Below are 55675 nucleotides of genomic sequence, written 5' to 3'. Positions count from 1 at the left end.
GTCGGTTCTTTAGCGGCGACTTTGTCGGAGGAGCCGAACGACCACCAGCTACCGCCATCGGAATCACTTTTTGGTGTCTGTGCACAACCGGTGATAGCAAAGCACAGGGCCAGGGCGAGGGTTTGTTTGGATGACATTGGATATCCACAAATATGAAGTAATGAAAAGTCAGACCGAACCGGCCTGCACAAACTGACGCTTTGAAGCCGAAAACACTGTCGGGTTCCGGTTGCGGAACCCTCGAGCGGGTTTTACAGACAAGTGGCCAATACTCGCGCAAGCTTTTGCGCGCGTGGATCCATCAAGACGTACGGCCCCAGGGTATTTGTCACAAAGCCGAAGGCCACATCGTATTCCGGGTCGGCAAAGCCGATGGAGCCGCCAGCGCCCGGATGCCCGAACGCGCGCGGGCCGAGGCCGTAAGTCGCGTTAGGTACGTCCGGTTGATCGAGCATGCACCCCAGACCGAAGCGGGTCCGGGTCAATAAAGTCTTGTCTTCGCCAAGGCTGTGTTCGCGGGTCAGCTCCTCGAGCATTTCGCTTTCCAGCAGACTGCCGTCGAGCAGGCCGGCGTAGAAACCTGCCAGGCTACGAGCGTTGCCGTGACCGTTGGCGGCAGGTTGCTGCATGCGCCGCCACTCGGGCTTGTTGGTGCTGGTCATGATCGACGGCGGGTTGATGAAGGCACGCGTGGTCATGGCTGTCGGCTCGCGCAGGGTCACTTGCAGCAGGCGTTGGGCAGCGGCGTCGCCGACGTTCCCCTTGCCTCGGGCGATATGCGCCACGCGGTGGAATTCTTCATCGGCCAGGCCGACATGGAAATCCAGTCCCAAAGGCTTGGCCACACGCGCCACGATGGACTCGCCCGGCCCACGACCGTCGGCACGTCGCAGCAACTCGCCGACTAGCCAGCCGTAAGTGATCGCGGCGTATCCGTGGCCTTGGCCCGGCGTCCACCAAGGGGCTTCGGCCGCCAGGGCATCGACCATGGTTTGCCAGTCGTAAAGGGCTTCCGGGGGCAGCAATTCACGTAACGCTGGCAAGCCGGCTTGATGGCAGAGCAATTGACGCAGGGTTACGGATTCTTTGCCGGCCGCAGCAAATTCAGGCCAGTAACGCGCAACCGGGGCGTCCAGTTGCAGCTTGCCTTCGGCCACCAACTGCAGGGCCGTGACGGCGGTGAAGGTCTTGGTGCAGGAGAACAGGTTGGCGATGGTGTCGCTGTGCCAGGCTTCGCTGCCATCCTTGTCGGCGGTACCGGACCAGAGGTCGAGGACGGTTTCACCGCCGACCTGGATGCACAAGGCTGCGCCACGTTCCTGAGGATCGTCGAACAGCGCCGCGAACGCTTCGCGCACTGCTTCGAACTTGAGCTCGTAATGACCCTGAATCTGCACCCGCATTGCTCCCGGATATTCGCTATACAAAGTGGCCCGCATTGTTCCAGCCATTAGCCGTTTTGGGAACAGTGTTGGGCTGGGCGGTTACCTATTGAAATGACTCCCCACAGGAAGCCTCAGTGACCTTGGCCGGAATGCCCACCGGCGCCCTTGCCCGGGCCTTTGCCGGCCTCGGCCTTTCTGCCGCCTTCAGCATCGTGGCTGGCTTTGTCTGCCTCGGTCGCGGCCTTCTCGGCCGCTTTGCCCAATTGATCCACCGTCGCCAGGTTGCTCTTGCGCACCGATTCGACAAAACCCTGGAACGGCAGATCGGTGATACCCACCAGCCCGAAGTGACCATTTTCGCCATCCAGCAAACGCCCGGTCACCGGTTGGTCGAGGAACTGGAACCAGTGCACGCCGACAATCGACGGTTCGCTCAACGCCTGTTTCAGGAAGTTCGCGTAGGCCGGCCCACGGTCTTCTTCCTTGGCCAATGGCGTCACGCCGCCCCAGAACGGGCCGCGATCCGCCGAGCCCACGTTGAACTCGGTGATCAACACCGGTTTGTCCAGACTGCGCAGTTTGGCGAAGTCATAACCGTCCTGCGGTTGCAGGGTGTACATGTTGAAGCTCAGCACATCGCAATACTGTGCGCAGGACTCCACGGCTTCCGGGGTGCTGACGGCGAAACGACCGCCCAGCAACAGCTGGTTCGGCGCGTGCCATTTGAGCGAGTCGGAGAGGGTCTTGAAGTAGGTATCCGCAAAAACTTTCTGGAAGTATTTGAAGTCGGCCTCGATTTCCGGGTGTTCGGCGCTCGGCAGCGGTGGCACGAAGCCTGGGTCTTCCATCAATTCCCAGGCCGGCAAGTCAATGCCCCAGGCTTTGGACAGACCGGCCTGATTGCGATACTTGTCGCGCAGTTGCTTGAGAAACGCGCGTTTGGCCGGCACGTCGGTGGTCATTTTCAAGGTGCCATAGGCCAAGGCGTAACGGGCTTTTAGATCGTCACCAGGACCAGCCCAGGCCAGTTCATTGTCGGCGTAGTAGCCGATCAGCCATGGATCGTCGCGATGGTCGCGGGCAGCAATGGCCACGGCGCGCTCGGTGGCCATGGCAAAACGCGGGTCGAACGGGTCGGGCATGCCGCCCCACCAGTCGGTGCCGGTGCTGATACTGGCGTAATCGCCGACGATCGACAGCGGCAAGGTGTACGCCACGCGGTCGGCGTTGGCCAGCGCCGGGGCGCTCCAGTTGCCAACGGTGTTGAAGCCCCAGGCTTGCAGGCGATCAAGCGTGTGACTGGCCCAGCGTTGTTCATCAACCAGCGCTTTGCAGGGTTCGGCAGGTTTTTGCTCAATCGCTTTTGCGGCGGACGCATCAACAGCGTCGGCCTTGACGGCTTCGGCGACACCGGACTCGGCCGTCGAAGGCACGACGGGTTGCTCGGCAGCTCTGTCGGACGTGGCTTCTACCGCGTCAGCCTTGGCCGCTTGCGCGACACCTGCCTTGGTGTCGCTGCCCTGTGCGCAAGGTGCGCCGTACAGACGTTGCAGGTTGGCACCATAAAAGTCGTACCACTGGCCGGCGTTGTAGCCACGACCCTGATCGGCGCCGTTGCCGCCACGGTTATCGCCTTCGCCAAAGTGGCTGGCCAACGGCTCGTCGGGTTTTGGCAGGGACTCGAACATCCACTCCCGGCCGGCGACGTAAGTCTGGTTGACGTCCGGGGCAACGGTATTGACCCCAAGTGAATAGAACGGGTGCCCTTGCGGGGTCACCAGGTACCAGCGACCGTCACGCTTTTCGGTTCGAAAAAAACCGCTGGCCTTAAACGTCGGGCCTTTGGTCCAGCCACCAAACGTATCCAGGGAAGATTTTTCGCGCTCGGCCAGCCAGGTTTTCAGTTGTTGCTGTTCCTTGGCGGCGGCGCTTTTCAGTTGCTCATCGCTGCTGACCTTTTCTGGCCATTTGGCCCGTGTCGACTGGCCGTAAGCATCCACCAGTCCGCCATAAACGGCCCGTGTCACAGCCTCTCCGTCTTGCACACCAAAACGTTCCAGCAAGATGTTCTGCGCCACTTTCGGTTGATCCATCGACAAGGTCACCGACACCACTTGGCTGCGATCCAGGTCACCGGCGCTGCTGGCCAACAAAATGCGCTGCCCGTCGACCGTCATCGGCATCGGCGGCCCGGCTTTCATGCCCTGACTCAAGGGGGAGCTTGCCACCAGCGGCACCAGCAAGGTCTGCGCAGGGCCCGCCGGCAAATCGACACGACTGAACAGTGTCTTGCCGTCATTGCTCTGGATTTTCACGTACAGGGTCACGGCCCAGTCCATCGCACTTTGAATCCGCAGGCTCATGACGCCCGACTGCGACCAGTCCCAGGCCCCCGTTTGCGGGGTCAAGCGCAAACTCGGCTGAGCCACCGGGTTGAACGTGACCCGGCGCAACACTTCGCCTTCGGCTGTTTGCTCCGCATTGGATTGCGGCAGGCTGGCATCCTGAGTCGCCACTTGGACCACGTCGGCAGGGCGGACAAAGTTGAACAGCGTCTGCTGGCCAGCAGGGGCCGCCAGCAAAGGGGCTGCGAACATCAGGGCAAATACAGCGGGTAACGAACGGCGAATCATAGGAACGTGGTTCTCCCTAACGACCTTCAATGGGCCAATGGAAAAGCGATGGCAGAGAGATAGACAACGCGGCGGGCAAATGTGCCCACCGGTGTATCAGGAAATTTCGCGGCGGAAGGGTGGCAACGCATTGAGGATGGCTTTGCCATAACGCTGGGTGACCAGACGCCGGTCGAGCAAGGTGATGGTGCCGCGGTCTTCCTCGGTACGCAGCAAACGACCGCAGGCCTGGACCAGTTTCAACGAGGCATCCGGCACGGAGATCTCCATGAACGGATTGCCGCCTCGCGCTTCGATCCATTCCGCCAACGCCGCTTCGACGGGATCGTCCGGCACCGAGAACGGAATCTTCGCAATTACCACGTGCTCGCAGTAAGCACCGGGCAAGTCGACGCCTTCTGCAAAACTCGCGAGGCCGAACAGCACACTGGAATCCCCGCCATCGACACGCGCCTTGTGCTTGTTCAACGTTTCCTGCTTCGACAGGTTGCCTTGAATGAACACTTGCTTGCGCCAGTCGCGGTCGAGGCCGTCGAACACGTCCTGCATCTGTTTGCGTGAGGAGAACAGCACCAGCGTGCCTCGCGAGCCTTCAACCAGGTCCGGCAAATCGCGAATGATCGCCGCCGTGTGGGCTGGCGCATCCCGTGGATCGGCTTTCAGGTCCGGCACCCGCAGCACGCCGGCATCGGCATGGTGGAACGGGCTCGGGACCACGGCGGTCACGGCTTTTTTAGGCAGGCCGGCGCGCATGCGGAAACGGTCGAACGTGCCGAGCGCAGTCAACGTCGCCGAGGTCACCAACGCGCCGTAAGCCACGTTCCACAGGTTGCGCCGGAGCATTTCCGCCGCAAGGATCGGGCTGGCATTGACCTCGATGTCAAACAGCGAACCGCTTTCGGCCAGCGTCAGCCAACGCGCCATGGGCGGATTGTCTTCCGGGTCTTCGGCGGTGAACGCGACCCACAATTCCCAATTGCCCGAGGAGCGCGACAACAAGCTGCCGAACAGTGGATACCACTCTTCGGCCTGATTACTGGCGATGCCGATGTTGACCTCGCCGTCCATGCCTTCCTTGAGCAACTCGGTGAGCCGGGTGAACAGGTCGGTCAGGCGGGCAAAGCCCTTCTTCAACTCGATGCCCATCTCGCGCATGTGCTCGGGAACCACCCCGCCGACGAAGCGGTGACGCGGCCGTTCCCGGCCTTCGACGTCTTCGCCCGGCTTGAAATCGGCAATCTGTTCACACGCGCTGAACATGAACTGCTGTTGGGTCTTGATCTCGCGGGCCAGTTCCGGCACTTGTTCGATCAGCTTGCCCAAGTCGCCCGGCAGCGGGTGCTGGGCCAGCAGTTTGGTGAGGTTTTTGGCGGTGGTTTCCAGCCAGTCGGCCGTGGAGCGCAGGCGCGTGTAATGGGCGAAGTGGCCGATGGCCTTGTCCGGCAGGTGATGACCTTCGTCGAAGACGTAGAGGGTGTCTCGTGGGTCGGGAAGCACCGCACCACCGCCCAGGGCCAGGTCAGCCAGCACCATGTCGTGGTTGGTCACGATGACGTCAACCTTGCCCATGCCTTCGCGGGCCTTGTAGAAGGCGCACTGGCCGAAGTTCGGGCAATGACGGTTGGTGCATTGGCTATGATCGGTGGTCAAGCGCGCCCAGTCGGCATCTTCCAGGGCGGTGGACCAACTGTCGCGGTCACCATCCCATTTATTGCCGGCGAGTTTTTCGATCATGCTGGTGAACAGCTTCTGACTGGCCTCGTCGACCTCGATCTTGAAGCCTTCTTCTTCGAACAACTGCGCGGTAGCGGTTTGCGCGTGACCTTCTTGCAGCAACATGTCGAGCTTGGACAGGCACATATAGCGCCCACGTCCCTTGGCCAATGCGAAGCTGAAATTCAGCCCGCTATTGCGCATCAGGTCGGGTAGATCCTTGTAGACGATCTGCTCTTGCAGGGCCACGGTGGCCGTGGCGATCACCAGGCGTTTGCCGGCAGCCTTGGCGGTAGGGATCGCCGCCAGGCTGTAGGCCACGGTTTTGCCGGTACCGGTGCCGGCTTCCACCGCGACAATCGCGGGGTCGCCACTGCGCCGGCCTTCGTCATCGGTGTCGATGTCCCCGAGGACCTTGGCAATTTCGGCGATCATCAGGCGTTGACCGTAGCGCGGCTTGAGGCTCTTGGCTTCGAGAAAACGCGAGTAGGCGCCCTGGATCGTGGTTTTGAGTTCGGTGCTGATCATGGATTGTCGGGCGCAAAAAACGCTGGATAAATTTTCAGTAGTTCGGTTCGGCCGCTATCATACCCCGCTAATGAATCCCGCGCAGAACGGAGTACCTCAATGACACCTTTTGGCATCGTTTATACCCTGCATGTCCTGTCCGCCCTGGTGTGGGTGGGCGGCATGTTTTTCGCCTGGATGGTCTTGCGTCCCGCTGCCGTGAAGGCGCTGGAAGGCCCCGCGCGGTTGAAGCTGTGGGTGGAAGTGTTCCAGGGTTTTTTCCGCTGGGTCTGGGTCGCGGTGGTGCTGTTGCCGATCAGTGGTGTCGGCATGATTCATCTGCAATTTGCCGGTTTCGAGGCCGCACCGCGCTATGTGCAGGTGATGATGGGGCTGTACGTGGTGATGACGGCGCTGTTTATCCGGATTCAGGCGTTGATGCTGCCGGAGTTGCGCACAGCGGTGACGGCACAGGATTGGCCGGCGGGTGCTGCGGTACTCGGAAGGATTCGACGGTTGGTGGGGATCAATTTGATCGTGGGTCTGTTGTTGGTGGCCATTGCCGCGGCCCGGCCGATGTTCTGAGTCGATCGTTCCCACGCTCTGCGTGGGAGCAACCGGTCGTTCTTTAGAGACGCTGAATCGTCACCGAACCCGCCGCGCCGGCAGGACCAGGCTGGCCGTCCGCACCCGAACGGCCACTTTTGCCGCCATCAGTCTTGTACACGAGACAGCCTTTGGCTTTGCCACCTGCTCCCGGCTTGCCGCCAGGACCTGCCAGGCCACCGGCACCGCCAGCGACCTGCACCTTGATTTTATCCGCCGGGTAATCGCGCGGCACTTCCAGCCTTACCAGCGCACCTGCGCCCCCCGGCTGACCATCACTGCCGTTGCTGCCATCGGCGCCGTGACCGGCCTGCCCCCAGGTGCAACCCGCTGCCTGGCCATTGGCGCCATCAAGACCAAAAAAACCTGGTGCACCGGCGCCGCCACGAGCATCGACCGACAATTGCGGGGCATTCAACGCCTTGATCTGCAAGTTCAGGTTGCGTCCCGAGCGTGCAGCCTTCTGGAAACTTCCCGGTGCACCCCTCGCGGTAATCTGGCTGCCTTCAGACATTTCGGCGCGATGGACTTTCAGCTCCAGCGCTTGCTCACTCGGCACAATGGCAATTCGCGCTTCACGCCCCAGGTGCAATTCACCCACCGTCACTTCGGTCACGTTAGAGGGGATCAACAGCGTGGCGTAATCGGCGACTTCCAGACGCTCCAACTGCAGCGAGCTGGCCGTGTTGGGCAAGCGCATCAACGAGTTGGCTTCGACACTGACAACCTGAGCGCAGGCCAATGGACTGATAAAAGCGGCGAGCAGACAGAGATTACGCATGGGAAGCCTTCGATGCGGAGGGAGCCGGGATGGTTTGCAGGTGGAACACGCCGAACAGGGCAATCTTGAGGCGATCGCGCCAAGGGTGGGCACGGCCTTTGAGGCTGCGGTTGCAGAACACCAGTTCCAGCAGATGGAGCAGTGCCAGCAGACCACCCGCCAGATTGACCAACAGGTGCAGCGGATAAATGAATGGCATGAGCAGATTGACCAGCACCATGCACCAGAACAGCAGGGTCAATAGCTTCCCCAGCCCCCAAAAAACCTTCATACGCTCCCCCGCTGATCATTATTCTTTGCGCGCACAGTAACGGCTTGTGCGAGGGGTGCGCCAGAGGGCAACGGAAAAATCTTCATGAAGTCCGCCGAATGGCCATCGGCCCGCCGCATTGACCGACCGATGGCTCTAGCTAGCGGCTTAGCGGTTGATGTGCAATTCCACGCGACGATTTTTCGCGCGGCCTTCATCAGTATCGTTATCGGCCACAGGCTCACTTTTGCCCTTGCCTTCACTGGTGATTTTGTTCGGGTCCAGGCCTTGGTCCATCAGATAGGCCGCCACGCTGGTGGCACGACGTTCCGACAAATACTGGTTGTAGACATCCGAACCGACGCCGTCAGTATGTCCAACGACCTTGATACTCACCACATCGGCACTTTGCAGTTTGGGCATCAACGCATCCAGCTCACTCTTGGCAGCAGGAGTCAGGTCGGATTGGTTGAATGCAAACAGCACGTTGCCCGAATCACTGAGGGTGACGACTTCCGATTGTGCAGGTTCGGCAGGCGCGCTGACCGGGGTTTGCGGCAACGGACAACCGTGATGTTCAACGGGCGTGTTGGCTGGTGTATCGGGGCAACGATCACGTCGATCGAAGACGCCATCGCCATCTTCGTCGCCATCCTGTGCATAACAGATCAAGCCACCGGTCAAGATTCCGAGCGCTGCGCCTCCGGCCGCCCAACTGCCACTTTCGATAGCGCCCAAACCACCTCCGACCAGTCCGCCAATGAGACTGCAGATCGGCCAGGTACGTTGATTGAGGGGGGCGGTGCCATCACTGTGAGTAGCGCAACCGGTCAGCAGGCTGCCAAGCAGCAGAACCGGCAAGACGGTCCTTGTGAGAACRCTCATATTGAAAGCTCCTGTGTTACCGGCTTATACCGGTTACACAGGAGTAAAGACCCGCATCCGCGACTATACAAGCCGCGGAGCGGAGGAGACTTAACGGTTGATTTTGATTTCCGTGCGACGGTTCTGCGCGCGGCCGTCAGCGGTTTTGTTATCGGCAACTGGCTGGCTTTCACCGGCACCGACGACAGACACGAAGCTGCTGCGTGGTACGCCTTCCTGGATGAGGTATTCAACCACCGAGTGGGCGCGTTTATCCGACAGTTTCTGGTTGTAGGTATCGCTACCCACGCTGTCGGTATGGCCAGTAACGGTCAGTTGAGCGGTAGGCGCTTCCGCTTTCAGGCGAGTCGCAATTTTGTTGAGTACCTCCTTGTCCGATTCGGTGAGCGTGGCTTTATCAAACTGGAAGTGAACATCGCGGATGACGATGGTTTCTTCCTTGACCACAACGGCTTCTTCGACCACCGGTGCCGGTGGAGGGCAACCGTTGGCATCGACGGTCACGCCATGAGGTGTGCCCGGGCACTTGTCGCGGCTGTCCGGTACACCATCACCATCTTCGTCGCCATCACCGTGCACCCAGCAATAGGCCGCTGCCGTGCCGCCGACAAGCAGCGCACCATAGCCTGCCCATGCCGAGCTCTCGGTCGCGCCGAGACCCGCACCTACGACACCACCGACCAGCGCACAGGTCGGCCAGTCGGTTTTTTGCAAACCTGCGCAACCAGTCAACACACTGGTGAGCAGAACCAAGGGTAATGCTGTCCGAACTATGCTCATCTAGTTTTCTCCTGAGGGATCGGCTTAGAACCGATTCAGGTAGTAAAGACCCGAGTTTTAAACTCCGCCAGCAATGGGCCATCGCTGTTTTATCTCGCCTTGACGCCAGATTGGCGTATTTGCTGCAAACACGCTCTAGGCCCGCACGTTTGGGCAGGCTAGTCTTGGCGTTCTGAATGAGGATCTTTGATGATTGCAGGTATTTCTTCGCGCACGCCCCAACAAGCTTTGGCCGCTTTGCTGGATCGCTATGCCCCCGCACAACTGTTGCTGATCGGTGCCAGTGAGTTCCCCGCGCTGGAAGCTTTCAAGCTGGCCCATCCGGATACGTGTGTAGCGCACGCTGCACCGGGCCCGTTGCCGGAAGAATTGGCGGCGCGCCGCTTTGATCTGGCGCTGGCCGTCGACTGCCTCGAACATTTGCCCAAGCGCGATGGCCTGAACCTGCTCGGCGGGATTCGCAACCTCAACGCCAGTCGTATTGCCGTGCTGGCGGACTTGTCGGCCAGTGGTTGGCAGGAGACGGATTTTTTCTCTCTGGCCCTGCAAGCCAGCGAACGCTTCCAGCGCGACGAACAGGTTTTGACCCTGTTTACCTACGATCTGCTTGAATACAAACAAGTACCCGACTGGCTCAATTCACGCTTTTGGGCCAATCCGGAAAATTTCGGGAAATACTGGTGGTAATGCAATGAGTACATCCATTTGCCCTTGCGGCAGCGGCACCCTGCTTGATGCCTGCTGCGGTCATTACCACGCAGGGCAACCGGCGCCCTGTGCCGAAGCCTTGATGCGTTCGCGCTACAGCGCCTACGTGCTGGGGTTGATCGACTATCTGGTGGCAACCACCCTGCCCGCCCAACAGGCCGGCCTGAATCGTCAGTCCATCAGCGACTGGAGCGCCCAAAGCACCTGGCTGGGCCTGGAAGTGGAAAGCTCAGAGGTATTCGGCGGACAACCGGAACACGCCTTCGTGACCTTCACCGCGCGCTGGCACGATGGCGGTGGTGAACATAGCCACCGCGAGCGTTCGTCATTTGTGCAGAACGCCGGCCACTGGTACTTCATCGACCCCACAGTGCCACTCAAGACCGGACGCAATGACGCCTGCCCCTGCGCCAGTGGGCAAAAATTCAAGAAGTGTTGCGCGGGGTATTTCAACAGTTGAGTGACACCCTGTAGCAGCTGCCGAAGACTGCTACAGGTTCAAGGGAGATACACGACCATGATCACCCGGCGACACACACTTTATCTGTTCAGCCTGCTCCTGTTTCTGGGGCTTACAGGGTGTGCGTCCTGGTTTGACGACGATGAACCGGACCCCGAGGTGCATCTGGTCAAGGTCGAACTCGTGCGGGCAAAACTGTTGGAGCAAAAATTTCTCCTGCACTTTCGTATCGACAACCCCAACGACAGCGACTTGACCGTGCGCGGCCTTGAATACCGGATTCACTTGGGCGACATCCTGCTGACCGAAGGCGAGCATGATCACCGGTTTACGGTGAGCCCCAAGCACAGCGCCTATTTCAAAGTGCCGATCCGTACCAATCTGTGGCCCAAGGTGCGAGACCTGGTGAAAATGCTGAAAAAACCCGATCAACCCATCCCCTATCGTCTGGAAGGTGAACTGAAAACCGGTTTTTTCATCCCTCACGACGTGCACCTGGCGCGCAATGGCGTGATAATCCCCGCCGATTTAATTCCGGAGCGAACCCGATGACCCAGCAACCCCATGTCCATGGCCCTGACTGCAACCACGATCACGACCATCACGACCACCATGATCACGACCATGGCCATGTTCACGGCCCGAACTGTGGCCACGCCCACCAGGAACCGGTGCGCAATGCCCTGAAGGACGTCGGCCGCAACGACCCTTGCCCATGCGGCAACGGCAAGAAATTCAAGAAGTGCCACGGCGCTTGATGCTTCGGGCGAAAGTTTTTTTCGCCTGTTGAATCATCTTCGCGAGCGAGCCTGCTCGCGAAGAGGCCCCAAAGATCAATCTCAAGCCAGGATCTGCGCAGTACTCACCACCGTCGCATATTCGCCCTGCAAATTCCCCAGCGACATCGCATGCACGTCCTCGGCTGAACGCACGTTTCCAAAATAGTCCGCCTTGTCGAAGGTAAAGCACGCATCCTCCGCAACCCACGTTTCAAACCCCAGATTACCGGCGGTTCGCGTCGTGGACTCCACCGAGTTATGGGTCGCCACGCCAACAATCACCAGTTGAGAAATCCCCACGTCACGCAAACGACCCTCCAGCCCCGTGGCACAAAAGGCATCCGGCACCTGTTTCTGGATCAACTGTTCGCCGGCCTGTGGCTCAAACCGCTCCTGGAATTCCACGCCTGACTGTTGCGGCCAGAACACCGAATCCGGTGAACGAGACAGATGCTGCACATGAATCACCGGTCGCCCGGTTCGACGCCAATGGCTCAATAAATCCAGAATCCGCGCCTCGGCCTGAGGGTTATTTCGGCGACCGAGCCTAGGATGCAAAATACCTTTTTGTTGATCGATGATGATTAGCGCTGCGTTGGTCTTGAGCTCCATGCCGGTTTTTCTCAAACAGTGGTGATTGAATTTCACACACTTCAGCATCACCTCTTCTTACAGGCAAGGCATACCCATGCAGAGCGTGGGAACGACCGTCATAAAGAAATAACCCCGTCGCCGCTTGCGCGCCCTCCTCCTGCTCACTAACGTAGCGCCTTTATTGCGCCTTTACCCCCGCAGGAGCTTTGCCATGGCCTCGCCAGCCCTCACACATTTTCTTCCCCGGTTCGGCGTTGCCGCAGCAGTGGCCGGTGTTTTGAGCCTGACCGGTTGTCAGACCCGGAACGCTCAGGACACCCTCCCGCCAACTTCCGGTGTGCAGCCGCTCAAGGGCTTGGCGCAGAACGTTTCGGTGCGCCGCAATGCCATGGGCATGCCGCTGATCGAAAGCAACAGCTTCCACGATGCGTTGTTCGCCCTGGGTTACGTTCACGCCAGTGACCGCATCACGCAAATGGTCACCCTGCGCCTGCTGGCCGAAGGTCGCCTGGCAGAAATGTCCGGTGCCGACCTGTTGGACGCCGACCGCTACATGCGCGCGGTCAATCTGAAGAAAAACGCCGGTGAGTTGTACAAAGCCTCTTCGCCGCGTCTCAAGCGCTTCTTCGAAGTGTATGCGCGCGGCGTCAACGCCTACCTGTTCCGCTACCGCGACAAGCTGCCAGCCGATCTCGCGGCCACCGGTTACAAGCCTGAATACTGGAAACCGGAAGATTCGGCGCTGATTTTCTGCCTGTTGAATTTCAGTCAATCGGCCAACCTGCCGGAAGAAATTTCCTCGCTGATGCTGGCTCAGACCGTCACCACCGACAAACTCGCCTGGCTGACACCGTCCGCGCCCGATGAAAAACTGCCACTGGCCGAAGCCGAAAAACTTCAGGGCATCAAGCTCAACGGCGCCATCCCGGGGCTGGCTGAAATCAGCAAGGCCACCGGCCAACTGTCCGACCTGAATCTGTCGGGCACGACCTCGTCGAACAACTGGGCGATCGGCCCGCAACGCAGCCGCAGTGGCAAAAGCCTGCTGGCCAGCGACAGTCATGGCCCCTTGGGCGTGCCGTCGCTGTTCAGTTACGTGCAGATCCGCGCGCCGAAATATCAGGCTTCGGGCGTGACCATTGCCGGTTTACCGATGGTGCTCGGTGGTTTTAACGGCAAAGTCGCCTGGAGCATGACCACCGTCATGGGCGACAACCAGGACCTGTTCCTGGAAAAGATCAAACGCCAGGGCAACGGCCTCACCTATGAAGTGGCCGGCAAATGGCAACCAGCGATCGTGCGTAACGAAACCTACTTCGTCAAAGGCCAGCGTCCGATTCGCGAAGTGGTGTACGAAACCCGTCACGGTCCGCTGCTCAATAGCGCCCAAGGCACGACGCTGGCCAATGGTTTCGGCCTGGCCCTGCAAATGCCGAACTTCACCGACGATAAAACCCTGGATGCGTTTTTCGACCTGTCCCGCGCCCAGACCGTCGAGAAAGCGTCGGACGCCAGCCGCGAAATCCGCGCCATCGCCCTGAACCTGGTCTTCGCCGACGCCAGCAACATCGGCTGGCAAGTCACCGGTCGCTACCCGAACCGCCGTGAGGGCGAAGGCCTGTTGCCGTCGCCGGGCTGGGAAGGTCGCTACGACTGGGACGGCTACGCCGATCCGATGCTGCACCCTTACGACCAGGATCCGGCGCAAGGTTGGCTCGGCACCGCCAATCAGCGCGTCATTCCCCATGGCTACGGAATGCAATTGTCCAATTCGTGGGCGGCACCGGAACGTGGCGAGCGTATGGCCGAATTGGCCGGCGCGGGTAAACACGACACGCGCAGCGTGATCGCGATGCAATACGACCAGACCACCACGTTCGCCGCCAAACTGAAGAAAATGTTTGAAGCACCGGGCATGTCCCAGCCGCTCAAACAGGCGATCGAAGCGCTACCGGATGCCGATCGCGGCAAGGCTCGCGAGGCCTATACCCGCCTGATGGCGTTCGACGGCAAGCTCAGCACGACCTCTGCCGATGCAGCGATTTATGAATTGTTTCTGCAAGAAAGCATGAAACAGATCTTCCTCGACGAACTTGGCCCGCAAAGCAGCCCGGCGTGGAAGGCCTTTGTGGCCAACGGCAAGTTGTCCTACGCCGCTCAAGCCGATCACCTGCTGGGGCGCGAAGACAGCCCGTTCTGGGATGACGCGCGCACACCGCAGAAAGAAGACAAGCCGGCGATCCTCGCCCGCAGCCTGGCAGCGGCGATCAACGCCGGTGACAGTCAGTTGGGTGGCAATCACAACGCCTGGCAGTGGGGCAAACTGCACCGCTATGAATGGAAAAACGCCAGTGGCCAGACCGTTCGCGGTCCCGTTGCGGCGGGCGGTGACCACACCACGCTCAACACGGCGGCCTTCGCCTGGGGTGAGGACTTCAACACCACGCAGGCGCCGGCCATGCGCTTTATCGTCGACTTCGGCCAGGCCGAACCGCTGATGGGCCAGAACGGCACCGGCCAGTCGGGCAACCCGGCAAGCCCGCACTACCTCGACAGCATTGATCCATGGCTCAAAGGGAATTACATGAGCCTGCCGATGCAACCGCAGAACTTTGACAAGGTGTACGGCAAGACTCAATTGACCCTGGCTCCGGGCAAATAACCCCCGATCACTGTAGGCGTAAAGATCGTTCCCATGCTCTGCGTGGGAATGCGGCTCGTGACGCTTTGCGTCACTGGACGCGGAGCGTCCCTTGAGGCGTTACCACGCGGAGCGTGGGAACAATCAACACCCTTGAAAAAACAATAGAACTTCTGGCTTCACGCCAACCTCATAGCTAACAAGTCCCTCCATTTTGGCAACAGCATGGAACTTGTTATCGCGCGTCCTGAAGGTTTGTACTGCCCGGCCGGGGATTTCTACATCGACCCGTGGCGCCCCGTCGAGCGCGCAATCATCACCCATGCTCACAGCGATCATGCCCGAAGCGGAAATCGTCACTACCTGACGGCGTCAGCCGGCGAAGGCATCCTGCACGCTCGCCTGGGTGCAGGCATCAATCTGCAAACCCTGCCTTACGGCCACGCCCTGAAACATCATGGCGTCACCGTCAGCTTTCACCCCGCCGGGCACGTGCTCGGCTCGGCCCAGGTGCGACTGGAATACGGCGGCGAGGTCTGGGTCGCCTCGGGGGATTACAAGACCGAAGCCGACGGCACGTGTGCGCCCTTCGAGCCGGTGCGGTGCCACACCTTCATCACCGAGTCGACCTTCGGCCTGCCGATTTATCGCTGGCAACCTCAGGCGCAGGTGTTTGCCGAGATCAATCAGTGGTGGCAGGCCAACGCCGCCGCCGACAGGGCCAGCGTGCTGCTCTGCTACTCGTTCGGCAAAGCGCAGCGCATTCTCCATGGCATCGACGCCCTTCTCGGCCCGATTCTGGTGCATGGCGCCGTGGAGCCGATTAACCAGATGTATCGCCAGAGCGGCGTTTACCTACCGCCCACTCTCTATGCCGGCGAGGTAAAAAAGAGTGACCCGATGATGCGTAAAGCCCTGATCATCGCGCCGCCATCCGCGGGCGCCAGTACCTGGATGCGTCGTTTCGGTGAGTACAGCGACGGCTTCGCCAGCGGCTGGATGCGCTTGCGTGGCCCCCGTCGGCGGCGCGGTGTCGATCGGGGATTCGTGCTCTCCGACCATGCCGATTGGCCGGGCTTGCTTTGGGCGATTGAACAAACCGGGGCCGAGCGGGTGATGGTGACGCATGGCTCGGTCGAGGTTCTGGTGCGCCACCTGCGTGAACAAGGTCTCGATGCACAGGGTTTCAACACCGAGTACGGCGACGACGAGGAAGAAAACACCCAGATCGCCCCCCAGAAAGACAAGGTGTTGGCATGAAGGCGTTCGCCGAGTTGTATGCCGAACTCGACGCCACCACGTCGAGCAACGCCAAGCTGGCGGCCATGCAAATCTACTTTGCTCAGGCCTCGCCGCAAGATGCCGCGTGGGCCGTGTACTTTTTAGCCGGAGGACGCCCTCGGCAATTGGTGCCCGTGCGCATATTGCGAGAGTTGGCGGTGACCGTTTCCGGCCTTCAACCCTGGCTGTTCGAAGAGAGTTATCAGGCGGTGGGCGATCTGGCAGAAACCATCTCACTGGTGCTGCCCGTAGCCCACCACCGTTCCACTGAGGGACTGGCGACCTGGATCGAAGACAAGCTGCTGTCCTTGCGCGGCGAATCCCCCTCTGTACTCGCCCAGCAATTGCCCACGCTCTGGTCGCAACTGGATCGCGCCAGCCTGATGCTCTGCATCAAACTGATCACCGGCAGTTTCCGTGTCGGCGTTTACAGGCAACTGGTGACCCGAGCCCTGGCAGCCATGGCCGGACTCGACAGTAAACGCGTGGCCCAGCGCATGGTCGGTTACACCGACTTATCTAATCGCCCGAGCGCTGCCAGCTACCTGAAATTGATCGCGGCTGAGTCCGGTGATGAACACGCGCAGCGCGGGGGGCAACCTTATCCGTTCTTCCTGGCCCATGCCTTGTCGCAACCGGCCGGGCAATTCGAAGCATTGCTCGGCCCCGCCAGCCAATGGCTGGTGGAGTGGAAATGGGATGGCATTCGCGCGCAAGTGATCAAGCGCGACGGGCGTTTGTGGATCTGGTCGCGGGGCGAGGAATTGGTGACCGAACGCTTCCCTGAGTTTGATCACCTCGTGCACGGCTTGCCCGACGGCACGGTGATCGACGGTGAAATCGTGGCATGGAAATCCGCGCCTCACGGCACCGATGCCAGCCTGCCCGGCAATCCCGCCGTGCAACCTTTCGCCTTGTTGCAACAGCGCCTTGGACGCAAAACTCTCGGCAAGAAAATCCTCGAAGAGGTGCCCGTGGTGATCCTCGCCTACGACCTGCTGGAATGGCACGGCGCGGATTGGCGCAATCAATCGCTGGCCAAGCGTCGCACTCAGTTGGAAACGGTCGTAGCCACCTGTAACAGCCCGGTGTTACTCGCCTCACCAGTGCTCATCGGTGAGAACTGGCTGGACCTCGCCCAACAAAGGGAGGCCTCCCGCAGTCTCGGCGTCGAAGGCATGATGCTCAAAGCACGGGATTCGCTGTACGGCGTCGGCCGGACCAAGGACATGGGCGCGTGGTGGAAATGGAAAGTCGACCCGTTCAGCGTCGACGCGGTGCTGATTTATGCCCAGCGTGGCAACGGACGACGGGCGAATCTCTACAGTGATTACACCTTCGCGGTCTGGGATGGTCCGCCTGATGYCAGCGAACGCACGCTGGTCCCCTTCGCCAAGGCCTATTCAGGGCTGACCGACGAAGAATTGCGCCAGGTCGACAGCATCGTGCGCAAAACCACGGTGGAAAAATTCGGCCCGGTCAACAGCGTGAAACCCAGCCTGGTGTTCGAGTTGGGATTCGAAGGCATTGCCCTTTCAAAACGCCACAAGAGCGGAATTGCCGTGCGCTTCCCCAGGATGTTGCGCYGGCGTCAGGACAAGTCGGTTGAGGACGCTGACGACCTCGGCACATTGCAAAAATTACTGGGCTGACCCACTGGTTTTTGTGTCCGCTCGAACAAAGTTGGTGCACCCCACTCATCAAGCCCGTTTTCGTGCACAATTCCTGCGCCGTCACTTCTTGTATGACCTTTTAAAACGCTTGTTCGGGACTCTGGTTCGGAAATTGCTACTTTCATTAGGTCTTACGCTTTCCAGTAACAATAATTCTGCGCCACAAGCGCTCATATTGGTTCTTAGGGATTGAATAATGAAAAAAGCATTGCTGACCCTTTCTGCACTGGCTTTGTGCATGGCTGCCGGCTCCGCGCTGGCCAAGGAATACAAAGAGCTGCGTTTTGGTGTTGACCCTTCCTATGCACCTTTCGAGTCCAAAGCGGCCGACGGTAGCCTGGTAGGCTTCGACATCGATCTGGGGAACGCGATCTGCGCCGAGCTGAAGGTCAAGTGCAAATGGGTCGAAAGTGACTTCGATGGCATGATTCCAGGCCTCAAGGCCAATAAATTCGACGGTGTGATCTCGTCGATGACCGTTACCGAAGCCCGTGAAAAAGTCATCGACTTCTCCAGCGAGCTGTTTTCCGGCCCAACCGCCTACGTGTCCAAGAAAGGTTCCGGCGTGACGGCGGACGTCGCTTCGCTCAAAGGCAAAACCGTCGGCTATGAACAAGGCACCATTCAGGAAGCCTATGCCAAAGCCGTTCTGGACAAGGCCGGTGTGAAAACCCAGGCCTACGCCAACCAGGATCAGGTCTACGCCGACTTGACGTCCGGTCGTCTCGATGCAGGGATTCAGGACATGCTGCAAGCCGAACTGGGCTTCCTGAAGTCGCCACAAGGCGCCGACTATGACGTCAGCAAGCCAGTCGACGACCATTTGTTGCCTGCCAAAACGGCGGTGGGCATTAAGAAAGGTAACACCGAGCTGAAAGCACTTTTGGATAAAGGTATCAAAGCGTTACACGATGATGGCACCTACGCCACCATTCAGAAGAAACACTTTGGCGATCTGAATCTGTTCAGCGGCAAATAATGCCCGGCGCCCATCTCGCGATGGGCGCTTTTTTCATCCGATCAGGTTGCTGATTTATGTTCGAAAACCTATTACAAAATCTGGGGCTCTCTGCCTTCAGCCTCAAGGGCTTCGGTCCGTTGCTGATGCAAGGCACCTGGATGACGATCAAGTTGTCGGCGTTGTCGCTATTGGTAGCCGTGTTGCTCGGGCTACTCGGTGCCAGTGCCAAGCTGTCAAAAGTCAAACTGATGCGCGTGCCTGCCCAGCTTTACACCACACTTATTCGCGGCGTTCCGGACCTGGTCCTGATGCTACTGATTTTCTACAGCCTGCAAACCTGGCTGACGTCCCTGACCGATTACATGGAATGGGAATACATCGAGATCAACCCATTCAGCGCCGGGGTCATCACCCTGGGCTTTATCTATGGCGCGTATTTCACCGAAACCTTCCGTGGCGCGATTCTCGCCGTCCCACGGGGTCAGGTCGAAGCGGCCACCGCCTATGGCCTCAAGCGCGGCCAGCGTTTCTGGATCGTGGTGTTCCCGCAGATGATGCGTTATGCCCTGCCGGGTATCGGTAACAACTGGATGGTGATGCTCAAGGCCACGGCCCTGGTCTCGATCATCGGCCTTGCCGATCTGGTCAAGGCTGCCCAGGACGCCGGTAAAAGCAGCTATCAGCTATTTTACTTCCTGGTACTTGCCGCGCTGATCTACCTGGTGATCACCAGCGCGTCCAACTTCATTCTGCGCTGGCTTGAACGTCGTTACTCCGCCGGTACCCGGGAGGCCGTACGATGATCGAACTTCTGCAGGAATACTGGAAACCTTTCCTCTATAGCGACGGCAACAACATCACCGGCCTGGCCATGACGATGTGGTTGCTCAGCGCTTCGATCTTCTTCGGTTTTATCGTGTCGATTCCGCTGTCCATCGCCCGGGTGTCACCGCACTTCTACATCCGTTGGCCAGTGCAGTTCTATACCTATCTGTTTCGTGGCACGCCGCTCTATATCCAGCTATTGATCTGTTACACGGGGATCTACAGCCTGGCCGCCATTCGGGCTCAGCCGGTACTGGACGCATTCTTTCGCGATGCGATGAATTGCACGATCCTGGCCTTCGCCCTGAACACCTGCGCCTACACCACGGAAATTTTCGCCGGTGCCATTCGCAGCATGAACCACGGTGAAGTCGAAGCCGCCAAGGCTTATGGCCTGACCGGCTGGAAGCTGTATGCCTACGTGATCATGCCCTCAGCCCTGCGTCGCTCGTTGCCGTACTACAGCAACGAAGTGATCCTGATGCTGCACTCGACCACAGTGGCGTTCACCGCAACCATTCCGGACATTTTGAAAGTCGCTCGGGACGCCAACTCGGCGACCTTCCTGACCTTCCAGTCGTTCGGCATCGCTGCGCTGATCTACCTGACCGTGACCTTTGCGCTGGTCGGCCTGTTCCGCCTCGCCGAACGCCGATGGCTGGCCTTCCTCGGGCCGACCCACTAGGACCCGCTTTAGGAATAAAGAAACATGCGCCACCAGACTCATGACTTGCTGGCCCCAGTACCGGGGACTGCACGACAGATCCACAGTTTTCATTACGGCCCTGCGGCGGCCAAAGGCAAGATCTACATCCAGTCGTCACTGCATGCCGATGAACTGCCCGGCATGCTCGTGGCCTGGCACCTCAAGCAACGCCTGGCGGAACTGGAAGCCGCCGGCCGGCTGATCAGCGAAATCGTGTTGGTGCCCGTGGCCAATCCGGTCGGCCTGGAACAAGTGCTGATGGAAGTCCCTCTGGGCCGCTTCGAACTGGAAAGCGGTCAGAACTTCAACCGCTGGTTCATCGATCTGAGCGAAGCAGTCGGCAATGAAATCGAAGGCCAACTCAGTGACGACCCGCAGCGCAACCTCGAGTTGATCCGCGAAAGTTTGCGCAACGCCCTCGCCCGGCAGACCGCCAGCACTCAACTGCAATCCCAACGCCTGACGCTGCAACGCCTGGCCTGCGATGCAGACATGGTGCTAGACCTGCACTGCGACTTCGAAGCCGTCGCGCACCTCTACACCACACCCGAAGCCTGGCCGCAGGTCGAGCCGCTGGCGCGCTACATCGGTTCCGAGGCGAGTTTGCTAGCCACCGATTCCGGCGGCCAATCGTTCGACGAATGTTTCACCCTGCTCTGGTGGCAATTGAAGGAGCGCTTCAGCGAGCGCTTTGACATTCCGCCGGGCAGTTTCTCGGTGACCGTCGAATTGCGCGGCCAGGGTGACGTCAATCATCCGCTGGCCAGCCTCGATTGCCAGGCGCTGATCGAGTACCTGATTCACTTCGGCGCCATTGCCGGCGAGCCGGCTCCGCTGCCCGAACTGCCCTACCCCGCCACACCGTTGGCGGGCGTCGAACCGGTAGCCACACCGGTCGGCGGCTTGCTGGTGTTCACCGCACTGCCGGGGGAATACCTGGAAGCCGGGCAACTGATCGCCGAAATCATTGACCCGATCAACGATCGCGTCACCCCCGTTCATTGCACCGCCGCCGGGTTGATGTACGCCCGTTCGCTGCGGCGCATGGCCACTGCAGGCATGGTGATCGCGCACGTCGCGGGCGCCGAAGCCTATCGCAGCGGCTACCTACTTTCGCCTTGAGGATGCATGCCCCATGTACAAACTGACGATCGAAGGCCTGCATAAAAGCTATGGCGATCACGAAGTCCTCAAAGGTGTTTCGCTCAAGGCCAACACCGGCGACGTCATCAGCCTGATCGGCGCCAGCGGCTCGGGTAAAAGTACGTTCCTGCGTTGCATCAACTTTCTCGAACAGCCCAACGACGGCGCCATGAGCCTGGACGGCCAGAACATCCGCATGATCAAGGATCGTCACGGCATGCACGTGGCCGATGCCGATGAACTGCAACGGATCCGTACCCGCCTGGCCATGGTGTTCCAGCATTTCAACCTGTGGAGCCATATGACGGTGCTGGAAAACATCACCATGGCCCCGCGCCGGGTGCTGGGTTGCAGCAAAGAAGAGGCCGAAGACCGCGCCCGACGTTACCTGGACAAGGTCGGTCTGGCCGCCCGCGTCGCCGACCAGTACCCGGCTTTCCTGTCTGGCGGTCAGCAGCAGCGGGTCGCCATTGCCCGGGCGCTGGCCATGGAACCGGAAGTCATGCTGTTCGACGAACCGACGTCGGCGCTCGACCCGGAACTGGTGGGTGAAGTATTGCGCGTGATCCAGGGCCTGGCCGAAGAAGGCCGGACCATGATCATGGTAACGCACGAAATGAGCTTCGCCCGCAAAGTCTCCAGCCAGGTACTGTTCCTGCACAAAGGGCTGGTGGAAGAAGAAGGCGCGCCGGAAGACGTGCTGGGCAATCCGAAGAGTGAGCGGCTCAAGCAATTCCTCAGCGGCAACCTGAAGTAACGCCGAGCCTCAACCCCACAACAAAAAATGGCCAGTCAGCTGACGTCTTTACGGACATCAACTGCACTGGCCATTTTTTTTGGCGGCAGATCAGGCGACAGGCGCCGGAGGTGGCTCATCCGGCAGGGTGGGTTCGCCAGGTTCCGTCGGTTGTTCGTTCGGGGTATCGGGGTCTGGTTGACCGGGGATGCCCCCCGCCATGCTGACGGGTGGATGTGCCAACAAGGACCAGGCCAAAACGCCAATCTGATTGGGCTCAAGCCTTGCCAGCTCGGCACTTATTCGCGGATCGATCTTCATAAAGCACTCCTGAGCAATGGCCCCGTCCGCTGTGCGCGAACCGGGCAGTACACCCCATAGAGTGTCTACCCGCTCAGGAATTCCCGCTGACTGGCCAGATGAACGGATCAGGTGCGCGGCAGGGTAACGCCGAGCTGGCCCTGGTACTTGCCACCACGGTCCTTGTAGGAGACTTCGCACTCTTCATCGGATTCGAAGAACAGCATCTGTGCGACGCCTTCATTGGCGTAGATCTTCGCCGGCAGTGTCGTGGTGTTGGAGAACTCCAGCGTCACGTGCCCTTCCCACTCAGGCTCAAGCGGCGTCACGTTGACGATAATGCCGCAACGCGCGTAGGTGCTTTTACCCAGGCAGATGGTCAGCACGTTGCGCGGAATACGGAAGAATTCCACGGTGCGCGCCAATGCGAAGGAGTTTGGCGGAATGATGCAAACATCGCTTTTGACGTCGACGAAGCTCTTCTCGTCGAAATTCTTCGGATCAACGGTCGCCGAGTTAATGTTGGTGAACACCTTGAACTCATCGGCGCAGCGCACATCGTAGCCGTAGCTCGAAACGCCGTAGGAAATCACACGCTCGGCGCCTTCGCCACGCATCTGGCGCTCAACGAAGGGGTCGATCATGCCGTGCTCTTGCGCCATGCGGCGAATCCACTTGTCCGATTTGATGCTCATGGCGTGTGTCCTGAATAGCGAGGTGGAAAAATTCTGTCCGGCATCTTACCGGGCGCGCGCCCCGGGTTCAAAGTCCGGGGCATAATTCTCCCCGCTCCCCCGTGAATTCAGGACCTTTCGCCCAATCCAAAGGACCGTCAGTCCTGAAAAGAGAGAAACCTTCGCAAGAAGCATTGGCACGTCCCGGAAAAAGGGTTAAGGTGGCGCCACTGTGCTGCTTGTGTCACTGAGAATCTCTACACGATATGTTGAATTTCGATCCAACCATCTACAAGAATTTTTCCTGCTCTTTGCACTCAGTCTCGGCCAGGGTTCTTCCTGAGTCGCAGTTATCTTTGTTCAAGGAGTTACACCATGTCTAATCGCCAAACCGGTACCGTTAAGTGGTTCAACGATGAAAAAGGCTTCGGCTTCATCACTCCACAATCCGGTGACGACCTGTTCGTTCACTTCAAAGCTATCCAATCCGACGGCTTCAAAAGCCTGAAAGAAGGCCAACAGGTTTCTTTCATCGCTACCCGCGGTCAGAAAGGCATGCAAGCTGAAGAAGTTCAAGTTATCTAACTTGTACTTGCTTTAGTAAAAAGCCCCGCCCTTAAAAGCGGGGCTTTTTTGTGCCTGACGGTTTTTCAGGCAAAAAAAAATCGCAGCCCCACGGCTGCGATTTTTGCGTCTTACCAGGCCACGCCAAACCCTGCGGTATAGCGCGTCTTGCTCAGGTCGCTGTCATCGGTACCGCTGATGATATCCCGCTCCGCCTTGAGATTGAGCGAAGCCCAGTCTGTCACCTTGTATCGCAATCCCATTTCAGCATCCAGCGCGTAATCCGCCACACCCGACAACGGCTTGGCCACCTCACCATGGGTAAAGAACTCCACCGTCTTGCCGACCAGGTAACGGTTGTAATCCCACTTCATCGCCAGGGCATAGAAGTTATCCTTGTTGCCGTCCGAGAACTCATAGTCCGTGCGGTTGACCAGCGACCCCAAGGAGAATGCACCCAGCTCGTCGTCCCAGAACTGGTAACCAGGGCCTGTACCGACAGTGCGTTGACGGGAAAGGTCTTCGACTTTGTCGCGCTTGTACACCAGTCGCCCCTCCCAGAACCATTTCTCGGTCAGGAAGCGGTCGAGCGAGTATTCAGCACGCCAGTTGTCCGCGGTCACATCTCCATCCTGGAATTCGCGGTTGTATTCACCTTCCGCGATATGCCGCCAGCGGCCATGACGCGCCGTGGTCCTGAAGTCGACGTCATAATCGTTGGTGTCGTTCTCAGCCCTCTGGTAGTCCAGCGCCAAGTCGACGTTACCCTTCCACACCAAATCCTCGACCACCGGCTTGGGCTTGAGAATTTGCTGGATACTGGCCAATTCCACCGTCTTCGGCGCGTCGCCATTGGCCAGCGTGACCTTACCGTCCTCTGCCGCACGCAACGACTTGGCCTTCTCGCCGGTATAGGCATTCTGTTTGACCAGCAATTCCTGATCACTCTCCAGGGTTTTGACCTGTTTCCAGTCGATCGGGATCGCACCGGCGTATTCGGTCTGGATCACCAGCTTGCCACCATCGAACAGCGTGATCTTGCCGCTCAACTTGTCACCGTTTTTCAACCAGACAGTATCGGCGAGCACCGGCATGGAAGCGCTCAGGACAGCGAGACAGAGCAGTGTTCTGGACAACATAAGTAAATACACGCTCAAGATTGCGAAAAAAAATCGTCATTATCCTTACTGACAAGGCCCAGACAAGGACTGACTCGACTAATTCTATTGAGTTCATTTCTCAATTCCTGATCCCGGATTTACTCTACAAACGGTAACGCGAACCTCCTCAGGAACCCCGGACATGCTCAACCCCACCTCTGAAACGGAAAGCCAGGCGCAAATCCGACGCACGGCGCTCTACCTGACCCTGGCCCAAGTGCCTGAAGGCAAAGTGGTGAGCTATGGTCAACTGGCAGAGCTGGCCGGACTCGGTCGCGCCGCCCGCTGGGTCGGACGCACGTTGAGCCAATTGCCGGGTGACACCAAACTGCCCTGGCATCGGGTGCTCGGTGCCGGTGGTCGGATCAGCCTGCCTGTGGGCAGCCCTTCGGGGGATGAACAGCGCGCGCGTTTACGCGCCGAAGGCATCAGCATCCTGAACAATCGTGTTGATATTCAGCGCCATGGCTGGCGTCCGGTAGAGCACAGCGGTTAGAGTGCGCGCTTTGTTTCCGTAATTCTTGAGGCAGACTCCAGCCCATGCCCCGTAAAACCTGGCGCGCCGCGCTCGCCGCCTATGCCAGCCCTTCGACGCTCGTGTTGTTGCTGCTTGGTTTCGCCGCCGGCCTGCCCTACATGCTGGTGTTTTCGACGCTTTCCGTCTGGCTTCGCGAGGCCGGAGTTGCCCGCGAAACCATCGGCTATGCAAGCCTGATAGGCCTGGCCTACGCCTTTAAATGGGTCTGGTCCCCGCTGCTCGACCAATGGCGCCTGCCATTTCTCGGCAAACTGGGTCGACGACGCTCGTGGCTGGTGTTGTCCCAGGCGCTGGTGATCCTTGGCCTGATCGGCATGGGCTTCTGTGACCCACAAAAGCATTTGTCCTGGTTGATCGCTATCGCAGTGGTCGTTGCCTTCGCCTCGGCGACACAAGACATTGCTGTAGATGCCTATCGCCTGGAAATTGCCGAAGACAGCCGTCAGGCAGCGCTTGCCGCCAGTTATATGTCAGGCTATCGGATCGCCGCGTTGCTAGCGACCGCCGGTGCACTGTTCTTCGCCGAGGGCTTCGGTTCCACCGGTTTCAATTATCAGCATTCAGCCTGGGCCGGCACCTACTTGCTGTTCGGCGCCCTGATGGTTCCGGCATTGATCACCTCGCTGTTCATGCGCGAACCACCTGTGCCGCTGCGCACTCAGCTTCAGGCCGGGCGCTACAAATTCGTGCATCAACTGGCATCGGTGTTTGTACTGATCGTGTTGCTGGTGTCCGTTCCCGCGATGTTCACTCAGTTCTATTACACCGACTTCGCCAGCGTGCTGTTCGAAGGCGTGAGTCTGCTCGACCTGCTGCTCGATGACCGTGCATTCCTGCGGGCAATCCTCTACACCACGCTAACGCTGCTTTGCCTGTCGTCCATGGGCCGCCGCGGCCTGGCGCCCGTACTGACCCCCATCAACGACTTCATTTCGCGTTACCGCTGGCAAGCCCTCCTGCTATTGGGGCTGATCGCCACGTACCGGATGTCCGATACGGTCATGGGTGTGATGGCCAACGTGTTTTACATCGACATGGGGTTCACCAAGGACCAGATTGCCAGCGTCAGTAAAATCTTTGGCTTGATCATGACGCTGGTCGGTGCCGGCATGGGCGGCCTGCTGATCGTACGTTTCGGCATTTTGCCGATCCTGTTCATCGGCGGCGTTGCGTCCGCGGCGACAAACATCCTGTTCCTGATGCTCGCCGACATGGGCGCCAACCTGAACATGCTGATCCTCACCATTTCCCTGGACAACTTCAGTTCCGGCCTGGCGACTTCCGCGTTCGTCGCTTACCTGTCGAGCCTGACCAACCTCAAGTTTTCCGCCACACAATACGCCCTGCTCAGCTCGATCATGCTGCTGTTGCCACGCCTGATCGGCGGTTACTCAGGGGTCATGGTCGAGAAGTTCGGCTATCACAATTTCTTCTTGATTACCGCCTTGCTCGGCGTTCCGACCCTGCTGTTGATTGCCTTGCACTGGTTCCAGGAGAGCCGTCGTGCAGGTCCGACACCAACGCCGGAGCCGGTTCCGAGCCAGATCGTGGAAGAATCGTAGGAAGCGTCGCAAGGGGCGGTGTGATTCCCGCCCTCCTGCCACCCCACCGACCGCACGCCTGTACGCCAGCGGATCTCGCCCGTACAATGCTCCGTCATTTCTCGTCATCAGCAACCGACAACGGCCAACCATGCGCACCAGTCAATTTTTGCTCGCCACACAGAAAGAAACGCCTTCCGACGCGGTCGTGATCAGCCATCAGCTGATGCTGCGCGCCGGCATGATCCGCAAACTCGCCTCGGGCCTGTACACCTGGCTGCCGATGGGCTTGCGAGTGATGCGCAAGGTCGAAGCCGTCGTTCGTGAAGAAATGAACGCTGCGGGCTCTCTCGAAGTGTTGATGCCGAGCACACAACCGGCTGAGCTGTGGCAGGAATCCGGTCGCTGGGAAGAGTACGGCCCTGAATTGCTGCGCTTCAAGGATCGCCACGGTCGTGATTTCTGCGCGGGCCCGACCCACGAAGAAGTCATCACCGACCTGATGCGCAACGAATTGAGCAGCTACAAACAGCTGCCGATCAACCTGTATCAGATCCAGACCAAATTCCGTGATGAAATCCGTCCACGCTTCGGTTTGATGCGCGGTCGTGAGTTCATCATGAAGGACGCCTATTCGTTCCACGCTGACCAGGCTTCGCTGCAAGTCACCTACGACCGCATGCACCAGGCCTACTGCAACGTGTTCACCCGTCTGGGTCTGAGATTCCGCCCTGTAGAAGCCGACAACGGCTCCATCGGCGGCGCCGGCTCCCATGAGTTCCACGTACTGGCCGAATCAGGCGAGGACGACATCGTCTTCAGCAACGGTTCCGACTACGCAGCGAACATCGAGAAAGCCGAAGCGGTGCCACGGGAAACTTCCCGTCCAGCCCCCGCCGAAGAGCTGCGTCTGGTCGACACGCCAGACACCAAGACCATCGCCGCGCTGGTGGAAAAATTCAATCTGCCGATTGAAAAAACCATCAAGACCCTGATTGTGCGCGCCGAAGAAGAAGGCAAGCTGATCGCCCTGGTCATTCGCGGTGACCACGAGCTCAACGAGATCAAGGCTGCCCAGCAACCTGGCGTTGCCAGCCCGCTGGTCATGGCCACCGACGCAGAACTGCGCGACGCCATTGGCGCCGGCGCCGGCTCCCTCGGCCCGCTGAACCTGCCACTGCCGATCATCATCGACCGTTCGGTTGAGCTGATGAGCGACTTCGGCATCGGCGCGAACATCGACGACAAGCACTACTTCGGCGTGAACTGGGAGCGCGATCTGCCAGTTCCGACCGTTGCCGACCTGCGCAACGTAGTAGCTGGCGACCCAAGCCCGGATGGCAAGGGCACGCTGGAAATCAAGCGTGGCATCGAAGTCGGGCACATCTTCCAGCTGGGCAACAAGTACAGCAAGGCGATGAAGTGCGAAGTGCTGGGCGAGAACGGCAAGCCGGTCACCCTGGAAATGGGCTGCTACGGCATCGGCGTTTCCCGCGTGGTGGCTGCCGCCATCGAGCAGAACAACGACGCCAACGGCATCATCTGGAGCGACACGCTTGCGCCCTTCCAGGTTGCCCTGGTGCCATTGCGCTACGAAACCGAACAGGTTCGTGAAGCCACCGACAAGCTCTATGCAGAACTGACTGCAGCCGGTTTCGAAGTACTGCTGGACGACCGCGACAAGAAAACCAGCCCGGGCATCAAGTTCGCGGACATGGAGCTGATCGGCATCCCTCACCGGATCGTGGTCAGTGACCGCGGCCTTGCCGAAGGCAATCTGGAATACAAGAGCCGCACCGAACCTGAAGCGCAAGCGCTGCCGGTCGCTGACGTGTTGTCTTTCCTCCAGGCCCGTATCCGCCGCTGACACCAGATAGAGAAGTCATGTTCAAGCGAAACACCTTAGGCCTCGGTGGTGCCGCCCTGTGCGGTACCCTGCTGGTCAGCGGCTGCGCCAATCACATGTCGCAACGTAGCGAGAACGAGGAGCGTGTCGAGCGCAAATTGCTCGATCACAGCCTGCAGATCGATGTCGGCGAGCCGAAGGTGCTGGATCTGCCGCAACGTCGGGTGAAAATTCACGAGCAGAAGACGTTCGAAGTCACCGAGTTCGAAGTCACGCGCCACTATGATCGCTACACGCCTTATCAACCCTGGCGGGAGGTCTATGAGATCCCGCTGGGCGCGGTGGCCGTCGTAGCCGGTGTCGGGGCGAATGTCGTCAATGTGTTCGCCCTCGGTAACTTGCCGGACAGCATGACCAAGGATTGGCTGAGCTATGGTTTCGCCGGGCTCAACCCGTTCATGAACGTGCAATCGCACGGTCGTGCACAGCAAAACCTGGCCGGCATCGACGAAGTCCAGCGCGATAAGCGCACCGAATACTCGAGCCTGCCATGGAGCGAGCGCCCGGTGCAGGTCAAGGCCGGCAAGGAAACGTTCGAACTGAGCACCGACAAAAACGGCGTTTTGCGCCTGAATCTGCTGGACAGCCCGTTCGCCGAGCATGACATCAACCATCTGACCCGATTGTTGATCAGTGTCGAAGATGGCCAGGGTGATGTGCGCACCAATTCATCCTTGGCGGTCAGCAGTTCATTGCGCGGCAAATTGCTTGAGGCCCACGAGCTGATTTACGAGGACCTCGAAGACGACGAAGTGAGCCAGTGGGTACACCGGGTCAAGCGTCTGTCGGACCTGGGCCTGGAAGAAGAAGCCAGCGAACTGGAACAAAGCCTGATCGAGCTGACCCGCAACGATCCTGAGTTGCAGGCCGAGTTCCTCAAGTCGTTGAACCGCAATGCAGGGCGCCTGGTTGCGAATCCGGGACTGAACTAAAAGCAGAAGCATCGCGGGCTTGCCCGCGATGAGCCCCTTGAGTTCACGGCAGAACTACCGCTCAAACAACTCCATCTGCTCAAACCCACCGCGCAAATCCTCCAGCCTGACCCCAACCCCCAACAACCGCACCGGTTTCCCGCCGCGATTGAACGCCTGGGTCAGCAACAACTGATAACTACCCAAGTCCCGCCCTGCCCCGGCCTGTTCCAGCGTGGTCTGGGTAAAGTCATGGAATTTCACTTTGACGAATGGCTTGCCCGGCCGATAACTGCTGTCGATCCGCGCCATACGTCCCGCCAGGGTTTCCAGCAACTCGGGCAATTTATCCAGGCAGCTCACCAAATCCGGCAGATCCACGTCATAGGTATTTTCGACACTGATCGACTGCCGACGACTGTCGTTATGGACCAAACGCTCATCGATCCCACGGGCCAGGCTCCAAAGTCGTTCACCAAAACTGCCGAATTCGCGCACAAGCGCCAATTTGTCCCACTCGCGCAACTGCGAGCAATCGACGATGCCCAGCCGGCCCAATTTATCGGCAGTGACCTTACCCACACCGTGCAGCTTGCTCACTGGCAAACCGCTGACAAAGTCTTCCACTTGATCTGGCGTAATGACGAACAAGCCGTTGGGCTTTTTCCAGTCACTGGCGATCTTGGCCAGAAATTTGTTCGGCGCCACGCCCGCCGACACGGTGATATGCAATTGATTGGACACCCTGCGACGGATGTCCTGAGCGATACGCGTGGCGCTGCCCCCAAAATGCGCACTGTCCGATACGTCAAGGTAAGCCTCATCGAGGGACAGCGGCTCGATCATGTCGGTGTAATCGCGAAAGATCGTGTGAATTTCCTTCGACGCCTCTCTATAAGCGTCCATGCGTGGCTTGACGATGGTCAGGTCCGGACACAGCTTTAACGCATGCCCGGACGACATGGCCGAACGTACGCCATAGGCCCGCGCTTCATAGTTACAGGTCGCGATGACTCCCCGCCGATCCGCCGAACCACCCACTGCCAACGGTTTACCGGCCAGGCGCGGGTCGTCACGCATCTCGATGGCGGCATAGAAGCAGTCACAATCGACGTGGATGATTTTTCGCTGAGTCATATAAAAGCGGCGTTCATGACGAAGAAATGGGACGTTGGCCAGTCGGATAAGCAGTATCTCACTGACACCTGTATATAGCACCAGTAGTCTGAATGTTCTTTTCCATGCGTAGGAAAGTGCGCTTTGCATTTATTTTATCAATCGAACGCAACCCGCCAATAGAGCTGAAAGCCTTGCCACGCCTGCCTTACAGACGATCGCCCAACCCCAATTACAAGCTAAGCGGTTGAACAGGAAGAGGTTTTTCCGGAATTGCAGGTTGACACCCCGGCGATCCTCTGTAGAATGCCGACACACAGACGCGGGATGGAGCAGTCTGGTAGCTCGTCGGGCTCATAACCCGAAGGTCGTCGGTTCAAATCCGGCTCCCGCAACCAAACATCAAAAAAGGCTACTCGAAAGAGTGGCCTTTTTTGTGCCTGCTCGTTTTGTACTCCTAGCGGTAGTCAGGGCGAATGTAGGGACATTTAGGCTGATGCTGCCCAAAATGAGAAATCGTTCTGATTCCGAAACTTAGCTCTCCCCTGCGACCGTTCGCCGCTCTTCTATACTTATTTAACCCTTCTTGGGATTAACGGTTGACACCTCGCCGTTCGCCTGTAGAATGCCGCCACACAGACGCGGGATGGAGCAGTCTGGTAGCTCGTCGGGCTCATAACCCGAAGGTCGTCGGTTCAAATCCGGCTCCCGCAACCAAACATCAAAAAAGGCTACTCGAAAGAGTGGCCTTTTTTGTATCCGCCGAAAAAGTCCTTTCGCAACAATGATCTGTCACAGTGTCGTGAAGCGTCGGGGATCATCAAACTGCCCAGTTCAGACTATGCTGGAACGCAGGCAGCCCCTCTACGACGCATGATGCGCCATCGCCGGAACCCGGTGAGAGGCGTTAATATTCGTGATTATTTTTTTCTACAGGGATTGGTAACTTGGCTCGATACCTCCATCCTGTCGCGCACAATCCAAGAGGTGATTGATGCGCGCCAACTCGTCTGATCCACAGGACACCGTCACAGCGACACAACCGATCAAGGCCGGGCGTTTGCACCTGCTTGATCTGGTCAGCAAGTATCGTCAGCCCATTGGCCTGGCGGTTACTCTGCTGCTGTTCGCGATCGCGCTGATTGCCTGCCGCCACCTGTTGAGCGAACTTGATCTGTACGCTTTGCACGACTCGATCCTGGAAGTACCGAAACCGGCGTTGCTGGGCGCATTGGGTGCGACCGTCGTTGGTTTCATCATATTGCTGGGTTACGAGTGGTCGGCCAGCCGCTATGCGGGGGTGACGCTGGCGCCGCGAATTCTGGCACTCGGCGGTTTCACTGCATTCGCCATCGGTAACGCCATTGGCCTGTCGATGCTCTCGGGGGGCTCGGTTCGTTACCGCTTATATGCACGTCATGGCCTGGGGGCTTCTGAAGTCGCCCACATGACACTGTTTGCCAGCCTGTCGCTCGGGTGCGCCCTGCCGCCACTGGCCGCGCTGGCAACCCTCAGCGACCTGCCTGCCGCCTCTGCAGCCCTGGGTCTATCCGAAACATTGCTCGGCGCGATCGCCGCGGCGGTTCTGCTGCTCTTCAGCGTGCTGGCCATCGGCATCTACCGCCGTCGCCTGCCGGATCAACCTTCGTCGGACAACCTGTTGGTCAAAGTCGGCCGCCGCACCTTGCGCCTGCCCGGGCGCCGCCTGACTTTCCTGCAACTGATCATTACCGCCCTGGACGTGGCTGCCGCCGCGACCGTGCTTTATCTGTTGCTGCCAGAGGCACCGCCCTTCGGCGCCTTCCTGCTGGTGTACTTGCTGGCATTGGCCGCAGGCGTGCTCAGCCACGTGCCGGGCGGCGTCGGTGTTTTCGAAGCGATCCTGCTGGCCGCGTTCGCCGACACCCTCGGCGCCGCACCACTGGCGGCCGCCCTGCTGTTGTATCGGCTGATTTATGTGATTTTGCCCTTGCTGGTGGCCTGCGTATTCTTGCTTATCAACGAAGGCCAGCGCCTGTTTCAGACGCGCCAGTCCCTGCGCGCGGCGTCCGGCCTAGCGGCACCGATTCTGGCGGTACTGGTGTTTCTTTCCGGTGTGGTGTTGCTGTTTTCCGGCGTGACCCCGGAAATCGACACCCGCCTGGAACACATCGGCTTTCTGATCCCGCATCGACTGGTCGATGCCTCGCACTTCGGTGCCAGCCTGATCGGCGTGCTGTGCCTGCTGCTGGCTCAAGGGCTGCGTCGGCGCCTGTCTGCGGCCTGGATGCTGACCACCATTTTGCTGCTGGTCGGCGCCCTGCTCTCGCTGCTCAAGGGGTTTGACTGGGAAGAAGCCTGCCTGATGACCCTCATTGCCAGCCTGCTGGGGGTATTCCGCCGCTCGTTCTATCGCCCGAGCCGCCTCACCGAACTGCCGTTTTCGCCGCTGTATCTGGTGTCTAGCCTGTGCGTTCTGGGTGCCTCGATCTGGTTGCTGCTGTTTGCGTATCAAGACGTTCCGTACAGCCATCAACTCTGGTGGCAGTTCACCCTTGATGCCGATGCGCCGCGTGGCTTGCGCTCGTTGCTGGGCGCCGCAGTGTTGCTGGTGGTGGTATCGCTGACATGGTTGCTGCGCACCGCCCGCCCGGTCATCCATTTGCCGGCGCCCGATGAACTGGAGCGCGCGCACAAGATCCTCATGGCGTCCGCCCAGCCGGATGGGGGCCTGGCCTTGACCGGTGACAAGGCGCTGCTGTTCCACCCTAACGACGAGGCGTTTCTGATGTACGCACGCCGTGGGCGCAGCCTGGTGGCGTTGTACGACCCAATCGGCCCGACGCAACAACGGGCGGAAATGATCTGGCAGTTCCGCGACCTCTGCGACGTCCATCACGCCCGTCCTGTGTTCTATCAAGTGCGTGCCGAGAACCTGCCGTACTACATGGACATAGGCTTGACTGCGATCAAGCTCGGCGAAGAAGCCCGGGTCGATCTGCATCGCTTTGATCTCGAAGCCAAGGGCAAAGAGATGAAAGACCTGCGCTACACCTGGAACCGTGGCACTCGTGATGGTCTGTCACTGGAAATCCATGAGCCGGGCCAGGCGCCGATGGATGAGCTCAAGGTGATTTCCGATGCCTGGCTGACCGGTAAGAATGTCCGCGAGAAAGGCTTCTCCCTGGGTCGCTTCAGTGATGATTACCTCAAGCACTTCCGCATTGCGGTGATCCGTTTTGAAGGTCGCCCGGTCGCGTTCGCCAACCTTCTCGAAACATACGGCCATGACCTGGCCAGTCTCGACCTGATGCGCGCGCACCCGGACGCCCCCAAGCTGACCATGGAGTTCATGATGGTCGGCCTGATACAACATTATAAAAATCATGGATACGCGCGTTTCAGCCTGGGCATGGTGCCGTTGTCGGGGTTGCAACCCCGTCGTGGCGCCCCCCTGACCCAGCGTCTGGGCTCGATGGTATTCCGCCGTGGTGAGCAGCTCTACAACTTCCAAGGCTTGCGCCGCTTCAAAGACAAGTTCCAGCCTGACTGGGAACCCCGTTATATGGCCGTGCCCGCCGGACTCGATCCGCTGGTTGCCCTGGCCGATACTGCTGCCCTGATTGCGGGCGGCTTGACTGGATTGGTGAAACGCTGATGATTCAACGCTCCTTGCGGTACGTACTGGCCACACTGGTAGTGCTGGCCCTGATTGTCGGTGGCGGCTACTGGTACCTGAAACGCCCGGCACCGGCACCGACGCTCGAACAGCTGACGCCCGCCAATGGCGCGGCGATGACCCGCGTGATTCCCGGCACCACGCCGAAGGCTCAGGTGCTGGTAGCGGTCAATGAAGACCAGAAGCTCAGCGACCAACAACTGATGACCCTGAGCCGTTCCGGTTCGGCGCAGATTGTTCAAGTGATCCTGCCTAAAGACTGCCTGCTGCAAAGCCGCGCCCTGCAATCGGGCCTGCGCGAACTCAAAGGCCCGGCAACCCTGGTCAGCGGCATCGGCCCTGGCGCCGTGCTGGCCTGGCGCTGGTTGTCCGAGCAGAAGAATGACCTGGCCCAGGCCGTTTCCGTCGACCTGGCGCTGGAAAAACCAGGCTGCACGCACCTGCTGCCAAAAAGTGCTGCCCATGGCCACTGGCTGGTGGCGTGGAACGATAACCCGGACGACACCAGTGCCGGCTTCGTGCGCGACCAACCCAACGCCGAAACCAGCATCAGCGACTACGACATCAACCTGCCGCAAGTGCTGAACAACGAACTGCGCAAAATCCTCGTGGGTGGCGACAAAGCCGCCGGCGGCCTGCAAATTCCAGTGGTCGAAGTGCCAGCCGGTCAAGCCAAGGACACCGTCACCCTGTTCCTCTCCGGTGACGGCGGTTGGCGCGACCTGGACCGTGATGTCGCGGGCGAAATGGCCAAGATCGGTTACCCGGTGGTCGGCATCGATACCCTGCGCTACTACTGGCAACACAAGAGCCCGGAGCAAAGCGCCCTGGACCTGGCTGAACTGATGCAGCACTACCGGCAGAAATGGGGCACCAAACGCTTCATCCTGACCGGTTATTCGTTCGGCGCTGATGTGCTGCCGGCAATCTACAACCGCCTGGCCGAATCGGAACAGCAACGCGTCGACGCCATCATCCTCTTGGCCTTCGCCCGCACCGGCAGCTTCGAAATCGAAGTCGAAGGCTGGCTCGGCAACGCCGGCAAAGAAGCCGCCACCGGCCCGGAAATGGCCAAGCTGCCACCGGAAAAAGTGGTGTGCATCTACGGTGAAGAAGAAGTCGACGAAAGCGGCTGCACCGACAAGAGCGCCGTGGGTGAAGCGATCAAACTGCCTGGCGGCCACCACTTCGACGAGAACTACCCGGCGCTGGCCCAGCGCCTGGTGGACATCATCGTCAAGCGTCAGGCCAAGGAAGAGGCGGCGACGCAGGAGTGATCTGAGCGTCGCCACGAAAAAGCCCCCGCAGCTGTTTGGTTGCGGGGGCTTTTTTACATGTACTGTCTCGTCCTAAAAAGCTTTCTGCTTAGGTGCAGGCTGGCCATCTTGCACAAAAGCAAAATGTCTTGACTCTTCATCAAGCTAGAAAGTCCAAGTGTCCACATTCCATAAAACGTGGACACTTTTTTCATTGGAAAAATCGAGCCGTCAACACCGTTCGATAGATCCTGACCTCGCGACCGGCCCGGGCAAAGACCAATCTGATGACGAACTGGCTGAAAGCAAGTAACACTGCCGCCCCCTGTGTACAAGCGAGCTTGCTCGCGATGACGGACGAGCAGTCACCATTGATGTCGACTGACAGACCGCTATCGCGAGCAAGTTCGCTCCCACAGGGGTGGTCAGTAAATTCAAAATCATCGGGCACAAAAAAGCCCCCGCTACCTTCACGGCAACGGGGGCTTCCTACTTATAAGCGACGCTCTGCGGCGTCATAAACCTCTTCGTCACGCCGGGCCCCGACTGCGACGATCAATACCTGAATGGCCTTGCCGTCGACTCGATATACGATCCGCGTGTCGCCTGTCCGGATCCGTCTGCAGCCTGCAAGACTGGCTCTTAGGGGCTTGCCGCTCTTGTCCGGCTCACCATTGATAATCCGCTCTTCGATTACATCAAGAATGCGGTTCGCCGCCACAGCTCCCAGCAGATCCAGATCCTTCTGAACCTCCGGATGATAGATAACGCCCCAAACCATCCATAGCTCCTTTAGTCTTTCTTGGCGTACCGCGCCCGCATATCGTCGTGGCTTACAGCCTTGGCCTGATCAAAACCGATCAGTCGCTCTCGAGCCGCGACTTCAATCCGAAGGTCCTCAAGCTCGTCGAGCATTTCCTGATACGCATCGACATTGATAATGACCGCTGCGGGTTGGTTGTCTTTGAAAATGACCAGTCGTTCGGTGGCTCGGCTGGAAATCTCCTTTAGCCTCGCACTGAACCCCCGGACCATCGCAGTCACCGAAATCGCTTGGTCAGCACGCTCCAGTAATGCCGTCATACTCACCTCTCTACACAATCATGCAAATTTGAACACACAGTTCTACGCAGAGTATTGCGTTGAATTAGACATACAGCAAGCTGCAAAAAACGCGAATTTCTCATCCGGTGTTTTTCATCCTGAGAAAAAGTGAGCCTAAGGACGTGTAAACACTTTGCCGTGTTTAGTTTCGTTTACTTCTGGTGTCGCAATATCGGATGACGCCCGCAGACCTTGTAGGCAAACTCCGAATCGTACGTTTGGGCACTTTGATGCCTTGTTGCGCTTTTCTTCGACGGGGTAGTCTCCGGACGTCGCTGACCATTCAGCGATCGGGATTGGAAACCCGACGAGCGAATAGCAACAACGTGCCCAACATGACCGCAGATCTTCACGGCTGCAACCTTGTGTCATGGTGGCTGTGCGTGGGACGTCTTCGGACGTGCCGGTTTCCTAGGCTCCCGGTTTTCCAACCTGCGCACAGCTGCCACCCATTCGCTTGGAAACGAACGTGGCAGCTCCTCAAGCTTAGGGAATAGACATGACTAAAATTGATGCTTCCGCGATTTCAGAATTAAAAACCATCGGCTTCACCCCCCTCATTTACTGCTCCGATCAAGCGCTATTCAACGTCCGCGCCGGCGTCCCCATCGTCGAAGCATTGGCCCAAGCCTCCGATCTCCTCTTCCTCGGCAAATCATTCGCCGAGGATGCCGCCTACGCAAAAGACACCGACCGCCACGCCTGGGCCGCGCATTACCTGACGGCGATGGGTAAGGCCGTAATTGATGATGTGTTGAAAGTCCTGACGCCACGACCAGCCCGGACAAAGACCGAATCCGAAGAAGAACTGCCCCAGAGCACGTAACACCGCAAATCAAATGTGGGAGCGGGCTTGCTCGCGAAGGCGGTGTATCAGTCAATACATACAGTGACTGACACACCGCCTTCGCGAGCAAGCCCGCTCCCACATTGAGTTTCCGTCGTCTTCAAGTTATGTGTTCGGACACAAAAAACCCCCGCCACCTTCACGGCAACGGGGGCTTTTTGTTCGGGCTTACATCTCGACCTGAGTACCCAGCTCAATCACCCGGTTCAACGGCAGATTAAAGAAGCGCAAATTGCCATTGGCGTTCTTCAACATGAAGGCAAACAACCCCTCTCGCCAACGGGCCATGCCTTCCAGCTTGGAGGCAATCACCGTCTCGCGGCTGAGGAAGTAGGTGGTGCGCATCGGGCTGAAGTCCAGGTCATCGAGGTGACACAGTTTCAGCGCTTGCGGCACGTCCGGTTCGTCGACGAAGCCAAAATGCAGGATCACCCGGAAGAACCCTTCGCCGTAGGAATCGACCTCGAAGCGTCGGGTCGGCGGTACGCGCGGGATGTCTTCGTAGACCACGGTCAGCAGCACCACTTGCTCGTGCAGCACCTGGTTATGCAGCAGGTTGTGCAACAGCGCGTGTGGCACGGCGTCCGGGCGAGCGGTCAGGAACACGGCGGTGCCTTGCACGCGATGTGGCGGTTGCACGGCGATACTGCTGATGAAAATCGGCAGAGGTAGCCCGCCTTCGTCCATACGCTCCACCAGCAATTGCTTGCCGCGTTTCCAGGTGGTCATCAGCACAAACAGCGCGATACCGGCGATCACCGGGAAGGCCCCGCCCTGAATGATTTTCGGCACGTTGGCGGCGAAGTAAACGCCGTCCACCAGCACAAAGCCGAGCAGCACAGGCACCGCGAGAACAGGAGGCCATTTCCACAACAGCAGTATCACCGCCGACACCAGGATGCTGGTCATCAGCATCGTGCCGGTCACCGCCACGCCGTAGGCCGAGGCCAGGGCACCGGAGGATTCGAAACCCAAGACCAACAGCACCACGCCGACCATCAACGCCCAGTTCACCGCGCCGATGTAGATCTGGCCCTGTTCGGCGCTGGAGGTGTGGCGAATGTGCATGCGCGGAATGTAACCGAGCTGGATCGCCTGGCGGGTCAGGGAGAACGCCCCGGAAATGACCGCTTGGGACGCAATGACCGTGGCCAGAGTCGACAAGCCCACCAACGGGATCAACGCCCAACTCGGTGCCAACAGATAGAACGGGTTACGCGCGGCTTCCGGGTCACCGAGCAGCAGTGCCCCCTGACCGAAATAGTTCAGCACCAGCGCCGGCAGCACGAGGATGAACCAGGCACGGGCAATCGGCTTGCGGCCAAAGTGCCCCATGTCGGCGTAAAGGGCTTCGGCACCCGTCAGTGCCAGCACGACCGCGCCGAGGATCGCCACGCCCATGCCCGGATGCTGGGTGAAGAAACGCACGCCCCAGACCGGGTTCATCGCTTGCAACACTTCCGGGTGCTGAATGATGCCGTAGACACCCAGCGCGCCCAGGACCACAAACCAGGTGACCATGATCGGCCCGAACAGAATGCCGATGCGCGCAGTACCGTGGCTTTGGATCAGGAACAGTGCGACCAGCACGATCAGCGACAGCGGCACCACCCAATGGTCGATGCCATCAAACGCCAGCCCCAGGCCTTCGATGGCCGAGAGCACGGAAATCGCCGGAGTGATCATGCTGTCGCCGTAGAACAGCGCCGCACCGATCAACCCGCAGACCACCAGCAAGGTGCGCAACTTCGGGTGCCCCGCCGCCGCCCGTCGGGCCAGTGCGGTCAAGGCCATGATCCCGCCTTCGCCCTGGTTGTCGGCACGCAGGACAAACATCATGTACTTGATCGAAACGACCCAGATCAGCGACCAGAAGATCAGCGCCAGAATCCCCAACACGCCGTCATGGTTGACCGGCACGCCATAGCCACCGGAAAACACTTCTTTGAGGGTGTACAGCGGGCTTGTGCCGATATCGCCGTAAACCACTCCGACCGCCGCGACCAGCATGCCGATCGGCTTCGCCGCCGAATGCTCGGCGCCCGCCACCTGACTACTTGCCTGACCCATCCACCACTCCTGATTCCCAGACCCGGCTTCTTTTAAAGAAGCACTTTGCTTTGTCGTGCAGCATGCGCTGTTTTACTTCACGTTACAGACGTTTTGTTGACTGTAAAAATTCGGTAAAGCCTAACGGCGCGAAGCATAGCGCAGCACTCGTCGTATTTCCCTGCATAAAGCTGGTCAAGTGAGCGACTCATCGCTAGAATTGCGCACTTTTTGACCAGAGGCGCACCAAGCGCCCGTCTGTCGCCTTGCCGTCTTCGGCTGGAGGCGTCCCAAATACCGAGGTTAGACATGTCCACCACTCCTGCGCCGGCCAATCCAAAGGTTGGCTTCGTATCCCTGGGTTGCCCCAAAGCACTGGTCGACTCCGAGCGCATCCTTACCCAGCTGCGCATGGAAGGCTATGACGTTGTGTCCACCTATCAGGACGCTGACGTCGTGGTGGTCAACACCTGCGGTTTCATCGACTCGGCCAAGGCAGAATCGCTGGAAGTGATCGGCGAAGCCATCAAGGAAAACGGCAAGGTCATCGTGACCGGCTGCATGGGCGTTGAAGAAGGCAACATTCGTAACGTGCACCCGAGCGTGCTGGCCGTGACCGGTCCGCAGCAGTACGAGCAAGTGGTCAACGCCGTGCACGACGTCGTGCCGCCGCGCCAGGACCACAACCCGTTGATCGACCTGGTGCCGCCACAAGGGATCAAACTGACCCCGCGCCACTACGCCTACCTGAAGATTTCCGAAGGCTGCAACCACAGCTGCAGCTTCTGCATCATCCCCTCGATGCGCGGCAAACTGGTCAGCCGTCCGGTCGGTGACGTGCTCGACGAAGCCCAGCGCCTGGTCAAGGCCGGCGTCAAAGAGCTGCTGGTGATCTCGCAAGACACCAGTGCCTATGGCGTCGACGTCAAGTACCGCACCGGTTTCTGGAACGGCGCGCCGGTGAAAACCCGCATGACCGAACTCTGCGAAGCCCTGAGCACGCTGGGCGTCTGGGTTCGCCTGCACTACGTTTACCCGTACCCGCACGTCGACGAGCTGATTCCATTGATGGCCGCCGGCAAAATCCTGCCGTACCTGGACATCCCGTTCCAGCACGCCAGCCCGAAAGTGTTGAAGTCGATGAAACGCCCGGCGTTCGAAGACAAGACCTTGGCGCGCATCAAGAACTGGCGCGAGATCTGCCCGGACCTGATCATCCGTTCGACCTTCATCGTCGGCTTCCCTGGCGAAACCGAAGAAGACTTCCAGTACCTGTTGAACTGGCTGACCGAAGCTCAGCTCGACCGCGTCGGCTGCTTCCAGTACTCGCCGGTTGAAGGTGCGCCCGCCAATGACCTGGACCTGGACATCGTTCCGGACGACGTCAAGCAGGACCGTTGGGACCGCTTCATGGCGCACCAACAAGCGATCAGCTCGGCGCGCCTGCAAATGCGCATCGGCCGCGAAATCGAAGTGCTGGTCGACGAAGTCGACGAGCAAGGCGCGGTTGGCCGCTGCTTCTTCGATGCCCCGGAAATCGACGGCAACGTGTTCATCGATAACGGCAGCAACCTCAAGCCAGGCGACAAAGTCTGGTGCAAAGTGACCGACGCTGACGAATACGACTTGTGGGCTGAACAGATCTAAACGCAAAAAATACGCAAAGCCCCGCTCTCTTGACGAGATGCGGGGCTTTTTTACGTCTATCGTTTTGTGGGAGAAAGGACTCGCACCCTCCACGCACATAAGGCATCCGGCCATGCGCCATCATTCGGTCATCCTCACACCGAAACAGAGTGACTACAAAGAACTCACCCGGGTCTGGGAGGCCTCGGTACGCGCCACCCATGACTTTCTGCCAGACAGTTACATCCTGTTGTTGAAAGATCTGGTGCTGACCCGCTACCTCGATGCGGTGATGCTGATTTGCACCAAAGACTCACGCCAGCGCATCACCGGGTTCGCCGGGGTGGCAGCCGGCAAGATCGAAATGCTCTTTATCGATCCGGCGCATCGCGGCCAGGGTCTGGGCAAACAGTTGCTACGCTATGCCATGGAACACCTGAATGCCGATGAACTGGACGTCAACGAACAGAACCCGCAAGCGCTGGGGTTTTACCTCAAACAAGGCTTCGAGGTGATCGGTCGCTCCGAGTTTGACGGCATGAAGCAGCCTTATCCGCTGTTGCATATGCGCCTGCGCCAGGCGCAACAACTGACGCGTAATGGCTGACACAACATAGATCAAATGTGGGAGCTGGCTTGCCTGCGATGCAGGCGACGCGGCAGGTCAGTTAAACCCGGCTGATGCCATCGCAGGCAAGCCAGCTCCCACAAAAAGCCCCAGCACTGAAATGGAGCCGGGATTAACCGGCGCCAGGCAGGTACAATGCCCACCCCTTTTTTGTTACGGCCCTGTCATGACTGACCCGATTCGTCTCTCCAAACGCCTCATCGAACTCGTCGGCTGTTCCCGTCGGGAGGCTGAGCTGTTCATCGAGGGCGGCTGGGTGACCGTGGACGGTGAAGTCATCGACGAGCCGCAGTTCAAGGTCGACACGCAAAAAGTCGAACTCGACCCAGAGGCCAAGGCCACCGCACCGGAACCGGTGACTATCCTGTTGAACGTACCCGTGGGCATGGACGCGGACACCGCCATGGCCACCCTGAGCGCCGAGACCCTGAGCGAAGAGCACCGCTTCAGCAAACGTGCGCTCAAGGGCCACTTCCTGCGCCTGACCGCCAGCACCGACTTGCAGGCCAACGCCAGCGGGCTGCTGGTGTTCACCCAGGACTGGAAGATCCTGCGCAAACTCACCGCCGATGCCAGCAAGATCGAGCAAGAGTATGTGGTCGAGGTTGAAGGCGACATGGTGGCTCACGGCCTCAACCGCCTGAACCACGGTCTGACCTACAAAGGCAAGGAGCTGCCGCCCGTCAAAGCCAGCTGGCAGAACGAAAATCGCCTGCGCTTTGCCATGAAGAACCCGCAACCGGGCGTGATCGCCCTGTTCTGCCAGGCCGTAGGCTTGAAGGTCGTTGCCATCCGCCGCATCCGCATAGGTGGCGTGTCCATCGGCAAAGTGCCGTTGGGGCAATGGCGCTACCTGTCCGGCAAAGAGAAGTTCTAAGACTTCTCGCGCCGCCACACATTTCGGTACCGCTGTTTGAAGCGGTACCCACTGCCGAATATCAGGATTGCACACCATGATTCATAACGACGTACTGCGCAGCGTTCGCTACATGCTGGACATCAGCGACAAGAAAGTCATCGAGATCATCAAACTCGGCGGCATGGACGTGTCCATGGAAGACCTGTTGACTTACCTCGACAAAAAAGAGGAAGACGAGGAAGGCTTCGTGCGTTGCCCGGATGAAGTCATGGCGCACTTCCTTGATGGCCTGGTGATCTTCAAGCGCGGCAAGGACGAAAGCCGTCCACCGCAGCCAATCGAAGTGCCGGTGACCAACAACATCATCCTCAAGAAACTGCGCGTGGCGTTCGAACTGAAAGAAGACGACATGCACGCGATCCTGAAGGCCGCCGAGTTTCCGGTGTCCAAGCCGGAGTTGAGCGCGTTGTTCCGCAAGTTCGGCCACACCAACTACCGCACCTGTGGCGACCAGTTGCTGCGCAACTTCCTCAAGGGCCTGACCCTGCGCGTTCGCCCGCAGTAAGCGCCCATCCCTGTAGGAGCACAGCTCGCTGGCGATGGCGATCTTCAAAACGCCATCGCCAGCAAGCTGTGCTCCTACAGAGGCCGTTGCAGGCCACGCTGTATAGATCCTCATTCCCGGCAAAAATAGTGGCTCCGCTTAACGCGGCTGACGACTAGGGTGTAGTCACCCTTAAGCGCTCAGGATTTGCCATGCACCCGTACTTTTCCCTTCAAGGTCGCACCGCCCTTGTAACCGGCGGCACCCGTGGTATCGGCAAAATGATCGCCAAGGCTTACGTCGAGGCTGGGGCGACGGTGTATGTCTGCGCCCGGGACGCCGAAGCCTGCCAGCAAACGGCGGATGAATTGAGTGTGCTCGGTCGTTGCCACGCGATTGCGGCCAACCTGGCCACCGAAGAAGGCGTGCTTCAGTTGGCCACGCGACTGGGTGAACAGATCACCCATCTGGACATCCTGGTGAACAACGCTGGGACGACCTGGGGCGCACCACTGGAAAGCTACCCCGTCAAAGGCTGGGAAAAGGTCATGCAACTCAACGTAACCTCGGTGTTCAACTGCATTCAGCAGTTCTTGCCACTGTTACGCAAGGCAGGCTCCGCCGCCAATCCGGCACGGATTATCAACATCGGCTCGGTGGCCGCGATTTCTTCCTTTGGTGAACAAGCTTATGCCTACGGCCCGAGCAAGGCTGCCCTACACCAACTGTCGCGGATTCTGGCCCGGGAACTGGTGAGCCAGCACATCAACGTCAACGTGATTGCGCCGGGGCGCTTTCCGAGCAAGATGACGCAGCATATTGGCAGCGATGAACAGGCGCTGGCGCAGGATACCGCGATGATTCCGATGAAGCGTTGGGGCCGGGAGGAAGAGATGGCGGCGCTGGCGATCAGCCTGGCGAGCACGGCGGGGGCGTACATGACGGGGAATATCATTCCGTTGGATGGTGGGTTTAGCCTCTAGATCGGCAGTGCGGCTATCGCGGGCAAGCCACGCTCCCACAGGTTTTATGCCGTACACAAAATGTGTATACGCCCGAGAACCCTGTGGGAGCGTGGCTTGCCCGCGATGGCGGACTGACAGGCACCAACGATCCCGTGGCCGCTCGGGTTATCATGCCCACCCTCACCCCGCCTCGACCCAGACCATGACCTACAGCGTTTCCCCCATCGGCTTCGTGCGCTCCTGCTTCAAGGAGAAGTTCGCTATCCCGCGCCAACCGCAACTGGCCCCAGCCGCTCGCGGTGTTCTGGAGCTGGTCGCGCCGTTTGATCAGGGGGATGCGGTGCAGGGCCTGGAACAGGTCAGTCACGTTTGGCTGCTGTTTGTGTTCCATCAGGCGCTGGAAGAAAAGCCACGCCTGAAAGTCCGCCCGCCGCGTCTGGGCGGCAACAAATCCATGGGCGTGTTCGCCACCCGCGCCACGCATCGGCCCAATGGCATTGGTCAATCCGTAGTGAAGCTGGACAAGGTCGAAGCCAATCGCCTGTGGATATCCGGTATCGATCTGTTGGACGGCACGCCGATTCTCGACATCAAACCCTACGTGCCTTACGCCGACATCATCGACAGCGCCTCCAACAGCATCGCCAGCGCCGCGCCGCAATTGATCCCCGTGCAGTGGACGGATGCAGCGCTGCATCAGGCTCACGCGCATGCTCAGCGCCTTGAAGAGCCCCTGGTGGCGCTGATCGAACAGTGCCTGGCCCAAGATCCACGGCCGGCCTACCAGACGCCGACGCCCGAACGGGAATACGGCGCACAGTTCTGGGACCTGGATGTGCGCTGGCATTACCCCGAAGCCGGGGTTATCCGCGTTCTCGAAGTCATCCCTGTACCTGACTTGTAGGAGCAAAGCTTGCTCGCGATGGCGAACTCAAGGACGCCATCGCCGGCAAGCCGTGCTCCTACAGGGATTGCGTCGGGCATAACAAAGCCCCACTGCCTGCAAGGACAATGGGGCTTTTTAGTGATGCGTTTGCTTACTTCTCGACGAATGCACGCTCGATCAGGTAGTCACCCGGCTCGCGCATCCGCGGCGAAACTTTCAGGCCGAAGCTGTTCAACACTTCGCTGGTCTCGTCGAGCATGCTCGGGCTACCGCACAGCATGGCGCGGTCGTCCTGCGGGTTGATCGGTGGCAGGCCGATGTCGCTGAACAGCTTGCCGCTGCGCATCAGGTCGGTCAGGCGGCCTTCGTTCTCGAACGGCTCGCGGGTCACGGTCGGGTAGTAGATCAACTTGTCACGCAGCGCCTCACCGAAGAACTCGTTCTGCGGCAAGTGCTCGGTGATGAACTCGCGGTAAGCGACTTCGTTGACGTAACGCACGCCGTGGCACAGGATCACTTTTTCGAAACGCTCGTAGGTTTCCGGGTCCTGGATGACGCTCATGAAGGGCGCCAGACCGGTACCGGTGCTGAGCAGGTACAAATGTTTGCCAGGCTTCAAGTCATCCAGCACCAAGGTACCGGTAGGCTTCTTGCTGATGATGATCTCGTCGCCTTCCTTCAGATGCTGCAACTGGGAAGTCAGCGGGCCATCAGGCACCTTGATGCTGAAGAACTCGAGATGCTCTTCCCAGTTCGGGCTGGCAATCGAGTAAGCGCGCATAAGCGGGCGGCCGTTGGGCTGTTGCAGGCCGATCATCACGAACTGACCGTTCTCGAAGCGCAGGCCCGGATCGCGGGTGCACTTGAAGCTGAACAGAGTGTCGTTCCAGTGATGAACACTGAGGACACGCTCGTGGTTCATGTTGCTCATGTACGTGGGACTCCTGGAGATTTTGCCTGCGCCAGTGATATGCGCAATTGCATCGCATTCTAAAGGCAGAGACAATATCTGTTAAATGGATTATTAAGATAAGGGTTATCGGTTATATCGATATGCGATTTACTCTCCGTCAACTTCAAGTTTTCGTCGCCGTCGCCCAGCAGGAAAGCGTATCCCGTGCTGCGGGCTTGCTCAACCTCTCACAATCGGCGGCGAGCACCTCGATCACCGAACTGGAGCGCCAGTCCAGCTGCCAGTTGTTTGACCGCGCTGGCAAACGCTTGAGCCTCAACGCCCTCGGCAAACAGTTGCTGCCACAGGCCGTGGCATTGCTCGATCAGTCCAAGGAAATTGAAGACCTGCTCAACGGCAAGTCCGGGTTCGGCTCCCTGGCGGTCGGCGCGACCCTGACCATCGGCAATTACCTGGCCACCCTGCTGATCGGCAGCTTCATGCAGCGCCACCCGGAAAGCCAGGTGAAGCTGCACGTGCAAAACACTGCCAATATCGTGCAACAAGTTGCCCACTATGAAATTGATCTGGGTCTAATCGAAGGCGATTGCAGTCATCCCGACATCGAAGTGCAGAGTTGGGTCGAGGATGAACTGGTGGTGTTTTGCGCGCCTCAGCATCCACTGGCCAAACGCGGCACCGCGACCATGGAAGAACTGACCCACGAGGCCTGGATTCTGCGAGAACAAGGCTCTGGCACACGGCTGACCTTTGACCAGGCCATGCGTCACCATCGCAGTGCGCTGAATATCCGGCTCGAACTGGAACACACCGAAGCGATCAAGCGCGCCGTGGAGTCGGGATTGGGGATCGGTTGCATTTCGCGCCTGGCACTGCGCGATGCGTTCCGTCGTGGCAGCCTGGTGCCCGTGGAGACACCGGACCTGGACCTGGCGCGGCAGTTTTATTTCATCTGGCACAAACAGAAATATCAGACGTCGGCGATGCGCGAATTCCTCGAGCTGTGCCGCGCGTTCACCGAGGGGGTTCAGCGCAGCGACGAGATCGTTCTGCCAAACATCGCTTAAAGCAGGATGACTGCCCAGACCAGCGCGATCATGCTCAACGCCACGAATTGAGCTGCGCTGCCCATGTCCTTGGCGTTTTTGGACAGCGGGTGCAGTTCGAGGGAAATGCGATCGATGGCGGCTTCCACCGCCGAGTTCAGCAGTTCGACGATCAGCGCCAACAGGCAGACGGCGATCAGCAGCGCCTGTTCGACGCGGCTGACGTTCAAGAAGAACGAAATCGGTATCAGGATAACGTTGAGCAACACCAGTTGCCGAAAGGCCGCTTCACCGGTGAAGGCGGCGCGCAGGCCATCCAGCGAGTAACCGGAGGCATTGAGGATGCGTTTGAGGCCGGTTTGGCCTTTGAAAGGTGACATAGAATGGGCAACTGACCAGGTAGGAATGGGAACGCTAGATCAAGCAAAGTCAAAAAAGCGTGAACATGTAATAGTTTAGTGGCTGGAAATTGACTCAAGTTGTTGCAAGAGCAACGCCGCCTGAGTGCGGGTCCGCACATTCAGCTTGCGGAAAATCGCCGTGACATGGGCTTTGATCGTCGCCTCGGAGACGCTCAGCTCGTACGCAATCTGTTTATTCAGCAAGCCCTCGCAAACCATGGTCAACACCCGGAATTGCTGGGGCGTCAGGCTCGCAAGGCCTTCGCTGGCCGCTTTGGCCTCATCGGAAACACTGACCGCTTCAAAGGCTTGAGGTGGCCAGAATACGTCGCCGTCCAGCACCGCACGGACAGCCTTCTGGATGACACTCAGGTCGCTGGATTTTGGAATGAACCCACTGGCGCCGAACTCACGGGACTTGACCATGATTGACGCTTCTTCCTGCGCGGAAACCATCACCACCGGAATTTGCGGGTACTGACCGCGCAACAGCACGAGCCCGGAAAAACCGTAGGCGCCGGGCATGTTCAGGTCCAGCAGCACCAGATCCCAGTCGGACTTTTCATCCAGGCGGGCTTCCAGCTCGGCAATGCTCGCCACTTCCACCAGCCGAACATCCGGGCCCAGGCCCAGCGTCACGGCCTGATGCAGCGCACTGCGAAACAGTGGGTGATCATCGGCAATCAGGATTTCGTATGTGGCCATTTTTCAAATGATCCTGTTTTTCAAACAACTCAAGGCACAGCCACGAAGCTGCACTAACAGGGCACGTTCAACGCCAATCACGTAGCTATTAACTAACGCAAGAATTCGGCGTATCAAACCTGGCCGCGCCCTAATCGGCGCCAAGCATGCCCAGCGAAGCCGGGGTGGTCAAGGTGCTTGGCCGGTACAGTTCTTTGCAGTATGGGTGACAATCAGCAGATGACCGGGGCCGTGTTTTGCACGAACGGCATCAGGTCGGCGTGAGCCGGCGTTGCCACATTCATGTCCAACTGATGCTTTGCGTCCAGGTAATGCTGGCTGAACACGTCGAAATAAGCGTCCAGCGCCGATGCAGCGTCAGTGTCACCGGCCAGATCCAGACACAGTGCCGCCACTTCGGCGGTGCACAAATGCTCGCTGCGGGTCGACCYGCGCAACCGATACCGTGACAGTTTCTCGGGCAGCAGGCTCAAGATCGGAAGCCGGTCAAAATAGGGGCTTTTGCGGAAAATCTTCCGGGCCTCTGTCCAGGTGGCATCCAGCAAAATGAACAGCGGACGTTTCGAGCTATCCGTGTCGACGCTGTTGGTGACACGCTCGGGCTCGACGTACTCACCCGGAAACACCAGATACGGCTGCCATTGCGGGTCGGCCAGCAACGCCAACAGTTGTTCATCGACCTCCGTGCGCGACCAGATAAACGCATGGTTGTCGCGCACTACATCGGCAATCAGCCAACCCGTGTTGCTTGGTTTGAACACTTCCTTGTTGGTCATGATCAGGCACACACCAGAACGCGCCTCGACCTGCGGGCGCCAGGCGCACAGGCAGTGGCTCTCGATCACGCGGCAGGCACGGCAACGCGCTGCCCGCCAGCCTCGGGCCTGAATCGGCTTGATACCCTCTTCCTCTCGCATATCGCGCAAGCGGGCCACAGCGTTGGCAGCAAAGTGAGAAATTGCGGGGTTCATCGCAGGCAACGCCGGCAAGGGAGGTAAATCGACACGAAAAACACTCGGCAGGGCAAAAAGTGGCGCCAGTTTACCAGAGCAGTCGGTGCAAGCCTGTACCGTCTGGAGCTCGTCCCCTATAATTCGCCGCCACTGAACGCACAGTCATGTGGCGGGTCGAAGCACCAGTCACTGAACCAGGAGAGTTTCATGCTGCGCCTTATCGTTCCCACCGTTGCCATTTTGCTGGCGTCGTCCTTCAGTGCTCAGGCGGCGTCCTTGAAAGAGCAGAACCTCAACAAAGAGCTGCAAAATGTCGCGGCACAAAGCAGCGTCGGCACGCCACGGGCGATCAACGAGGACATTCTCGATCAGGGCTACACTGTCGAAGGCAATGTACTGATCAACCACCTGAGTGTGCAGAGCAGCCACGCCGAAAAGATGCGGTCTGACCCGAAAGCGGTTTACTTCCAGCTTGGCGCGTCCGTCTGCAGAAACCCGGGGTTCCGCAAGCTGATGGCAAAGGGCGCGATCATGCGTTATGACTTTGCCGAGGTGAAGTCCAATCGCCCGATCGGCTCCGCAAGCTTCCAGGAATCGGATTGCCCGAAAGCCACACCGGTGAAGAAAAAGTAATCAACGAGCATTTGCGCGCCGCTGTTCATCCTCGGCGCGCAGTTCAGCCAATAACGCCTGCAAGTAACGTGAGCGCCGTTCGGCTCCCTCTAAGCGCCGACAGCACTCCTCTTCGAGACTCACATGATGGGTCTCGGCAGATGATTTCAGTAATCGATACAGTTGCGCATCGATTTCCAGAATGACTCTGGCCATAACATCCCGCCTCCCTGCTCCTCGCCCTGCTTGAGCGAAACAAATCCTTCAATCTCTTGAACCGCGCGCCCTGCCTTTGACGCAAAGTTGTCGTGTTACGCCTGTAACTTAGTAAATCAGAGCGCCAGAGACTCGGCTCGTGTTCAGACGAGCGGTGAAATCACCTTGCAAACCGTCAATAAGCGATTGCCAGGAAAGACTTTGCGGCGCAATGATCAAGGCAGCGTAAATCTCTGCAAGGGTCTAGATTCATAGTGTTCCCATTCACTTTTCCGGGCTGGAAAGGGGCCGCCCGCGACGCGTCTTGATGTGCGAATGTTTCCTTCATCCAAGGGAAAAACAGAGCCTGTATGGAAGGAGAAATTGATGCCTTACCAACCGAATGATCTGCTAAGCCGTCATTTTGAAGAAAGCGGCCACGACCTCACCAGCAAGGTCGAAGAACAGCTCAACCTGGTTTCACCCAACAGTCCCAACCTCCCCATTTACCGCGACATGATCCTGACCGTGCTGCGCATGGCCCAGGAAGATCACAACCGCTGGAATGCCAAGATCACCCTTCAAGCCCTGCGCGAACTGGAGCACGCCTTTCGTGTTCTCGAGCAGTTCCGGGGGCGGCGTAAAGTCACCGTGTTTGGCTCCGCCCGAACACCGATCGAACACCCGCTGTATGGTTTGGCCCGAGAATTGGGGGCGGCGCTGGCGCGCTCCGACCTGATGGTGATCACGGGTGCTGGCGGCGGCATCATGGCGGCCGCTCACGAAGGGGCCGGCAGGGAGCACAGCCTGGGATTCAACATCACCCTGCCCTTCGAACAGCATGCCAATCCCACCGTGCAAGGCACTGCCAATCTGCTGCCCTTCCACTTCTTTTTTACCCGCAAGCTGTTCTTCGTCAAAGAAGCCGATGCGCTAGTCCTGTGCCCAGGTGGTTTCGGCACCCTGGATGAGGCGCTGGAAGTACTGACATTGATTCAAACCGGTAAAAGCCCTTTGGTGCCGGTGGTACTGCTGGATGCGCCGGGCGGCAAGTTCTGGCAAGGCGCGCTGGACTTCATTCACCATCAATTGGAGGAAAACCGCTACATCCTGCCGACCGACATGAAGCTCGTGAGCCTGGTCTACAGCGCCGAAGAGGCGGTGGAACAGATCAACCAGTTCTACAGCAACTTCCATTCCAGTCGCTGGCTGAAGCGTCAGTTCGTGATTCGCATGAATCACAGGCTCAGCGAGCAAGCGCTCGAACACATGCAGAAGGCCTTTGCCGACTTGTGCCTGAGCGATCGTTTTCATCAGCATGCCTACAACGAAGAGGAACACGACGAAGCACAGTTCAGCCACCTGGCGCGACTGGCCTTCAATTTCAACGCGCGTGATCATGGCCGTCTGCGCGAACTGGTGGATTACATCAACCTGCCGGAAAACCGGGCTCAGCCCAAACCCCAGACACAACAACTCACGCGCAAACCTTCCAAGGTGACGTAAGGCAGAAAAAATGGCCCGCTATCGAAATAGCGGGCCATTTTTTATCAATCATCCATTCCCCGGCCACTGAGCAAGCGACCGATCATCTCCATGGAGTATCCCCGATAACTCAGGAAGCGCCCCTGCTTGGCACGCTCCCGAGCGTCTATCGGAAGATGCCCGGAAAATTTACGCCGCCAGGTATCCTCCAGTTGCTCCTGCCAGTTGATACCACTCTCGCGTAACGCCAGTTCGATATCGACTCGTTGCAGACCGCGCTGGCTCAACTCCTCGCGAATACGCAAAGGGCCATAGCCCGAACGGGCACGGTAGGAAACAAAGCTTTCGAGGTAACGGGATTCAGACAGCAGGCCCTCTTCCGTCAAGCGGTCGAGTGCTGTGTCGATCATTTCAGGGAGGGCGCCGCGCTGACGCAGTTTACGCGTCAGCTCGACTCGACCGTGCTCGCGTCGTGCGAGCAGGTCCATTGCGGTTCGCCGCACCGCGACGAGTGTATCGAGTACGGCGGTCATCGGATCAATCAGATATCAGCGTCAGCCAGGTCATCAGCAGTCTCTTTGACTGGCGATGCTTTGACGTCCGGCGCCGGGGTCAGCAGTTTGTCACGCAGCTGCTTCTCGAGCTTCGCGGCGATTTCCGGATTGTCCGCCAGGAACTTGGCCGAGTTGGCCTTGCCCTGACCGATCTTGGTGCCTTCATAGGCATACCAGGCACCGGATTTCTCAACGAAACCGTGCAGAACACCCAGGTCGATCATCTCGCCATTGAGGTAGATGCCTTTGCCGTAAAGGATCTGGAACTCGGCCTGACGGAACGGCGAAGCCACTTTGTTCTTCACGACCTTGACGCGGGTTTCGCTACCGACGACTTCATCACCTTCTTTCACCGCGCCAGTACGACGGATGTCCAGACGAACCGAAGCGTAGAACTTCAGCGCGTTACCACCGGTGGTGGTTTCCGGGCTACCGAACATCACGCCGATCTTCATACGGATCTGGTTGATGAAGATCACCAGGCAGTTGGCGTTCTTGATGTTACCGGTGATTTTACGCAGCGCCTGGGACATCAGACGGGCTTGCAGGCCGACGTGCATGTCGCCCATTTCGCCTTCGATTTCTGCCTTTGGCACCAGTGCCGCCACGGAGTCGACGATGATCACGTCAACCGCGTTGGAACGCACCAGCATGTCGGTGATTTCCAGGGCCTGTTCGCCGGTGTCCGGCTGGGAAACCAGCAGGTCGTCGACGTTGACGCCCAGTTTACCGGCGTACTCAGGGTCGAGGGCGTGTTCGGCATCGACGAATGCGCAGGTCGCGCCAGCTTTTTGAGCCTGGGCGATCACGGACAGTGTCAGTGTGGTTTTACCGGAGGATTCAGGACCGTAGATTTCAACGATACGACCTTTTGGCAGACCGCCAATACCGAGCGCGATGTCCAGACCCAGAGAGCCAGTGGAGATGGATGGGATCGCCTGACGGTCCTGATCGCCCATACGCATTACGGCACCCTTGCCGAATTGACGTTCGATCTGACCCAGGGCCGCAGCCAAGGCTTTCTTCTTGTTGTCGTCCATTAAAGTCCTCACGTAATCAATAAGGCCTGACGGCCAACACCTGTATAAGTAGCCAGTATTATTCCACAGCGATTCAGGATCGCCTACCCCTGATTTGAGATTTCTGCGGCGGCATGGCGCAGCAGCCCCTCTAGCGCGGCCTTCACCGTTTGTCGGCGGACCTCATCGCGGTTTCCAGGGAAGTGCTGGACCTCGCTGAACACCTGCTCACCGACGCCCCAGGCCAGCCAGACCGTGCCCACCGGCTTGCTTGCAGAACCGCCATCCGGTCCGGCCACGCCGCTGACCGCCACGGCAAAATGCGCCCGGCTTTTTTCCTGGGCGCCGCGAACCATCGCCTCGACCACCTCCCGACTGACCGCCCCCACCGTCGAAAACAACTCGACCGGCACATTCAATTGCTGGGTTTTCTGCCGGTTGGAGTAGGTGACATAACCGGCCTCGAACCAGGCCGAACTCCCTGGAATACGAGTGATTGCCTCCGAGATACCGCCACCGGTACAGGACTCGGCAGCCGTGACGTGAGCATTGAGCACCTGCAAGCGCCTGCCCAGTTCTGCGGCCAGTTGGGTAATTTCTTTCACGGTCATCTCCTGAGCGAGCGCAAGCGGAATGAGCACTACCGTACACGAGCATATCGCGCTTGCAAGGCGCAGGATCAATCAAAATGTGAGGGGATGAGGGCTCTGATACAGGCCTGACAAACCTGCAACGCATTCAGTGCGTGATCGTCGGTGTTGGTTGATTCAAACCGAAGGCTGGCATAACACCGCCCTCGCCCGCGCCCACAGTTGCAGGCGATCCTGCAGACCGTTCAATCCGCCATTGATGCGCCGGGTGATGCTGTTGAACTGGTCGCGGTCAGCCAGTTCGTTAAGGCCGTTTTGCTCCCAGAACCAGGCGGCCGACTCGGCTGCCCATTGGGGCTTTTCCAGCAGCTCTGGGATGAACAGCAAACGATCATCGCCGAACAGTCCGAGACTGCATTGGCGGTAGTTGTCGCGGCCGGTGATCTGAATCAGGCCTCGACCCCGGTATTTTTGACCGTCACCGTCAAGCGCGAGGGTGTTGCCCAAACGAGCGGCCAACGTGCCGGTGTCGTATTTGCTCAGATACTGATCACTGCCGAGTTCACGCACGTATTGCAATTGCCCGGACTCATGGCCGACTTGGGCGAGAAAGGCAGCGATGCGTTTGGGGGTGTTGATGTTGAAGCGGGACATGGCTGTATTGAGGGCAGAAATGAAAACGCCCGCTTGGGTGCGGGCGTTGGGCATGATGCTCAAAAGCTGTTGAATGGTAAACGTCATTGAAGTCCTCTTTCGATATCCAGGTGACGGTTGATGCGAGGCAGCTCTCCTCCGATATCGGACATTACTGCGTAGGGTCCAGACAATTGGCATCAACAACGCACTGATAGCTTTTTTCCCGACTACCGCTTGCTGTCAGCTTGGTGACCGCCCAACGACCTTGCATGATTCGTGGCCAACTGGCATCCAGCCGAATCACGCCCTCCGCGCTCAATTCCGGGTGCCCCGGACAATTGATTTTCAAATTGAATGCAGCACGCTCCAGTCGCCGTAACTCACCCTCTGCAACGGCCAGGGCCTGATCATGATTCTGACTACGCAAGCGAAGGATACGAAACGGTGAAAGCCCCAATTTGACCTTACGCTCGATGCCCGCCGTCGCATCCCACCAGGTGGCGATACACCCTTTGTATTTCGACTGACTTTTCTCATTGATAACAGCGCTGGTGAATGACCGATCACCTGGACGGTTGTCCGTTGTCACCGAGAGCACCACTTCCGTCAGGGTCTTGCCGGAAATAGATTTCAACTGGCCGCCCTTTGCCAATACGTACAAGCCGTTCACCGGTTTCGTAATCGCCCCATATATGCTCGCGACCCGCGTCAAAAAACCCATGTCCGTCTCGTTGGACTGGTCGATGTGGTCAATCCTTTTGGACTCAAGCTCGGGTGCCACACGCGGCGAAAACCCATGCTTCATCGTCAGTTCACGAAACAACGCACCGAGCGTGATGGGGCCGTAACTGGCTGATCTGCGTTGCTTGAAGCCGGTTTCATCCGCTTCACTGAACGGCGCGGACATGGCGATGAGCGACACCTGAAGGGGATACAGAACAGGGCTGCGCTGAGTGATGACAAAGACACCTTTGTCGACTAGTCCAGACTCCTTGTAACCCACTAGCAAACCAATCCTCCCCCCAAGACTGGGCAGCCCCTCAAGCCCCTCGACATCAATGAGGAGTTTGATCTGATCAGACTCGATGCCGGAGGAATCGATATGTTCCCATTGGATCAACCGCTCATTGAGGAGTGTGGGGGGGTGTCAGAAATTTTGTGTTCGGGCATAACATGAGTAAGAGGTGCATGTATGCCAACCAAGAAGAAACCCGCGTTGCGAGAGCTGCCGAAAATCCCGAAAGAGCTGCTCGAGCAATTCACTGATGGACCGATGACAGCGGAAGCCATTGAGGACGCCTCTGCGGCGTTCAAGAAGGCTTTGATCGAGCGAGCCCTGAGTGCTGAGCTCGGCCACCACCTGGGCTATCCGCCGGGCGCGCAGCGC

Annotated in this window: 56 protein-coding genes, 2 tRNA genes and 1 pseudogene (1 of these 59 cut by a window edge); 33 read left to right on the top strand and 26 right to left on the bottom strand. The window is 58.9% G+C overall.

The annotated features are described in order from the left end of the window. From AC1D2P_RS07640 to dinG, 4 genes are all read right to left on the bottom strand, one after another. Positions 1-137 carry the beginning of an OmpA family protein gene (locus tag AC1D2P_RS07640; RefSeq protein WP_223523914.1) on the bottom strand. It extends 958 nt beyond the left edge of the window, so 137 of the gene's 1095 nt are visible here — the first part of the coding sequence; its start codon is at positions 135-137; its stop codon lies beyond the left edge, outside the window. A 114-nt stretch (positions 138-251) separates the two neighbouring features. Next, on the bottom strand, positions 252-1397 hold the full coding sequence (locus tag AC1D2P_RS07635; RefSeq protein ID WP_046029641.1) for an EstA family serine hydrolase: 1146 nt from the start codon (positions 1395-1397) through the stop codon (positions 252-254). A 119-nt stretch (positions 1398-1516) separates the two neighbouring features. Continuing rightward, positions 1517-4018, bottom strand: coding sequence for a beta-galactosidase (locus tag AC1D2P_RS07630; protein ID WP_477758347.1), 2502 nt, complete (start codon positions 4016-4018; stop codon positions 1517-1519). 96 nt (positions 4019-4114) lie between these two features. Beyond that, the gene (dinG, locus tag AC1D2P_RS07625; RefSeq protein WP_109787991.1) at positions 4115-6259 is read right to left on the bottom strand and encodes an ATP-dependent DNA helicase DinG; all 2145 of its coding nucleotides are present in this window, start codon (positions 6257-6259) and stop codon (positions 4115-4117) included. A gap of 99 nt (positions 6260-6358) precedes the next feature. Here dinG and AC1D2P_RS07620 point away from each other — a divergent pair, with 99 nt between their 5' ends. Then, entirely contained in the window at positions 6359-6823 is a 465-nt protein-coding gene (locus AC1D2P_RS07620) for a CopD family protein (RefSeq protein WP_046029321.1), read from the top strand. Between the two features lie 43 nt (positions 6824-6866). Here AC1D2P_RS07620 and AC1D2P_RS07615 read toward each other — a convergent pair whose 3' ends face one another. From AC1D2P_RS07615 to AC1D2P_RS07600, 4 genes are all read right to left on the bottom strand, one after another. Further along, positions 6867-7625, bottom strand: a complete 759-nt coding sequence (locus AC1D2P_RS07615; RefSeq protein ID WP_477758346.1) for a collagen-like protein — start codon at positions 7623-7625, stop codon at positions 6867-6869. Then, positions 7618-7896 carry a DUF1145 domain-containing protein gene (locus AC1D2P_RS07610; protein ID WP_046029318.1) on the bottom strand — a complete coding sequence of 93 codons (279 nt, stop codon included), beginning with the start codon at positions 7894-7896 and terminating at the stop codon, positions 7618-7620. Before AC1D2P_RS07610 ends, AC1D2P_RS07615 begins: the two co-directional genes overlap by 8 nt. Before the next feature lie 147 nt (positions 7897-8043). Then, positions 8044-8760 carry a PA1041 family peptidoglycan-binding anchor lipoprotein gene (locus AC1D2P_RS07605; protein WP_109787992.1) on the bottom strand — a complete coding sequence of 239 codons (717 nt, stop codon included), beginning with the start codon at positions 8758-8760 and terminating at the stop codon, positions 8044-8046. 90 nt (positions 8761-8850) lie between these two features. Continuing rightward, on the bottom strand, positions 8851-9540 hold the full coding sequence (locus AC1D2P_RS07600; protein ID WP_046029314.1) for a PA1041 family peptidoglycan-binding anchor lipoprotein: 690 nt from the start codon (positions 9538-9540) through the stop codon (positions 8851-8853). 189 nt (positions 9541-9729) lie between these two features. Here AC1D2P_RS07600 and AC1D2P_RS07595 point away from each other — a divergent pair, with 189 nt between their 5' ends. From AC1D2P_RS07595 to AC1D2P_RS07580, 4 genes are read left to right on the top strand one after another with little or no spacing between them, the layout of a single operon-like run. Further along, positions 9730-10227, top strand: coding sequence for a DUF6231 family protein (locus tag AC1D2P_RS07595; RefSeq protein ID WP_046029312.1), 498 nt, complete (start codon positions 9730-9732; stop codon positions 10225-10227). Positions 10228-10231: 4 nt separating this feature from the next. Continuing rightward, a complete protein-coding gene (locus AC1D2P_RS07590; RefSeq protein ID WP_223523903.1) occupies positions 10232-10708 on the top strand; it encodes a YchJ family protein in 477 nt (158 codons plus the stop codon). A 57-nt stretch (positions 10709-10765) separates the two neighbouring features. Beyond that, positions 10766-11260, top strand: a complete 495-nt coding sequence (locus AC1D2P_RS07585; RefSeq protein ID WP_046029309.1) for an LEA/WHy family protein — start codon at positions 10766-10768, stop codon at positions 11258-11260. Further along, on the top strand, positions 11257-11466 hold the full coding sequence (locus AC1D2P_RS07580) for an SEC-C metal-binding domain-containing protein (RefSeq protein WP_007906737.1): 210 nt from the start codon (positions 11257-11259) through the stop codon (positions 11464-11466). The genes AC1D2P_RS07585 and AC1D2P_RS07580 overlap by 4 nt, the downstream gene beginning before the upstream one ends. Before the next feature lie 81 nt (positions 11467-11547). Here the strand turns inward: AC1D2P_RS07580 and AC1D2P_RS07575 are convergent, their stop codons facing one another. Then, a complete protein-coding gene (locus AC1D2P_RS07575; RefSeq protein WP_109788024.1) occupies positions 11548-12099 on the bottom strand; it encodes a cysteine hydrolase family protein in 552 nt (183 codons plus the stop codon). Positions 12100-12292: 193 nt separating this feature from the next. Between AC1D2P_RS07575 and AC1D2P_RS07570 the strand changes: the two genes are divergently transcribed. The 8 genes from AC1D2P_RS07570 to AC1D2P_RS07535 all read left to right on the top strand — a co-directional run bounded on the left by AC1D2P_RS07570 (position 12293) and on the right by AC1D2P_RS07535 (position 22068). Beyond that, positions 12293-14743: a penicillin acylase family protein gene (locus AC1D2P_RS07570; protein WP_109787993.1), complete on the top strand. Its 2451-nt coding sequence runs from the start codon at positions 12293-12295 to the stop codon at positions 14741-14743. Positions 14744-14947: 204 nt separating this feature from the next. Then, on the top strand, positions 14948-15982 hold the full coding sequence (locus AC1D2P_RS07565) for a ligase-associated DNA damage response exonuclease (RefSeq protein ID WP_477758345.1): 1035 nt from the start codon (positions 14948-14950) through the stop codon (positions 15980-15982). Beyond that, complete coding sequence (locus AC1D2P_RS07560) at positions 15979-17655, top strand: ATP-dependent DNA ligase (protein WP_477811371.1); 1677 nt, start codon at positions 15979-15981, stop codon at positions 17653-17655. The genes AC1D2P_RS07565 and AC1D2P_RS07560 overlap by 4 nt, the downstream gene beginning before the upstream one ends. A 217-nt stretch (positions 17656-17872) precedes the next feature. After that, complete coding sequence (locus tag AC1D2P_RS07555) at positions 17873-18655, top strand: transporter substrate-binding domain-containing protein (protein ID WP_109787996.1); 783 nt, start codon at positions 17873-17875, stop codon at positions 18653-18655. Between the two features lie 56 nt (positions 18656-18711). Then, positions 18712-19440: an ABC transporter permease gene (locus tag AC1D2P_RS07550; protein WP_046029301.1), complete on the top strand. Its 729-nt coding sequence runs from the start codon at positions 18712-18714 to the stop codon at positions 19438-19440. Continuing rightward, the gene (locus AC1D2P_RS07545; RefSeq protein WP_046029299.1) at positions 19437-20147 is read left to right on the top strand and encodes an ABC transporter permease; all 711 of its coding nucleotides are present in this window, start codon (positions 19437-19439) and stop codon (positions 20145-20147) included. The genes AC1D2P_RS07550 and AC1D2P_RS07545 overlap by 4 nt, the downstream gene beginning before the upstream one ends. Before the next feature lie 24 nt (positions 20148-20171). After that, positions 20172-21290, top strand: coding sequence for a succinylglutamate desuccinylase/aspartoacylase family protein (locus AC1D2P_RS07540; RefSeq protein WP_109787997.1), 1119 nt, complete (start codon positions 20172-20174; stop codon positions 21288-21290). A 13-nt stretch (positions 21291-21303) separates the two neighbouring features. Continuing rightward, positions 21304-22068 (top strand): ABC transporter ATP-binding protein, encoded by a 765-nt coding sequence (locus tag AC1D2P_RS07535; RefSeq protein ID WP_046029295.1) that lies wholly within the window; start codon positions 21304-21306, stop codon positions 22066-22068. Positions 22069-22158: 90 nt separating this feature from the next. On the opposite strand, the gene AC1D2P_RS07530 is transcribed toward AC1D2P_RS07535, so the two are convergent. Next, the gene (locus AC1D2P_RS07530; protein WP_007947208.1) at positions 22159-22368 is read right to left on the bottom strand and encodes a hypothetical protein; all 210 of its coding nucleotides are present in this window, start codon (positions 22366-22368) and stop codon (positions 22159-22161) included. A 107-nt stretch (positions 22369-22475) separates the two neighbouring features. Next, on the bottom strand, positions 22476-23042 hold the full coding sequence (gene dcd, locus AC1D2P_RS07525; protein ID WP_046029293.1) for a dCTP deaminase: 567 nt from the start codon (positions 23040-23042) through the stop codon (positions 22476-22478). Between the two features lie 354 nt (positions 23043-23396). On the opposite strand from dcd, the gene AC1D2P_RS07520 reads away from it, so the two are divergent. Next, a complete protein-coding gene (locus AC1D2P_RS07520) occupies positions 23397-23606 on the top strand; it encodes a cold-shock protein (RefSeq protein WP_002554837.1) in 210 nt (69 codons plus the stop codon). A gap of 110 nt (positions 23607-23716) precedes the next feature. Here AC1D2P_RS07520 and AC1D2P_RS07515 read toward each other — a convergent pair whose 3' ends face one another. Next, entirely contained in the window at positions 23717-24724 is a 1008-nt protein-coding gene (locus AC1D2P_RS07515; protein WP_046029292.1) for a DUF481 domain-containing protein, read from the bottom strand. 163 nt (positions 24725-24887) lie between these two features. On the opposite strand from AC1D2P_RS07515, the gene AC1D2P_RS07510 reads away from it, so the two are divergent. The 4 genes from AC1D2P_RS07510 to AC1D2P_RS07495 all read left to right on the top strand — a co-directional run bounded on the left by AC1D2P_RS07510 (position 24888) and on the right by AC1D2P_RS07495 (position 29662). Beyond that, positions 24888-25241, top strand: a complete 354-nt coding sequence (locus tag AC1D2P_RS07510) for an MGMT family protein (RefSeq protein ID WP_109787999.1) — start codon at positions 24888-24890, stop codon at positions 25239-25241. A 44-nt stretch (positions 25242-25285) separates the two neighbouring features. After that, the gene (locus tag AC1D2P_RS07505) at positions 25286-26845 is read left to right on the top strand and encodes an AmpG family muropeptide MFS transporter (RefSeq protein ID WP_046029290.1); all 1560 of its coding nucleotides are present in this window, start codon (positions 25286-25288) and stop codon (positions 26843-26845) included. 130 nt (positions 26846-26975) lie between these two features. After that, complete coding sequence (locus AC1D2P_RS07500; protein ID WP_046029289.1) at positions 26976-28691, top strand: proline--tRNA ligase; 1716 nt, start codon at positions 26976-26978, stop codon at positions 28689-28691. 17 nt (positions 28692-28708) lie between these two features. Next, entirely contained in the window at positions 28709-29662 is a 954-nt protein-coding gene (locus AC1D2P_RS07495; RefSeq protein ID WP_109788001.1) for a hypothetical protein, read from the top strand. Positions 29663-29716: 54 nt separating this feature from the next. On the opposite strand, the gene dinB is transcribed toward AC1D2P_RS07495, so the two are convergent. Further along, on the bottom strand, positions 29717-30778 hold the full coding sequence (dinB, locus tag AC1D2P_RS07490) for a DNA polymerase IV (protein WP_109788002.1): 1062 nt from the start codon (positions 30776-30778) through the stop codon (positions 29717-29719). 300 nt (positions 30779-31078) lie between these two features. Between dinB and AC1D2P_RS07485 the strand changes: the two genes are divergently transcribed. From AC1D2P_RS07485 to AC1D2P_RS07470, 4 genes are all read left to right on the top strand, one after another. Then, positions 31079-31155, top strand: a tRNA-Met gene (locus tag AC1D2P_RS07485). A 242-nt stretch (positions 31156-31397) separates the two neighbouring features. Further along, positions 31398-31474, top strand: a tRNA-Met gene (locus tag AC1D2P_RS07480). Positions 31475-31751: 277 nt separating this feature from the next. Continuing rightward, on the top strand, positions 31752-34394 hold the full coding sequence (gene mprF / locus AC1D2P_RS07475) for a bifunctional lysylphosphatidylglycerol flippase/synthetase MprF (protein ID WP_046029286.1): 2643 nt from the start codon (positions 31752-31754) through the stop codon (positions 34392-34394). Continuing rightward, on the top strand, positions 34394-35692 hold the full coding sequence (locus AC1D2P_RS07470) for a virulence factor family protein (RefSeq protein WP_477758343.1): 1299 nt from the start codon (positions 34394-34396) through the stop codon (positions 35690-35692). Before mprF ends, AC1D2P_RS07470 begins: the two co-directional genes overlap by 1 nt. Positions 35693-36164: 472 nt before the next feature. Here the strand turns inward: AC1D2P_RS07470 and AC1D2P_RS07465 are convergent, their stop codons facing one another. Together AC1D2P_RS07465 and AC1D2P_RS07460 are read right to left on the bottom strand one after the other, a co-directional pair. Then, the gene (locus AC1D2P_RS07465) at positions 36165-36452 is read right to left on the bottom strand and encodes a type II toxin-antitoxin system RelE family toxin (protein ID WP_038979200.1); all 288 of its coding nucleotides are present in this window, start codon (positions 36450-36452) and stop codon (positions 36165-36167) included. An 11-nt stretch (positions 36453-36463) separates the two neighbouring features. Then, a complete protein-coding gene (locus tag AC1D2P_RS07460) occupies positions 36464-36754 on the bottom strand; it encodes a Phd-YefM (protein WP_109788006.1) in 291 nt (96 codons plus the stop codon). Between the two features lie 520 nt (positions 36755-37274). Here AC1D2P_RS07460 and AC1D2P_RS07455 point away from each other — a divergent pair. After that, a complete protein-coding gene (locus tag AC1D2P_RS07455) occupies positions 37275-37601 on the top strand; it encodes a DUF3077 domain-containing protein (protein ID WP_477811370.1) in 327 nt (108 codons plus the stop codon). A gap of 189 nt (positions 37602-37790) precedes the next feature. On the opposite strand, the gene AC1D2P_RS07450 is transcribed toward AC1D2P_RS07455, so the two are convergent. Next, complete coding sequence (locus AC1D2P_RS07450) at positions 37791-39692, bottom strand: potassium transporter Kup (RefSeq protein ID WP_046029276.1); 1902 nt, start codon at positions 39690-39692, stop codon at positions 37791-37793. Positions 39693-39980: 288 nt separating this feature from the next. Between AC1D2P_RS07450 and rimO the strand changes: the two genes are divergently transcribed. The 6 genes from rimO (at position 39981) to tsaA (ending at position 45197) form a co-directional block, all read left to right on the top strand. After that, positions 39981-41318, top strand: a complete 1338-nt coding sequence (rimO, locus tag AC1D2P_RS07445) for a 30S ribosomal protein S12 methylthiotransferase RimO (RefSeq protein ID WP_046029273.1) — start codon at positions 39981-39983, stop codon at positions 41316-41318. Positions 41319-41430: 112 nt separating this feature from the next. Next, entirely contained in the window at positions 41431-41904 is a 474-nt protein-coding gene (locus AC1D2P_RS07440; protein WP_046029271.1) for a GNAT family N-acetyltransferase, read from the top strand. A 187-nt stretch (positions 41905-42091) separates the two neighbouring features. Further along, positions 42092-42802, top strand: coding sequence for an rRNA pseudouridine synthase (locus AC1D2P_RS07435; protein ID WP_077430783.1), 711 nt, complete (start codon positions 42092-42094; stop codon positions 42800-42802). Positions 42803-42878: 76 nt separating this feature from the next. After that, positions 42879-43349, top strand: a complete 471-nt coding sequence (locus AC1D2P_RS07430) for a YehS family protein (protein WP_008010137.1) — start codon at positions 42879-42881, stop codon at positions 43347-43349. 191 nt (positions 43350-43540) lie between these two features. Further along, entirely contained in the window at positions 43541-44311 is a 771-nt protein-coding gene (locus AC1D2P_RS07425; protein WP_477758341.1) for an SDR family oxidoreductase, read from the top strand. A gap of 184 nt (positions 44312-44495) precedes the next feature. Continuing rightward, positions 44496-45197 (top strand): tRNA (N6-threonylcarbamoyladenosine(37)-N6)-methyltransferase TrmO, encoded by a 702-nt coding sequence (gene tsaA, locus AC1D2P_RS07420; protein ID WP_109788010.1) that lies wholly within the window; start codon positions 44496-44498, stop codon positions 45195-45197. Positions 45198-45330: 133 nt separating this feature from the next. On the opposite strand, the gene fpr is transcribed toward tsaA, so the two are convergent. After that, positions 45331-46110, bottom strand: a complete 780-nt coding sequence (fpr, locus tag AC1D2P_RS07415) for a ferredoxin-NADP reductase (RefSeq protein ID WP_003443014.1) — start codon at positions 46108-46110, stop codon at positions 45331-45333. Positions 46111-46232: 122 nt separating this feature from the next. Between fpr and AC1D2P_RS07410 the strand changes: the two genes are divergently transcribed. Continuing rightward, complete coding sequence (locus AC1D2P_RS07410; RefSeq protein ID WP_046029261.1) at positions 46233-47159, top strand: LysR family transcriptional regulator; 927 nt, start codon at positions 46233-46235, stop codon at positions 47157-47159. Here AC1D2P_RS07410 and AC1D2P_RS07405 read toward each other — a convergent pair. From AC1D2P_RS07405 to AC1D2P_RS07395, 3 genes are all read right to left on the bottom strand, one after another. After that, a complete protein-coding gene (locus AC1D2P_RS07405; RefSeq protein ID WP_046029258.1) occupies positions 47156-47518 on the bottom strand; it encodes a diacylglycerol kinase in 363 nt (120 codons plus the stop codon). The genes AC1D2P_RS07410 and AC1D2P_RS07405 overlap by 4 nt on opposite strands. A 75-nt stretch (positions 47519-47593) precedes the next feature. Beyond that, positions 47594-48244 (bottom strand): response regulator transcription factor ErdR, encoded by a 651-nt coding sequence (gene erdR / locus AC1D2P_RS07400; protein ID WP_046029256.1) that lies wholly within the window; start codon positions 48242-48244, stop codon positions 47594-47596. A 212-nt stretch (positions 48245-48456) separates the two neighbouring features. Then, positions 48457-49215 carry a tRNA-uridine aminocarboxypropyltransferase gene (locus tag AC1D2P_RS07395; RefSeq protein ID WP_477811369.1) on the bottom strand — a complete coding sequence of 253 codons (759 nt, stop codon included), beginning with the start codon at positions 49213-49215 and terminating at the stop codon, positions 48457-48459. Between the two features lie 189 nt (positions 49216-49404). On the opposite strand from AC1D2P_RS07395, the gene AC1D2P_RS07390 reads away from it, so the two are divergent. Further along, a complete protein-coding gene (locus AC1D2P_RS07390; protein WP_077430786.1) occupies positions 49405-49830 on the top strand; it encodes a PA3611 family quorum-sensing-regulated virulence factor in 426 nt (141 codons plus the stop codon). Here AC1D2P_RS07390 and AC1D2P_RS07385 read toward each other — a convergent pair whose 3' ends face one another. Continuing rightward, positions 49831-50025 carry a hypothetical protein gene (locus AC1D2P_RS07385; protein ID WP_046029250.1) on the bottom strand — a complete coding sequence of 65 codons (195 nt, stop codon included), beginning with the start codon at positions 50023-50025 and terminating at the stop codon, positions 49831-49833. A gap of 366 nt (positions 50026-50391) precedes the next feature. Here AC1D2P_RS07385 and AC1D2P_RS07380 point away from each other — a divergent pair, with 366 nt between their 5' ends. Further along, on the top strand, positions 50392-51510 hold the full coding sequence (locus AC1D2P_RS07380; RefSeq protein ID WP_046029248.1) for an LOG family protein: 1119 nt from the start codon (positions 50392-50394) through the stop codon (positions 51508-51510). 44 nt (positions 51511-51554) lie between these two features. On the opposite strand, the gene recX is transcribed toward AC1D2P_RS07380, so the two are convergent. From recX to AC1D2P_RS07355, 5 genes are all read right to left on the bottom strand, one after another. Next, on the bottom strand, positions 51555-52022 hold the full coding sequence (gene recX, locus AC1D2P_RS07375) for a recombination regulator RecX (RefSeq protein ID WP_477758340.1): 468 nt from the start codon (positions 52020-52022) through the stop codon (positions 51555-51557). Between the two features lie 8 nt (positions 52023-52030). Beyond that, positions 52031-53083, bottom strand: a complete 1053-nt coding sequence (gene recA, locus AC1D2P_RS07370) for a recombinase RecA (protein WP_046029245.1) — start codon at positions 53081-53083, stop codon at positions 52031-52033. Between the two features lie 83 nt (positions 53084-53166). Next, entirely contained in the window at positions 53167-53667 is a 501-nt protein-coding gene (locus AC1D2P_RS07365) for a CinA family protein (protein ID WP_046029637.1), read from the bottom strand. Between the two features lie 162 nt (positions 53668-53829). Further along, positions 53830-54393 carry a glycoside hydrolase family 19 protein gene (locus AC1D2P_RS07360; protein WP_109788212.1) on the bottom strand — a complete coding sequence of 188 codons (564 nt, stop codon included), beginning with the start codon at positions 54391-54393 and terminating at the stop codon, positions 53830-53832. A gap of 64 nt (positions 54394-54457) precedes the next feature. Then, a complete protein-coding gene (locus tag AC1D2P_RS07355) occupies positions 54458-55408 on the bottom strand; it encodes a phage late control D family protein (protein WP_477758339.1) in 951 nt (316 codons plus the stop codon). 72 nt (positions 55409-55480) lie between these two features. Here AC1D2P_RS07355 and AC1D2P_RS07350 point away from each other — a divergent pair. Continuing rightward, positions 55481-55675, top strand: a pseudogene (locus AC1D2P_RS07350) (IS256 family transposase); the annotation flags it as partial.

The sequence above is a fragment of the Pseudomonas sp. P1_F1_2 genome, assembly GCF_056405815.1.
The sequence above is the reverse complement of the archived record's forward strand: the minus strand, read 5'-3'. Positions and strand labels throughout refer to the sequence as shown.

Excerpts from the sequence above, each read along its gene's own strand:
- AC1D2P_RS07630 (WP_477758347.1), bottom strand. The coding sequence starts at position 4,018 with ATGATTCGCCGTTCGTTACCCGCTGTATTTGCCCTGATGTTCGCAGCC.
- dinG (WP_109787991.1), bottom strand. The coding sequence starts at position 6,259 with ATGATCAGCACCGAACTCAAAACCACGATCCAGGGCGCCTACTCGCGT.
- AC1D2P_RS07620 (WP_046029321.1), top strand. The coding sequence starts at position 6,359 with ATGACACCTTTTGGCATCGTTTATACCCTGCATGTCCTGTCCGCCCTG.
- AC1D2P_RS07615 (WP_477758346.1), bottom strand. The coding sequence starts at position 7,625 with ATGCGTAATCTCTGTCTGCTCGCCGCTTTTATCAGTCCATTGGCCTGC.
- AC1D2P_RS07610 (WP_046029318.1), bottom strand. The coding sequence starts at position 7,896 with ATGAAGGTTTTTTGGGGGCTGGGGAAGCTATTGACCCTGCTGTTCTGG.
- AC1D2P_RS07600 (WP_046029314.1), bottom strand. The coding sequence starts at position 9,540 with ATGAGCATAGTTCGGACAGCATTACCCTTGGTTCTGCTCACCAGTGTG.
- AC1D2P_RS07595 (WP_046029312.1), top strand. The coding sequence starts at position 9,730 with ATGATTGCAGGTATTTCTTCGCGCACGCCCCAACAAGCTTTGGCCGCT.
- AC1D2P_RS07590 (WP_223523903.1), top strand. The coding sequence starts at position 10,232 with ATGAGTACATCCATTTGCCCTTGCGGCAGCGGCACCCTGCTTGATGCC.
- AC1D2P_RS07585 (WP_046029309.1), top strand. The coding sequence starts at position 10,766 with ATGATCACCCGGCGACACACACTTTATCTGTTCAGCCTGCTCCTGTTT.
- AC1D2P_RS07580 (WP_007906737.1), top strand. The coding sequence starts at position 11,257 with ATGACCCAGCAACCCCATGTCCATGGCCCTGACTGCAACCACGATCAC.
- AC1D2P_RS07575 (WP_109788024.1), bottom strand. The coding sequence starts at position 12,099 with ATGGAGCTCAAGACCAACGCAGCGCTAATCATCATCGATCAACAAAAA.
- AC1D2P_RS07570 (WP_109787993.1), top strand. The coding sequence starts at position 12,293 with ATGGCCTCGCCAGCCCTCACACATTTTCTTCCCCGGTTCGGCGTTGCC.
- AC1D2P_RS07565 (WP_477758345.1), top strand. The coding sequence starts at position 14,948 with ATGGAACTTGTTATCGCGCGTCCTGAAGGTTTGTACTGCCCGGCCGGG.
- AC1D2P_RS07555 (WP_109787996.1), top strand. The coding sequence starts at position 17,873 with ATGAAAAAAGCATTGCTGACCCTTTCTGCACTGGCTTTGTGCATGGCT.
- AC1D2P_RS07550 (WP_046029301.1), top strand. The coding sequence starts at position 18,712 with ATGTTCGAAAACCTATTACAAAATCTGGGGCTCTCTGCCTTCAGCCTC.
- AC1D2P_RS07545 (WP_046029299.1), top strand. The coding sequence starts at position 19,437 with ATGATCGAACTTCTGCAGGAATACTGGAAACCTTTCCTCTATAGCGAC.
- AC1D2P_RS07540 (WP_109787997.1), top strand. The coding sequence starts at position 20,172 with ATGCGCCACCAGACTCATGACTTGCTGGCCCCAGTACCGGGGACTGCA.
- AC1D2P_RS07535 (WP_046029295.1), top strand. The coding sequence starts at position 21,304 with ATGTACAAACTGACGATCGAAGGCCTGCATAAAAGCTATGGCGATCAC.
- AC1D2P_RS07530 (WP_007947208.1), bottom strand. The coding sequence starts at position 22,368 with ATGAAGATCGATCCGCGAATAAGTGCCGAGCTGGCAAGGCTTGAGCCC.
- dcd (WP_046029293.1), bottom strand. The coding sequence starts at position 23,042 with ATGAGCATCAAATCGGACAAGTGGATTCGCCGCATGGCGCAAGAGCAC.
- AC1D2P_RS07520 (WP_002554837.1), top strand. The coding sequence starts at position 23,397 with ATGTCTAATCGCCAAACCGGTACCGTTAAGTGGTTCAACGATGAAAAA.
- AC1D2P_RS07515 (WP_046029292.1), bottom strand. The coding sequence starts at position 24,724 with ATGTTGTCCAGAACACTGCTCTGTCTCGCTGTCCTGAGCGCTTCCATG.
- AC1D2P_RS07510 (WP_109787999.1), top strand. The coding sequence starts at position 24,888 with ATGCTCAACCCCACCTCTGAAACGGAAAGCCAGGCGCAAATCCGACGC.
- AC1D2P_RS07505 (WP_046029290.1), top strand. The coding sequence starts at position 25,286 with ATGCCCCGTAAAACCTGGCGCGCCGCGCTCGCCGCCTATGCCAGCCCT.
- AC1D2P_RS07500 (WP_046029289.1), top strand. The coding sequence starts at position 26,976 with ATGCGCACCAGTCAATTTTTGCTCGCCACACAGAAAGAAACGCCTTCC.
- AC1D2P_RS07495 (WP_109788001.1), top strand. The coding sequence starts at position 28,709 with ATGTTCAAGCGAAACACCTTAGGCCTCGGTGGTGCCGCCCTGTGCGGT.
- dinB (WP_109788002.1), bottom strand. The coding sequence starts at position 30,778 with ATGACTCAGCGAAAAATCATCCACGTCGATTGTGACTGCTTCTATGCC.
- mprF (WP_046029286.1), top strand. The coding sequence starts at position 31,752 with ATGCGCGCCAACTCGTCTGATCCACAGGACACCGTCACAGCGACACAA.
- AC1D2P_RS07470 (WP_477758343.1), top strand. The coding sequence starts at position 34,394 with ATGATTCAACGCTCCTTGCGGTACGTACTGGCCACACTGGTAGTGCTG.
- AC1D2P_RS07465 (WP_038979200.1), bottom strand. The coding sequence starts at position 36,452 with ATGGTTTGGGGCGTTATCTATCATCCGGAGGTTCAGAAGGATCTGGAT.
- AC1D2P_RS07460 (WP_109788006.1), bottom strand. The coding sequence starts at position 36,754 with ATGACGGCATTACTGGAGCGTGCTGACCAAGCGATTTCGGTGACTGCG.
- AC1D2P_RS07455 (WP_477811370.1), top strand. The coding sequence starts at position 37,275 with ATGACTAAAATTGATGCTTCCGCGATTTCAGAATTAAAAACCATCGGC.
- AC1D2P_RS07450 (WP_046029276.1), bottom strand. The coding sequence starts at position 39,692 with ATGGGTCAGGCAAGTAGTCAGGTGGCGGGCGCCGAGCATTCGGCGGCG.
- rimO (WP_046029273.1), top strand. The coding sequence starts at position 39,981 with ATGTCCACCACTCCTGCGCCGGCCAATCCAAAGGTTGGCTTCGTATCC.
- AC1D2P_RS07440 (WP_046029271.1), top strand. The coding sequence starts at position 41,431 with ATGCGCCATCATTCGGTCATCCTCACACCGAAACAGAGTGACTACAAA.
- AC1D2P_RS07435 (WP_077430783.1), top strand. The coding sequence starts at position 42,092 with ATGACTGACCCGATTCGTCTCTCCAAACGCCTCATCGAACTCGTCGGC.
- AC1D2P_RS07430 (WP_008010137.1), top strand. The coding sequence starts at position 42,879 with ATGATTCATAACGACGTACTGCGCAGCGTTCGCTACATGCTGGACATC.
- AC1D2P_RS07425 (WP_477758341.1), top strand. The coding sequence starts at position 43,541 with ATGCACCCGTACTTTTCCCTTCAAGGTCGCACCGCCCTTGTAACCGGC.
- tsaA (WP_109788010.1), top strand. The coding sequence starts at position 44,496 with ATGACCTACAGCGTTTCCCCCATCGGCTTCGTGCGCTCCTGCTTCAAG.
- fpr (WP_003443014.1), bottom strand. The coding sequence starts at position 46,110 with ATGAGCAACATGAACCACGAGCGTGTCCTCAGTGTTCATCACTGGAAC.
- AC1D2P_RS07410 (WP_046029261.1), top strand. The coding sequence starts at position 46,233 with ATGCGATTTACTCTCCGTCAACTTCAAGTTTTCGTCGCCGTCGCCCAG.
- AC1D2P_RS07405 (WP_046029258.1), bottom strand. The coding sequence starts at position 47,518 with ATGTCACCTTTCAAAGGCCAAACCGGCCTCAAACGCATCCTCAATGCC.
- erdR (WP_046029256.1), bottom strand. The coding sequence starts at position 48,244 with ATGGCCACATACGAAATCCTGATTGCCGATGATCACCCACTGTTTCGC.
- AC1D2P_RS07390 (WP_077430786.1), top strand. The coding sequence starts at position 49,405 with ATGCTGCGCCTTATCGTTCCCACCGTTGCCATTTTGCTGGCGTCGTCC.
- AC1D2P_RS07385 (WP_046029250.1), bottom strand. The coding sequence starts at position 50,025 with ATGGCCAGAGTCATTCTGGAAATCGATGCGCAACTGTATCGATTACTG.
- AC1D2P_RS07380 (WP_046029248.1), top strand. The coding sequence starts at position 50,392 with ATGCCTTACCAACCGAATGATCTGCTAAGCCGTCATTTTGAAGAAAGC.
- recX (WP_477758340.1), bottom strand. The coding sequence starts at position 52,022 with ATGACCGCCGTACTCGATACACTCGTCGCGGTGCGGCGAACCGCAATG.
- recA (WP_046029245.1), bottom strand. The coding sequence starts at position 53,083 with ATGGACGACAACAAGAAGAAAGCCTTGGCTGCGGCCCTGGGTCAGATC.
- AC1D2P_RS07360 (WP_109788212.1), bottom strand. The coding sequence starts at position 54,393 with ATGACGTTTACCATTCAACAGCTTTTGAGCATCATGCCCAACGCCCGC.